We start from the raw sequence: 57,671 nt of genomic DNA on the forward strand, positions 1-57,671 counted from the left end.
ACCGCTACACCAGGAATTCCGCTCTCCTCTCCTTGACTCAAGCTATTTAGTTTCAGATGCATACCCTCGGTTGAGCCCAGGTTTTTCACATCTGACTTTTATAGCCGCCTACGTGCTCTTTACGCCCAGTAATTCCGGACAACGCTCGCCCCCTACGTATTACCGCGGCTGCTGGCACGTAGTTAGCCGGGGCTTTCGTATGGTACCGTCATTTCTTTCTTCCCATACTATTGAGCTTTACGACCCGAAGGCCTTCTTCACTCACGCGGCGTCGCTGTGTCAGGGTTTCCCCCATTGCACAATATTCCCCACTGCTGCCTCCCGTAGGAGTCTGGACCGTGTCTCAGTTCCAGTGTGGCCGTTCACCCTCTCAGGCCGGCTACCCATCGTCGCCTTGGTGGGCCGTTACCCTCACCAACTAGCTAATGGGACGCGGACTCCTCCTATAGCGGATTCCCTCCTTTCTTCGAAAAGCGATGCCGCTTCTCGACATTATCCGGTATTAGCACCCCTTTCGAGGTGTTATCCCAGTCTACAGGGTAGATTGTCCACGCGTTACTCACCCGTCCGCCGCTAAGTTCGTACCGTAGTACTCCCTTCGCTCGACTTGCATGTGTTAGGCACGCCGCCAGCGTTCGTCCTGAGCCAGGATCAAACTCTCATGTTTATATCCTTTTACTCTTCTTACTCTTACTGGCTTTATCTCACTGTTCGGTTTTCAAGGTTCAACCTCGCGTCAAGCGACATTGTCTATATTACCACATTTATTTCTCTCTGTCAACATTCTTTTCGCTGGTTTGTTTTGGTACTTTGCTTCGCCGCTTTCTCAAACGACATGTGTTAATATACCACGTTTTAAATTGATTTTCAAACACGACATTTGGTCATATACTATAATTATAGACAATTATGTCTATATATTTTTATTATACTCTTTTTTACGAATCTTTATTACATAATAAATATTTATTCTTATAAAAATAACCTTATTGAATCATTTTTGCCTATGTGATATAAATTACTTAAACGATATTAGATTAGGAGTGTTGATATGACAGATGTTATTCTCAGAAATGAAAATTTAAAAAGAGTATTAAGTGGTCATCCATGGATATACAAAACTGAAATTGATCATATAGAAGGTGAATATGAACCTGGCGGCATTGTAGATGTCTATGATTATAAAAAAAATTTTATAGGTAGAGGATACATAAATCTTAAATCCATGATATCAATCCGTCTTCTTACATATGACAGAGATGAATTGATAAATGAAGAATTTTTTAAAAAGAGAATTTCAAAAGCTTGGGAATACAGAAAAAAAATCATGAAGGATTTAAATTCTTGTAGAGTTATTTTTGGAGAAGCTGATTTTTTGCCAGCTCTTATTGTCGACAAATTCGGTGATTATCTCGTTATACAGACGCTTTCCCTTGGTATGGAAAGATACAAAAATTTAATAGTCGATATACTTGTTGAATTGTTGAAACCTAAAGGAATATATGAAAGAAATGACGTAAGCGTTAGAGAAATCGAAGGCCTTCCCAAAACAAAGGGCTATTTATATGGCAATTTTAATACGATTCAGCAATTTGAAGAAAATGGTGTAAAATTTTGGGTTGACCTAGAAAACGGTCAAAAGACCGGTTATTTTTTAGATCAAAAAGAAAATAGAGCTGCAATTAAGAAATATGTAAATGAAGCCGATGTTTTAGATTGTTTCAGCCATACAGGCTCCTTTTCAGTTCACGCACTGCATTATGGCGCTAAAAGCGTAGAAACTGTTGATATATCGCAAACAGCTTTGGATATTGCCAAGAAAAATATAGAGCTTAACGGATATTTAGATAGATGCCATTTTACATGTGATAACGCATTTGATTTGTTAAAGAAATACGATGAAAAAAAGAAAAAATTTGATGTGGTGATTCTTGATCCACCAGCTTTTACCAAAAGCAAAGAAACAGTCAAAGACGCTATTAGAGGATACAAAGAGATAAATCTACGTGCAATGAAAATCATAAATGAAGGCGGATTTCTTATTACATGCTCATGTTCGCAGCATATAAGTTCCGACACTTTTCTAGATATAATTAAAGATGCAGCATATGATACTCACAAAAACATCAGGTTAATTGAAAAAAGAACACAGTCAAAGGATCACCCGATTTTACTAGCTTCCAATGAAACAGAATATTTAAAGTGCGTAATACTGCAAGTATTTTAAATTGTCAAAATAAGAGGTTGTTTCAGCCTCTTATTTAAACTTCCTACTACCAGGCTTATCAACTGGTAACCCTTCTTTGCATAGCGGGCAGTCTTTACTTTCATACGATATAACATCAAGCGATATTACAGATTCAAATTTTATGCCGAAATCAACTTTGCCATTGCTTCTATCCACTATACATGCAACACCTACAACATTTGCATTGTAATTTTTTACAACTTCAATAACTTCTTTCACGGAACCACCTGTTGTAACAACATCTTCTACTACAAGTACATTATCACCTTCATTTATTTCAAATCCTCTCCTAAGCTTCATAATCCCTTCTTCTCTTTCCGCAAACAGTGCTTTTGCGCCTAACTGTCTTGCAACTTCATATGCAAATATAATACCTCCAATAGCAGGCCCAATTACAATATCTATTTTTTCACCACTAAATCTTTGCACTATTTCTTTTGCAAACAAAGCACTGTATTCAGGATATTGAAATATTTTTGCACATTGAAGATACGTATCGCTATGTCTTCCTGACGTCAGCAAAAAGTGCCCTTTATTTAGTACTTTTAAATCACTTAATATTTTTAATATTTCTTTTCTATCCATCCCCACTTGTCCTTTCTTAGATATTTTAGTTTACCATAATATTTATACGTTAATACTATTGATTATCTGATTTATATCGGAAACATTGTTTTTGTTCATGTATTTTTTTATATCTTCAAGAATATCCATCGTACATGTTGGATTAATAAAATTATAAGTTCCAATTGCAACAGCAGTTGCACCAACTATCATAAACTCTATAGCATCTTCAGCAGAAGAAATTCCGCCCATCCCTATCACTGGAATTGACACGGCTTTTTTCGCTTCATATACATATTTAAGTGCTATAGGCTTTACTGCAGGTCCCGATAAGCCTGCAAATATATTTTTGAATATTGGTTTTCTTGAGTTTATATCAACTGCCATGCCTGTAATTGTATTAATAAGCGACACTGCATCCGCTCCACCATCCTCGGCCGCCTTTGCATAAATTTTTATATCAGCAACATTTGGCGTCAATTTTACAATCACAATTTTGTTTGTTACGCCCTTAACTCTTTTGGTTATTTCGTATATACTATTGGGATTTACTCCAAATGCCATTCCACCTTCTTTTACATTTGGACATGAGACGTTAAGTTCCAACGCATGTACACCATCTATATCAAGTTTTTGAGCCATAGTTACAAATTCTTCTATTGTTTCACCTGCTATATTTACAATTACTTTTGTGTCAAATTTTTTTAAGAATGGCAATTCGTCTCTAAGAAATCCGTCTACACCAGGATTTTGTAATCCTACACTGTTTAAAATTCCTGACGGTGTTTCATATATACGTGGTGGTGGATTACCTTCTTTGGGATTTAAAGTAAGCCCCTTTACCATTATTGCTCCTAGCTTATTTAAATCAACATATTGTGAATACTCTTTGCCAAAGCCAAATGTGCCAGATGCTACAAATACAGGATTTTTAAATTCTAAATTTCCTATATTAACTTTTAAGCTCAAAACACCACCTCCTTAGCCCAAAAAACAGGTCCATCCTTGCAAACTTTTTTATAGTGGTATCCATCCTCAGCTACAGTCTTACATGCACATGTCATGCACGCTCCAATCCCACATCCCATGCGCTCTTCTACTGATATTTGACATGGTATCTTATATTTTTCTGAGATATCTTTTACAGCATTTAGCATTGGTTTAGGTCCGCAACCATAAATTATATCAGCTTCATTTATAATTTCTTTCATAGCATCTGTTACATATCCTTTCATGCCATAGCTTCCGTCTTCTGTAGTTATTAAAACATTACCATATTTGCTAAATTCATCTATAAGAAAGGCATCGCTTCTAAAACCAAGTACGATATTGATATTTTTTGATTTTAATTTCTTTGAAAGAAATAGTAGCGGAGGTATACCTATACCGCCTCCAACTACAAGAATGTTATTATATTTATCAAAGATATCAAAACCGTGTCCATGAGGCCCAGTTACATCAATTTCATCGCTAATTTTCATCTTCGAAAGATTATACGTTCCTTTTCCTCTTACTTCGTATACAACTGTCATTTTGTCTTTTTCAAAATCACATATGCTAAACGGCCGCTTCAATAAAGTATTTCCACCACAGTTTATCATGACAAATTGTCCTGGCGTAGGGATATCTGCAAAATCAAACTCCATCCTAAATACGCCACTTCTTATTTCATCATTTCTTATGATAGTGTGTTTCATATTCCACCTCAACAAGCTATATACTTTCTTTTTAATAGCGCATTATTTATCATACCTCTCATCAGAACAACTTCAGACCTTGCTGCCTGTGCATACTCATATTCAGAATAAACGTCTTTCCAGTATTGACTTTTGTAAGCAAAGATAACTTTTCTGGAAGAGTTCACTATTGCGCCTAAATTATTTTCATCAAAACAATTTGTTACATCTTCTGCCGTGGCACCTTGAGCACCATACCCAGGTACTAGAAAAATCGCTGACGGCATTTTTTCTCGGAGTATTTTAGCTTCTTCTTTATGGGTCGCTCCCACAACAGCACCTATTGAGCTATATCCTAGCTTGCCTTTCACAAGATTAGAAATCTTATTCACCATATTTGCTACATTCTCATATACAGTACCATTTTCAGTTTCTAAATTTTGAATTGTATATGACCCTTTATTTGATGTTTTCACAAGTATAAACAATCCCTTTTCATGCTCAATAACATCGTGTATATATGGAGTAATAGTATCTTCTCCCATATAAGGATTTACAGTAATTGCATCAATATATTCATTTTGCAAATATGCTTTAGAATACATCTCCGCCACATCAGCTATATCCCCTCTTTTTACATCCGCTATAACCATTAACCCTTTTTCTTTAGCATATTCTGCTGTTTTGAAAAATATATCAAAACCATCCGGTCCATAAACTTCATAAAATGCAACTTGAATTTTCACTGCAGGAACTACATCAAAGATCGAATCTATTATTCCTTTGTTGAAATAATAAATAGCTTCAGATATTCCCTTAACATTATTTCCATACTTTTTAAAAGTTATTTCTTTTATAAATTCCGGAATACTTTCAATCCTAGGATCTAAACCTACAACTGTTGGATTATTTTTAGACTTTATGGCATTTATTAATTTATCTGAAAACATATTAAACACCTCTATTTAATATTTATTCATTTTAACGTATAATTATTCTATATATATTATACATTACATTCTTCAAATTTGCCATTGTTTTTATAAATTATTTTCCCGTCTACTAATGTATATTCAACAACACCAGTTAATCTTTTACCGTTGAATGGAGAATTTTTACCCTTTGATTTAAAATTATCTACATTCACCGTATATTCTTTATTCGTGTCAACTACCGTTATATCTGCAGCATTGCCCACTTTTATTCCATATGATGTTTTTAAAAGCTTTGCTGGATTTATAGACATAAAACTTACTAGATCTTCTAAAGTAATCAAGCCATTCTTTACAAGATATGTGTAAATTACAGAAAAGGCAATCTCGATCCCTGATATTCCGAAGGCTGCTATCTCATATGGAACTTTTTTGTCATCTTTTGTATGTGGAGCATGATCTGTAGCGATAACGTCTATTGTCCCATCTTTTAAACCATCAATAAGCGCATCAACATCTTCTTTTGTCCTTAAAGGGGGATATGCTTTCGTGTTTGTATCAAATCCATCTACAATGTCTTCAGTAAGACATAGGTTATGCGGTGTAACTTCTGCTGTTACATTTACTCCATCTGCCTTGGCTCTCCTTATTAGTTCCACACTATCCTTTGTTGATACATGTGCAATATGAAGTCTTGCACCGGTAGATTTGGCTAATATTATATTTCTTGCAACCATGACTTCTTCTGCTTCATGGGGTATTCCCCTTAAACCTATCATAGTTGATATCAAACCATTATTCATGACACCTTCACCGCTTAACATTTTATCTTCACAGTGGGTGATCATCAGTAAGTCGTACATGCTGCCGTATGTCATTATTCTTTTCATAAGGCCGGCATTCATTATTGGATGTCCATCATCCGATAATGCAACAATACCCGCATCTTTTAATTTTGCCATTTCGGAAATTTCTTCACCCATCATTCCCTTAGTCATTGACCCTATAGGTATTACCTTTGAATATCCATCCCTTTTTGCAATGCTTTTTATATATTCTACGACAACTTCATTATCTATCACTGGATTTGTATTAGGCATACAAGCAACTGTTGTAAATCCACCTGCAACGGCGGCATGCGTACCTGTCTTTATAGTCTCTTTTTCTTCAAATCCAGGTTGCCTTAAATGTGTATGCATATCGACAAATCCCGGTAAAACATATTTGCCATTAGCATCTATAATTAATGCATCATTTAACTCTATCGTTTTTTCTATTGCTTTTATTTTTCCATTATCTACTAAAATATCTGCTTTCTCATTGGTTCCATATCCATTTATCACTGTTCCACCTTTAATAATTGTTTTCATTATTTTTTCTCCTTTCGCATAATAATTTTAAAAGTGCCATTCTAACTGCTACACCATTTGTTACTTGCTCCTCAATTACCGAATACCCTGAATTTGCTGCTTCGGATGAAATTTCTACATTTCTGTTAATTGGTCCTGGATGCATCAATATGGCATCCTTTTTAGCAAGTCTCATCCTTTCAGATGTAATGCCAAAATATCTGACAAACTCATCTTTTGATGGAAATAATCCGCTTTTTTGTCTTTCTAGCTGGATTCTAAGTCCCATTACAACATCAACACCATTTATAGCTTTGTTTATGTCGTAATAGACTTTTACACCTAATTTTTCAAAAGTTTTTGGCAATAATGTAGCAGGTCCTGCTAATCTCACTTCTGCTCCCAATTTCAAAAGTCCCCACATATTTGATCTTGCAACTCTAGAATGAACTATATCGCCAATGATGACTACCTTTAATCCTTTAAAAGATTCTTTTTTTTCTCCTATTGTCATTAAATCCAATAGAGCCTGTGTAGGATGCTCATTTAAGCCATCTCCGGCATTTATTATAGATGCATTTAAATATTTTGCCATAAGATGCGGAGCTCCTGACATGTTGTGACGTGTTATAATCACATCCGCTTTCATCCTCTCTACTGTCCTTACGGTGTCAATGAGAGACTCACCTTTTACTACGCTGCTGGTTTTAGTCTCTATATTCCCAAAATGTGCACCCAAATATTTAGCTGCCATTTCAAATGATAGCCTTGTTCTAGTACTGGGCTCAAAAAATATTGTTATGATTGTTTTACCTTTTAAGATGTCCGAAATTTTTTCACCCTCTATAATTTTCTTCATTTCTTTCGCTGTATCGAGTATCTCTATTAAATCTTCCTTGGACATGTCACGAATGCCCAATACATCTTTTTTTATCACTTCTTATCATCCTTTCTTTTTTATTAAAAAATAGAGCAGTAACCATTTTTATTAGGTAAAAATGGCTCTGCTCCTAATGCGTAGTAATATTGTGTCTTTTATGAATTTTCCGTATTTAAAAAATTTCATAAAAAATCTCCCCTTCTTTTATTTAATAAGTGGGAGAACCACAATTCTCCCTTATCAGTCTCACTGGACTAATTTAAAGGTAATTATTCACTTATCACAACTTTGTTTACATTATCAACTTCTTCAAGCATCACACTTACGATTTCGCTTTTTGACGTGGGCACATTTTTCCCTACATAGTCAGGCCTAATAGGAAGTTCCCTATGCCCTCTATCAATAAGTTCTGCTAACTGTATTGATTTTGGTCTGCCTAAATCAATGACAGCATCCATCGCAGCTCTCACAGTTCTTCCTGTATAAATAACATCATCAACCAGCACAACAATCTTACCTATGACATCAACTCCTATATCACGTTTTTTAACAATTGGCTGCTCCAGTTTTGTTGTTAAGTCATCTCTATAAAGTGTTATATCCAGTGATCCTATAGGAGGTCTTTTCCCTTCAATTCTTTCTATATATCTTGCAAGCCTATTTGCAAGTGGCACACCTCTACGCATAATACCAATTAAAACGAGGTTTTCTATTCCCTTATTTCTCTCGACTATTTCATGAGATATTCGTATCAAAGCCCTGTCTATCGCCTTTTCATCCATTATCTCTGCTTTATAATTCAAGATCATATACCTCCATAAAAAAACTTCTTGAACAAGCAAGAAGTTGACACCACATTTTTAACTCCTTGCCAGCCTCGCAGGACCAGTTAAAGGATACACAATATTTTCTTTTAAATATGATATCACAATATATTACATTTGTCTATAGGATTTTTTAAAATTCATATACCTATATAAACTGGCGTTAATTGAAAAAGTAAATCAGTCATCATTTGAAGACTTGCGTATATCATTTAATATATCTACAATTTCTTGACTATAAAAATCTGTAGAGCTGACATAACCCCAGCCTTTAACCATCTGATATATGCCATCATAGACCAAATCATTGTATGAACATATAGCATGAGGGATATTTCGATCGTTAAGTATACTGTCTAAAAGACCTGCTTCTATCTCATTTTCTAATGTAGCTACCTTTTTAAAATTGCTGTTATTTTCCATGTATAACGCCTCCTAACAAAATTATACTCCATATATCTATATTTTACCATATTGCATTGATGTGGAACATAAAAATTATTTATGCTAATATAGATATATACTAAAATTCTCAAAGGATGTGTTGCAGAATGAAAGAAGGAAAAGTGCCGGCAGACGTACTATCAAAGTTTGTTTATACAAATCTCGGCTTGAAGAGAAGCGATGTACTGTTGCATTCAGGCATAGGTGAAGATTGTAGTGTTATTGAAGTTGGTGAATATGCTGTTATACTATCTTCTGATCCTATAACAGCTTCAAATAATCTAAGCGGTTATCTATCGGTAATCATTTCTTGCAATGATATTGCATCATGCGGTGCAAAGCCAATTGGTGTTCTTGAAACAATCTTATTGCCATCTGGATCAGATGAAGAATTATTACACGATATCATGAAAGAAATAGATAGAGGTGCTAAAGAACTTAATGTAGAAGTCCTTGGTGGCCACAGCGAAGTTACATCATCTGTTAATAAGCCAATCATATCTACTACAGCAGTAGGTATGTGTAAAAGAAACAAATTCATAAAGACAAGTGGAGCTAAATTAAATGATGATGTAATAGTAACTAAATCTTTGGGGCTTGAAGGAACATTCATTATTGCAAATGACTATTATGACATTCTTAAAAAGCATATTTCGCTCAAAACACTAGATAATGCTAAAAGTTTTATAAATGAATTAAGCGCGGTAAAAGACGGGCTAATTTCAGCAGCAAATGGCGCAAACTCCATGCATGATATTACTGAAGGTGGCTTATTGGGCGCAGCGTATGAAGTTGCAGAAGCATCAAACAAAGGTATTGAAATATATAATGACTTAATCCCAATAAGAGAAGAAACTAAAATCATATGCAACTTTTTTAATATAGACCCCCTTAAACTTATCTCAAGCGGATCAATGATTATTACATCATCAGATGGCAGTAAATTAGTAAATGAATTAAAAAAACAAAATATCGAAGCAACCATAATAGGCAAAATTACAGAGCATGGAAAATTCCTTATAGATAAAGACAAAAAAATAGAGATACTACCGCCAGATTCTGATGAAATATATAAAATATCGATTTAAAAAAATTATAAAAACGGATTGTGAAGTTTTTCTTCTTTTATAGTAGTAATATCTCCATGACCTGGATAGACTAGCAAATCATCGTCTAAAACAAACAATTTATTTTTTATTGAATCTATTATTTCACTGTAATTACCACCTGGGAAGTCTGTTCGTCCTATAGAACCTTTAAAAAGCGTATCTCCTGAAAAGCAAACACCATCTACCTTATAACATAATCCACCAGGTGTATGTCCAGGTGTATGAATAACAGAAATTGTGATATCATTATTTAATTTTAAAGTATCATCATCATTCAGCAAAATGTCAGCATTTTTAACAACTATTTTTTTAAAGCTTATCTCAGATAGATTAAGGCGGGTATCTGAAAGCAGTACTGAATCATCTGCTGAAATACAGACCTTTGCATTAAATCTATCTCTAAAGAAATCAACACCACCTATGTGGTCAAAATGCCCATGCGTAACTAAGATGTATTTTAAGCTAAGATTATTTTTCTCTATATAATTTTCAATTTCTTTTGCCGGTATCCCCGGGTCTACCATTACACATTCATTGCTATCTTTTATTGATAAGACATAGCAATTAGATTGAAATGGTCCCAGTACAAATCTTTGAATATTAATATCGTTTATCATTGTATTCTCTCCTCAAAATGTTTTTTTCGAATCCAAGAGTATAGTTACAGGTCCATCATTTATCAAAGATACTTGCATCATTGCACCAAATTTACCTGTTTTAACTGAAAGCCCCATATCTTTTAATTTTTCACACAACTTATTAAATAAATGTAGTGCATCATTAGGCTTTGCAGCATTCATGTAATTAGGCCTTCTTCCCTTTCTTGCATCACCAAGAAGCGTAAACTGTGACACAAGCAGAATCTCCCCGCTTACATCTAATATAGAAAAATTCATCTTGCCACCATTATCATCAAAAATCCGCAAATTTGCAATTTTATCAGCAATATAATTTACATCTTCTATCGTATCATCTATCGAAACACCCACCAAAACAACAAGTCCTTGTGTTATTTCTCCCACTATTGTATTTTCAACAGTAACCTTTCCATGCAAAACTCTTTGTACAACAGCTCTCACTCTTATTCCTCCAATGACGTAATGTTTTATTCTTAAATATAAATTTTACGCACTAATTCTGTACACATCTGTAACACCATCGAGAGCTTTTAACTTATTCATAATCTTCTCAAGCTGATCTCTTGATGTAATCTCCAAAGTTAAATTTATTATAGCCACATTATCTTTTGTCGTTCTGGCATTAACTGCTCTAACTGATATCTTTATGTCAGCAAGAATACTCGTCACGTCAGTTAAAAGTCCATATCTGTCATTTGCCATGATCTGAATATCAGCTTGATATGCAATATTTTTGCCTTGATCCCATTCAACTTCAACTATCCTATTTTTGTCATACACGTAGTCTTTTATATTAGGGCAATCTTTCCTGTGTATTGATACTCCACGACCTTTTGTGACATAACCTACTATTTCATCACCTGGAACTGGTGAACAGCATTTTGAAAATCTAACCATGACATTGTCTTCGCCTTTGACGATAACGCCCATACCACCAATTTTAGGCTTCTTTTTTATCTCAGCAATTGGTGTGTTTTGTTTTTTATCTTCACTTTCTATTTGTTTGAGTTCTTCTTTGATGCGTGGTATTATTTGATTTAAAGCGAGTCCGCCAAATCCAATTGCGGCAAATAAATCTTCTTCTGAATGCATGTTAAGCTTTCTTAATACAGATTCCATTATGTCCCCTTTTAATTGTGATTGCTGTATTCCATGCCTTTTCAGTTCTCTATAAAAGATCTCTTCTCCCCGCTCTATGTTTTCTTCTCGTTTTTCTTTTTTAAACCACTGCCGTATCTTATTTTTGGCTTGTGAACTTTTCACTATCTGGAGCCAATCTCTGCTAGGACCTCTATCACTATTAGTAGTCGTCAGAATCTCTACAATATCACCATTTTTAAGCTCATAATCTATAGGCACTATTTTCCCATTTACTTTAGCACCATTTAGCCTATGACCTATTTCAGTATGGATGCTGTAAGCAAAATCAATTGGGGTAGAACCCGCCGGAAGGCTGATTACATCACCTTTAGGCGTAAAGACATAAACCTCATCTGTAAATAAATCTATCTTTAATGTCTCCATGAATTCCTTTGCATCTTTAAGCTCCCTCTGCCACTCCAACAGTTGACGAAGCCATGAAAGTTTTGCATCAAATTCATCTTCGTAAGATTTACCTTCCTTGTATTTCCAATGAGCTGCTATGCCATATTCAGCAGTTCTATGCATGTCCCATGTTCGTATCTGTATTTCAAATGGCTCACCTTTAGGACCAATTACTGTTGTATGAAGTGACTGATACATATTAGGTTTTGGCATAGCAATGTAATCCTTAAATCTACCCGGCATAGGCTTCCACAACGTGTGAACCGCACCAAGCGTGCCATAACAATCTTTTACGGTATTTACTATTACTCTTACTGCCATTAAATCATAAATTTGCTCAAAAGTCTTATTCTGTTGTTTCATTTTTTTGTATATGCTGTAAAAATGTTTTGGTCTTCCATCAACTTCAGCTTTTATCCCGATCTCATTTAACTTTTCTTTTAGTTTATCGATAAGTTCCTTTATCGATTCTTCCCTCTCTTTTCTTTTCTTTGCAACCTTTTCAACAAGACTGTAATAATCATCAGGGTGAAGGTATCTCAATGATAAATCCTCCAACTCCCACTTTATCATTGACATACCTAATCTATGAGCTATAGGCGCATATATTTCCAATGTTTCTTGTGCTTTTTCCTTTTGTTTCTCTTCACTTAAATATTTAAGCGTACGCATATTATGAAGACGGTCTGCAAGCTTTATCATTATCACTCTTATATCTTTAGCCATTGCAATAAGCATTTTTCTCATGTTTTCGGCCTGCTGCTCCACTTTTGATTTATATTCAATCATACCCAGCTTTGTTACACCATCAACTAAATCTGCTATTTCTTGCCCAAATTCATTTTTTATATCGTCATAAGTAATAGACGTATCCTCTATGACATCATGAAGAAGCCCACTGGCTATCGTAGAAACATCAAGCTCTAAATTAGTAAGTATCATTGCAACCTCTACTGGATGAACAATATAAGGCTCCCCAGAATTTCTGTACTGTCCTTCATGAGCTTTCAGTGCATAGTCATAGGCTTTAAATATTAAGTTAATATCATTTTCAGATTTGTCGTACTCTTTTACTCTGTTAATAACTTTTTCAATCATTATATAAGCTCACCTTTAAAAACAGACAATTTAAAATTTTATTAAAGAAATTACATCATAACCTTCAAGCTTTTTACGTCCATTCAAGAATGTAAGTTCCGTTAAAAACAATATACAATCAACAATACCGCCTAATTCTTCTATTAATTTTGCTGCAGCAAATATTGTGCCACCAGTAGCAAGCAAATCATCAACAATTATAACTCTCTGGCCCGTTTCTATAGCATCCTTGTGTATTTCTAATGAATCCATTCCATACTCAAGTTCATATTCATAGTTAATCGTCTCAGCAGGCAATTTTCCTGGTTTTCTTACAGGTACAAATCCAACCCCAACTTTGTATGCCAAAGGTGCTCCAAATAAAAAACCCCTCGCTTCTGGTCCTGCAATTAAATCAACATTTCTGTCTTTTATTGCATCTGCTAACATATCAATTGAGAATAAAAATGCTTCCTTATTCTTTAAAACAGGTGTTATGTCTTTAAATCCAATTCCTTCTCTTGGAAAATCCGGTATTTCTCTTATAAGAGACTTAACATCTTCTAATGTCATGCTGTTTCCTCCTTAATTTTTGTTTTCAATATTCTAAAAGCAAATCTTAAAAAAATTTTTCTTGATGCATATAATTTTTTTATTATCTCATCATCTTTAATGTCTACTTTTGACTCAATATTATTTCTTCTTAACACAAAAATATTATCACTTTCTTCAATTTTAATCAATCCAAAGTTTTTTAGAATTTTTAGACATAGCATTACTTTTACTGAGTTTAATTTAAAATAATCATATACTTGATCTTTAAATACAATCGTACTTCCACTCTTTTTAATATTAATATAGACCTTTGCAAAATCACTCCTTCTCGGTATAATCTCAAAAATGTCTTTTAAATTAGCTTTGATGTCTTCCTTTCCATATAAAAGGTGTATCTTACTGTTTTTGTCGTTTGCTAATATATTATAAAACATTTTTGAATCAAATGGTATATCATAAAAAATTATATTTTTAAATATAGATTGCAAATAGTCAACATCTTTATAATTTGAATTCCATAAAATCATTTTTTCTACATTGACCGCTTTGCTGCTTAATTTAAAATCACGATAATCATGGACAATAAGATAATTTATGAGTTTATTTAAATGATATCGAGTATTTACTATTACAGCAACACTCTCATTACTTCTAAACATTTTTAAAATATAAGATTGTCTATCTTGAATTCCCCTCATATCAATAAAATTTTTATTATCTAGACTTTCTGCGGTAAAATCATTAAAATTCATTATATTATTTAGTAAATTTCTAAAAAAAATCGTATTTTTTTCTTTTATCTTAATATCTTTCGCAATTATCTCTACTTTCTTATCACCGTTCCACTCATTGACATTGATGTATCCGGCAATATCAATGATATATCCTTCTTTAAATTTATTAGCTTCACTACCCATGTGAAACAGAATAATGTCATAACACATGTCATTTTTTTGGGCAATTATTCGTAAATGCTTGTTATTTCCAACAGTGTAAGTTTGCTTTACGTGCAAATGGTTTATAATATAAGCTGGCATAGGATTGCTATTGCCAAAAGGTTCCAACAAACTTAGTTGATTTGCTCCTTCTAAATCTATCGTCTCGTTCTCTATAGAGGTCTCTATTTCAATGGTTGGTATTAAGTCGATGTCATTTAATTTACTTTCTGCATATTCATTCAGTTTGTCTTTAAAACTTTCGATTTCATCTTTTTTTATAGTTATACCGGCAGCCATTTCATGTCCACCGAATCCAATGAGGCAATCACCGGCGTACTTTATAGCATCATATATATTAAACCCCTTTATGCTTCTTCCAGACCCCTTTCCTGTATCACCGCAAATACTTATAAGAATTGACGGCCTATTGTACTTCTCTGTAATCCTTGATGAAACTATTCCAATAATACCTGGATGCCAATCCTCACTGTACAGTACAATGAATTTTTCTTTATCTAGATCTATCTTAGTCTCAACTTGTACAATCGCTTCATCTAGCATCTTTTTTTCGAGTTCTTGCCTCTTTATATTTTCACTGTTTAAATATTCAGCGATTCTATTTGCTTCAATGTCATCATCAGTTGTCAATAAATTTACGCATGACACTGCGCTTTCAAGTCTCCCTGCAGCATTTAATCTAGGAGCTAAGACAAAACCAACATGATATGTATTTATATCTTTATTATTTAGCCCTGATACATTTATTAACGCCTTAAGTCCCTTGTTTTTACTATTTTTCATCATTTTTAAACCTTCTTTTACAATTATACGGTTCTCTCCTGTTAGTGGCACGATGTCTGCTACAGTTCCTAAAGCGACAATGTCCAAATAATCCAATGCATCATCTCCTATAAGTGCTAAACACAATTTAAAAGCAACACCTACGCCAGATAATTCTCTGTATGGATATGTACAATTTTTAATATGTGGATTAATTACGCAAGTAGCATCTGGCAAGACATCTGGAACTTGATGATGATCTGTTACAATAATTTCTATACCCAATTTTTTCGCATGCTCAACTTCTATTACCGAAGTAATACCACAGTCAACGGTAATTATAAGACTTGAGCCTAAGTTGTATATTTTTTCTATAGCATTTAAATTTATTCCGTATCCTTCCTGTAATCGATCTGGTATATAAAAATTTACATCAGCACCTAACTTCTTTAAAGTTTTATATAAAATTGACGTACCAGTTATACCGTCAACATCATAATCCCCATATATAGTGATTTTATTGTTCTTTTCAATATGATATTTTATGACCGATGACGCCTTTTCTATGCCGTCTAGTAAAAAAGGACTATGCATCATATTTAGATCCGGGTTTAAATACTCATCCACCTTTTTTAAATCATCATATCCTCTATTTACAATAGTCTGCGCTATGTACTCCTTTAATTTATATTTAATTTTTATTTTTTCTACAAGATTCTCGTTTAAAATTTTTTTCGATACCCAGTTGTAAGCCATATGCCTAGGTCACCTCACAAAACACATTATTTACGCTTTTTCTCAACAAAAATTATATTGTAAACAATCATCATACATAAAAAGAATGATATTAAATACCCTATCAACCCAACTGCATTGTAGCCATATATCTTATATCCACCATCTGATGACATGATAAGCGATGATCCAATAATAAGTGATGCTGCTATTATGCTTATTATCATCTTATTTATCATTAAATTAAGATCATATTTCATTTTTTCTGTTTCTTCAATATCCAATTTCACCCTGACGTTGTCTTTCAATATTTTAGAAATTATGCTATGAAGCTTTGATGGAAGTTTCTTTAAATGAACATATATCTTATGCAAATCTTTTGCATTTTCATTTATTGTTTTTACAAAATTAAAGTTACTCATATAAATTTTTCTAATAAAATCTCTTGCAATGTCAGAAATACTAAAGTCAGGGTCTAGTTCCTTTCCGACACCTTCTATAGTCGCTAATGACTTTAACAGCAATGTAAACTCGGCTGGCATCATTAATTTATACTTATAAATGAGGGATGTTATCTTTTTAACCGAATCATTTATATTTATGTTTTTTAGCGGAGTATTGTAAAAATAACTGATCATACCGCTAAGATCATACTTTAAGTGTCTTATATTAGTCTCATCTCTAATTGCATCCATATCCGTCAAAATTGAAATCACTTCATCTGTATCATTATCGACAAAAGCTTTAAAAAGCTCAACTATCATTTGACGGTTTGACCTGTCTATATATCCTACTATACCAAAATCTATATAGGATAACTTGCCGTCTGATTTGATTAGGATATTTCCCGGATGTGGATCACCATGAAAGAACCCAAATTCAAATATTTGCATCAATATAGACATCGCACCGTTATAAGCAATCTTCTTTAGATCGAATCCATTTTCAATCAATTTATGCTTATTCTTAACACTAGTTCCATCTATGTATTCCATTGTAAGGACTTTTTTAGTCGTATACTCCCAATATATCTTCGGTATGTACACATATGTTTCATTAATAAAATTTTCTCTAAATTTGTCAGCATTGTTGCCTTCTAAGGTATAATCTAATTCATTTAATAACGATTCGGACAACTCATTTACTATATCCACAAAATCGACCGGCGAATCGGTAAGCCTCTCGTTTAAGATTTTGGCTATAGTCTTTAAAATGATAATATCACCGTTTATTTTATCATATATACCCGGCCTTTGGACTTTTACCACCACATCATAGCCTTCCTTTGTCCGAGCCCTGTAAACTTGTCCTATCGATGCTGATGCGATCGGTTTTTCATCAAAGCTTACAAATAAATTTGAAACTTCATCTTTAAGCTCTTCTTCAATTATTTTTTTAATTGTATTAAATTCAATTGGAGGAACATTGTCTTGAAGTTTTGATAACTCAACAATTATATCATGTGGAAGCAGATCAGGTCTGGTGCTAAGCAGTTGGCCCATCTTTACAAACGTAGGACCAAGCTCTTCCAGCGTAACGCGAATTCGCTCTGATAAAGCTACAGGCACATCATTTTTCCTGATATATAAAAATGGTATGCTCTTCTTTTTGGACAAAACTTCAGAAACAAATCCAAAGCCATTCTTAGTAAGCACCTTTAATATTTCTTTGTATCTTTTTATATATTTTTTACTTGAAAAAATGCTAAGTAACTTCATCATTTACACCTCAATAAAAATATAGCGGCAATATACCTAAAAGTATTATGCCACTAATAATGAGATTTACAGGTTTTGATTATTTATATCAGCTTGGTTTAATTTCCTTTCTAGTTCAGCCACTCTTTCAAGCAATAAGTTGTATTCATCTCTAGTCACCAGATTTGCTTCTTTTGCTAACTGTTGAAAGTTTTCATAAGCTTTGTCTTTAATAGCCTGTTTTTGCTTGTTTACTGAACTTAAAGCATTGTTTATAAAATTATTTTTATCTTCTGCAGTAAGTTCACCACGCTTTATAAGTTCCTGAGCTATCTCTTCTAATTTATCTTTCGTCAGAGAAACAGCGCCGAGACCTGCAAGAAACATCTCTTTAAGCATGCAATCACCTCCTATCATGCCTTTTGAGGTTTATTTCCTACCTTGTTTCCTACTCTATTTTTTCCTTCTCTATCTTTAAATATAATCCAAAGCGGACTAGCAATAAATATTGATGAATATGCACCGCTAGTAATACCAACTAAAAGAGGCAAAGCAAAACTCTTTATAGACGCTGGCCCAAAGAAATACATAAGTACAAGCATTATCAAAACCGTCATTACTGTATTTATTGAACGGGTCATCGTTTCATTTACGCTGACATTCGCTATTTCTTTATAGCTTGATTTTCTCATCAATTTTATATTATCCCTTATTCTGTCAAAAATTACAATCGTATCATTAATCGAATAACCAAAAACCGTAAGTATTGCAGCAACGAATGGAGTATCAACAACAATTCTAAGCAGCGCATAAGCAGAAATCATAATTAAAATATCGTGTATCAAAGCTAAGACAGCCGCAGCACCCATCTCAAAATTAAATCTAAATCCGATATATATAAGCATCAAAAGAGCAGCAACTGCAGAAGCTAACAATGTACCAAACTGCATTTCTTTTCCGATAGATGCACTGACGTTTTGTGATGATACCAAATCTTTATCAGATAATTTATACTTTGACTTAAGAGCATTTATAATCGCAGTCCTCGTTTTATCATCAAGGCTAGGCGTCGTAATTGATACATGAGTATTATTGGGACCTATAGCCTTTACCTGCGATTCTTTAACGCCATTGCTCCTTAATATATTTGTAATTTCATTATTTATAGTAGTAGTCACTGTCCTGTGTATGTTAAATTCAGCAACCATACCTCCAGTAAAGTCAAGTCCCCAATTTAATCCCATCGAAAATAAAGCAATAAGCCCTGCAAGGATTATTATACCCGATATGGTGAACCACACTTTCGTCTTTCCTATGACATCTATGTTCCACTTTATATTATTCCATCTCATTATATTCGCCTCCTTATGCACCGTATACTCTTATGTTTTTCGTAAATTCTGTATCAACAACTGATTTTAACAAAAATCTAGAAACAGTAATTGCTGTGAACATACTGGAAATAACACCTATTATAAGTGTTAAAGCAAATCCTTTTACCGTTCCTGCACCCATGAAAAACAAGACAAATGCAGCTATTAGCGTTGTAATGTTTGAATCAAATACTGCAACAAATGCTTTTCTAAATCCGGCATCTAAGGAAGCTCTTATAGATTTTCCTGCTCTCATCTCTTCTTTCATTCTCTCAAATATGATTATGTTGGCATCAACAGCCATGCCTATTGACAAAAGCATACCAGCTATACCTGGCAAGTCCAAAGTTACATGCAATAAAGCGTATACTATAAAGTTTATAAGTATGTATATACCTAAAGCAATATCCGCTATTAATCCCGGTAATCTATAGAAAGCTATCATAAACAGCAAAACTATTACTAGTCCATACAATCCAGCTTCTTCACTAGCCTTTAATGCACTAGGTCCTAGTGTTGCTCCAACAGAACTGTATTCAACCTGCTTTAATGTAACTGGAAGTGCACCACCTCTTATTAGATTCGCTAAATTTTTGGCTTCAGTAAAATCTTTCATACCATTAATAACTGCCTCACCACCAGTAATTTGTTCCTTTACTACTGGTGCTGATATTGTCTTATTGTCAAGAACTATCGCTATTTGTTGACCTACAAATTTCCCAGTAGCATCAGCAAAAGCTTTCGCACCCTTGCTGTTTAAATCAAGCGTAACTACTGGCTCCTGTACACCAGTCTGACTCGTTTGATAGACTGCTTTTGAGTCTTTAACATCCGCACCTGTTAATATAACCTTGCCATCCGGACCTACAAATTTAAGCTGGGCTGTCTGACCTAAATACGAAATAACTTGGTCTGGATCATTTACACCCGGTATCTCTATCCTTATCCTATTCGAGCCCTGTTGAACTATAAGCGGCTGTGAAACACCCAGAGAGTCTACTCTATTTCTTATTATAGAGATCGCTCTTGTCATTGCATCCTGTGTTACTTTTCCTTCCGCTTGTTCTAACACATAAACGCCGCCCCGCAAATCAAGCCCCAGCCTTATGCTATCTTGAACTGGCTTAATTGAATAATTTCCGGCATTAATACCATAAAAAGCAACATAAGCTACTATTACGGCAAGTACGATTACTGATAAAAATTTTGCCAATCCTCTCGATCTCATCATAATCCCCTTTCTTTTGTTCGCTATGTTTTATTATATTACTTTTATTGTAAACGGTCAATTACTTAATTTTTTAAAATGTGATTTTGCTATCTCTATATAATGACGATAGGATAAATCAAGACTTTTTATCTCATCTTCATTTAAATAGCGTACAAATTTTGCAGGATTACCAAATACCATAGAACCTCCTTTTATCACCTTGCCACCAGTTACAAGAGCGCCTGCACCAATTATGCAATTGTCTTCAATAACCGCATCGTCCAAAATGATTGCTCCCATACCTATCAATACATTATCGCCAATTTTTGCTGAATGAATTATCGCATTGTGTCCAATTGTACAATGTTTGCCTATTATGCATGGATGACCTTCTGTAACATGTACTATACAATTATCTTGAATGTTAGTACCTTCTCCAATCGTTATTTCGTCTATATCACCTCTTATAACAGCTCCATACCATATGTTTACATCCTTATCTATTTTTACTCTACCAATTATAGCTGCAGAATCTGCTATTAGTGCGCTATTGTCAATTATTGGAAAATATTTTCCAAATCCTTTAATCAACGTCATTTCCTCCTCAGTATTTCATATGTTTTTATTGCTATAGCACATTCAAATCTCTTTTTCTGCATTTCGCATGACAGTTCATGTGGTTTATTTATATCTCCATTCATATTATAATTATTGGCAAAGCATCCACCGCTGCAATAAAATCTCGCCCAACACTCGCTGCATTCTTTTCTCTTATATATGTCGCTTTTCATAAATTGGCTTTGCAATTGTGTATTTTCAATTCCGCTATCTACGGTTCCTAATTTATATAAATCATTACCTACAAATTGATGGCATGGATATATTTCACCATCTGGCGTTATTGCTGCGTATTCAAATCCAGCTCCGCAACCCTGAAGCCTTTTCTTTATACAAGGACCATTATCTAAGCTGATTTTAAAATGATAAAAAGAAAATGGCCTTCCTTCATCAATCCTTTTTATATATTCTTCTGTAAGTCTATCATACTCTTTTAAAATTCTTTCCATGTGTTCTTTTTTTATGGAATAATCAGTATCTTCCTTTTCTACCACTGGCTCTACAGATATCTCTTTTATACCCATGTCGGCCAAGTGCAAAACATCATTTGTAAAATCTAAGTTTTTTGCTGTAAAGGTTCCTCTAACATAATGTTCTTTATTGCCTCTTTTTGAAACAAAATTTTTAATCTTTGGGGCTATTACATCATATGAGCCACTACCATCAATCCTTTTTCTCATGCCGTCATTTATCTCTTTTCTGCCATCAAGACTTAATACAACATTAGAAAAATTCTCATTTATATATGATGCCTTTTCATCATCAAGCAATACTCCATTTGTCGTGATTGTATATTTAATGGTTTTTCCATGTTTTTTAGCTTCTTGTCTTCCGTACTCAACTATCTTTTTTACAACTTCAAAGTTTAAAAGTGGCTCTCCGCCAAAAAAGTCTACCTCCACAATCTTTCTATTGCCTGAATTTTTAATTAAGAAATCTATCGCTTTCTTTCCAACTTCATACGACATCAGTTTCCTGCCGCCTTTAAAATCGCCTGTCGATGCAAAACAATAGCTACATCTTAAATTGCAATCATGTGCCACATTCAGACAAATAGCTTTTATAACAGAATCCGTCCTGTTTATATCTAAATCCTTGTACACATCTTCAGAATAAAGAAGTCCTTTATTTCGTAGAGATTCTATTTCTTCATATGCATCTTTAATTTCATCTTCAGAATATTTATTTTTAAGCAAACTAACTATAGTATTAAAATCATTTTCAGTGTACAAGTCTAATATTTCATACGTCAAATCATCCACAACATGAATTGATCCGCTTACTGGATCAACTACGATATTCATTCCAAGTTGTTTATATTTATGTATCTGACTATACATTTTAACCTCCTATACATTTTAAATGGCAGTAATAAAATATTACTGCCATCAGCCTATGTAAAATTAATTTTGGCACTCCTGATTTGCAACAGTGCACGACGTTTTACATGCAGACTGGCATGATGCCTGACATTCACCGCAACCAGGCTTTTTAAGGCTATCTTTTAATGATGTTCTATTGATTGTTACAATATGTCTCATTTTCATACCTCCTCTTCCTAATTGATTATATCATATAATTTGTGACAATAAAAGTTAAAGATTAATGCCTATCATACCTCCAATAGCACCTAAGATAATTCCCCATAAGAGCTTTAAAGCTATGTCTGAAGTTAATCCTACTTCTTTTAAAAAATAGGTACCTAGAAATAACATTATCAGAACATATAGAAGACCAGCCAATCCACCATTTAGCCATCCTTTGCTTCTTGTATGACGTGCAGCTATTGCACCAGCCAAAACTATGCCAATTATCGTTATCAGCATTGTAAGTGTAGGAAGTGTTAATTCTGAAAGGGGTGTGTACGTCAATATTAATGCATACACAATGAAAAATGCCAGCGTAATTATATAACTTACCAATAGCCCTATGATTATGCCAGGTATATTTAATGTTCTATTATCATAATTTTGAACTTTGCCCTTCAAGTATGGCACCTCCCTCTTATTCATCAATAAATTTTATGCAGTTAAAGAAAACAATATTACATTTTCATTTAATCCCATAAAAAAAATGCGGTTACCCGCATTTTTGTTTATTTATTTTCACTTTGAGAGTTTAAAACTTTTCCAACTGACCATTTAGCTATCTTCAGTTTAACCTTGTCAGCACCGACTTCAATTGTAATTGCATCATCTTTTATGTTTAATATCCTGCCGAATATACCGCTTTTCGTCAAAATTTCATCTCCAGGTTTCAATGCATCAATCATCGCTTTCTCTTTCTTTTCCCTTCTCTGCTGTGGCAATATTAGTAGAAAGTAAAAAATTGCCATAAAAATTACAATTTCGCCAATCAAATAAATCGTCTGAGCGTTCATTTTATTCCTCCTTATATTCATATTTTTTATAAAACTGTGATTTAAATTCAAGCAGCTTGTCTTGCTTAATTGCCTCCCTAATGTCTTCCATGAGTTTTGTCAAAAATCTTAAATTATGTATTGTCGCAAGCCTCGCCGCTAAAATTTCGTTAGCTTTAAACAAATGTCTGATGTATGCCCTTGAAAAATTCTTACATGTATAGCAATCACATTCACTATCCAATGGAATAAATTCCTCTGCATGTGGCGCATCTCTTACTATAAGCCTGCCACTGCTAGTCAATACAGTGCCATTTCTCGCTATCCGCGTAGGTAAAACACAATCAAACATATCAACTCCTCTTATGACACCTTCTATCAAATCATCGGGACTTCCCACTCCCATCAAATATCTGGGTTTATCCTGCGGCAATAAATCTGTCGTATAATCAACTACATGATACATCAATTCTTTTTCTTCGCCAACACTTAGCCCCCCAATTGAATATCCCGGAAAATCCATGTCAACTAATCTATTTGCACATTCTCTTCTTAGATCATCATATGTACCACCTTGAACAATTCCGAAAAGAGCTTGTTTGTCAATATTTTTGTGTGCTTCTTTCCCTCTTTTTGCCCATCTTAAAGTCATCTCCATGGAATTTTTGACATAGTCGTAATCAGCCGGATAAGGCGCACATTCATCAAATGACATGATTATGTCCGCGCCTAATGCATTTTCAATCTCTATGACTTTTTCAGGAGTCAAAAAATGTCTTGACCCATCTAAATGTGAACGAAATTCCACCCCATCTTCTGTAATCTTTCTTAGTGGTCCCAAGCTAAATACCTGAAATCCACCGCTGTCAGTCAATATCGCTCTGTCCCAATTCATAAATTTATGCAGTCCACCAGCTTTTTTTATAACTTCATGACCTGGCCTCAAATAAAGATGATATGTATTGCTTAGTATTATTCTGGCACCTATCTCTTTAAGTTCTTCCGGTGTCATGGTTTTTACTGTTGCTTGTGTTCCTACAGGCATAAATACAGGTGTTTCTATGTCACCGTGTGGAGTATGTAAGACCCCCAGCCTTGCTTTTGTCATTTTTTCCTTCTTTATCAAGTCATATTTTATCGCTGTCATTATATCCTCCCATTTTTAAATGATTAGCATTGCATCACCAAAACTATAAAATCTATATTTATTGTCTATAGCTGTTTTATATGCATTCATGACATTTTCCTTGCCTGCAAAAGCAGATATCATCATAATCAATGTCGATTCCGGCAAATGAAAATTAGTTATAATACCATCTATGGCTTTATACTTATATCCTGGATATATAAATATGTCAGTCCATCCACTACCAGCATGAATAATTCCATTTTCATCAGCTACTGTTTCAAGAGTCCTTGTAGATGTTGTCCCAACTGAGATAATCCTTCCACCGCTTTCTCTGGCGGTGTTAATCGCCTGTGCTGCTTCTTCTGTAACAGTATAAAATTCGGAATGCATTTTATGCTTTTCTATTACCTCTTCTTTAACAGGTCTAAAAGTTCCAAGTCCCACATGAAGAGTTACAAATACCGTTTTTACGCCATATTTTCTTATGTCATCTAAAAGCTTATTTGTAAAATGTAAACCTGCTGTAGGCGCAGCAGCCGAACCTTCATGTTTTGCATAAACCGTCTGATACATATTTTTATCTTCTAATTTTTTCTTAATATACGGTGGTACAGGCATTTCACCTAATTTATCAAGTACTTCTTCAAAAATACCTTCATAGCTAAATCTAACAATTCTTCCGCCTACATCTGTGTTTGAAATAACTTCTGCTTTTAACTCCCCATTGCCGAAAATGAACTTTGAACCTATTTTAGCTCTTCTTCCTGGCTTAACTAATATCTCCCATTCGTCACTGCTTAGCCTTTTCAAAAGGACAAATTCAATCTTGCCACCTGTATCTTCTCTAACACCTATTAACCTTGCTGGTATTACCTTTGTGTCATTCAAAACCAATACATCATTCGGATTTAAATAACTTATTATATTTTTAAAAATATCATGTTTTATCTCACCTGTTAACCTATTTAAAATCATCAATCTTGACTCGTCTCGGTTTTTTAACGGCTCCTGTGCAATAAGCTCTTCAGGTAAATCATAATAAAATTCATGTAAATTCATATTTGTGCCTCCAAATATTACTGTATTATTTATAAAGCCTTGTTATTAATTGTATCATAAACGTCAATACCTTTATAGTAGTATTTTAATATATCAATATAATTATACCCATGATCTGCCATTCCGCGAGCTCCATATTGACTTAACCCAACCCCATGTCCAAAACCGCTTCCATTTATTGTATACGACGCAGATGGAACCTTTTGTCCACTTATCTTGGCTGTGCCACTTTGACCCAAAACATATACATCACCACTGCCAACAGTTTTCAATCCGTTAGCAGATATAACACTTAAATTAGGTAAAGATTTTTTTACAACACCTTGCTGCGATAATATGTACGCTTCACTATCACTGTTTACACCATTGTTGTTTATTGTTATCATCGTACTTTTTAAATTAAAAAAACTTCTTATGTCGTTTTTGTTCAAAACATAGTTCCCCTTATCACCATAAATTGTAACTTGTATAGCTCTGCCCGTCCAACTTTTGCTTGTTACCTTGACATCAACCACATTTCCTACATCAACTCCACTGCTTTTCAATTTTTGTTCAATAGAATCTGCCGTAACATCCACCGACCAATTATCAAGAGACTCGTTATAGCCAAATACATATTTATCCTCAACGCCTCTTAAATAAGGAACACTATTTGAATAAACATTTTCACTATCTTCCGTATAACCACCGCTATGAGAATGGAATATAGCTTCTATTGGCTTTCCATTATAAACAGCAATTACGCCCTTTGTATCATCAACAGCTTTGTTTGAATTGGGATTTTCACCGTCAAATCCATTATACGCCTGACAATTTACATCATTTGTTAAATCAAATCCATACTTACTATACTTGCCTAAATTATAGACAGCATAAGTTCTTGCTGCCACAGCTTGCGCTTTTAATGCTTCTATATTCCAAGAAGCCGGCATTTCCGCTGGCACAACGCCATATAAATATTCTTCTAAAGGCAATACATTTATTGCAGTCATATCACTTCCTTGTTGCCTTATAAATTCATAATAACCTCTGTACTTTTTTCCATTAATAGAAATTGGATTATCACCAGTTAAGTTCATAAGATAAAGTGTATTGCTTTCAGCATACAAAAACACATTTTTACCGTTCTGAGTAATCACTATATTTTTATTTGGGGATACTATCTTTATATCCGGAAATTTCGCTATTAAACTTTTCATTGCCGAATTTGCGTCAGATTGGTTTGAATAAGGACCAATGTAAATATGGAAACCACTGTCATATCCAACAATCGAATTTGGAATGCTTGTACTTATTTTTGATTGTTCACTTTCTGCAGTTGCTTGATCCTGGAAGTTTCCCTCTTGAAGATAAAAATTGTCATCTTTCATCACTTGAACACTGCTTGAAGCTATGTTATATATGTATCTGATATTTCCAGAATTGTCATTTGCGCCTAATTTAAAGCCACTTACAGAAGATAACGAATAAGATGGCAAAGAACTTGAGCCATAAAAAAGCCCAATCTTCACTAAACTTGGCATGTCAATGCTGGCATTAACGTAGCTTAACGTACTGGTTAAAATAAGTAAAAACAATAAAAAGACAGCTACATACTTTTTCGACCTCACATCAAATACCCCTTTACATTTTTATTTTCTAAAAAACCACAATATAATCGTTAAAAGCAGACTAATTATAATAGATGTCATCAACGGAAAGTAAAAAGTAAAATTGCCTCTTTTTAGAATAATATCACCAGGCAAATGACCAATCCCAAATTTTCCTCCCAACAACAAAATTATACCTACTATAACCAAAATTACACCAATGCTGATTAAAACTTTTCCAAATTCTTGAAACATATCTACCCCTCATTCAGGAATACTGTAGTTTAAATATTCATATGCTAATTTTGTTGCTATCCTACCTCTAGGAGTTCTGTTCAAAAAACCAATCTGCATTAAATACGGTTCATAAACATCTTCTATTGTTTCACTTTCTTCACCTATTGATGCAGCAATAGTGTCTATCCCTACAGGACCGCCTGAAAACTTTTCTATAATAGACTTTAGCATTTTTCTATCGATGTGCTCAAGACCCATATCATCAACGCCCAACATATCAAGAGCATCTTTGGCAGTTTCAAAATCTATAAAGCCATTACCTTTTACTTGTGCAAAATCTCTCACTCTTTTTAAAAGTCTATTTGCTATCCTAGGCGTCCCTCTAGAACGCCGTCCCAATTCATATGCAGCTTCATCATTTATACCTATATTTAGTATAGCAGACGACCTCTTTATTATTTCACTTAAATCATTGACAGAATAAAATTCTAGCCTCATAATAACTCCAAACCTATCCCTCAGTGGAGACGTCATTAATCCCGCTCTAGTCGTTGCCCCTATAAGCGTAAAATGCGGCAAGTTAAGCCTTAAAGATCTAGCGCTCGGTCCCTTTCCTATAATTATATCTAATTCAAAGTCCTCCATGGCAGGATATAATATCTCTTCCACACTTCTATTTAATCTGTGTATTTCGTCTATAAAAAGAATGTCATTCTCCTGCAGATTAGTAAGTATTGCTGCTAAATCTCCGGCCCGTTCTATTGCCGGTCCAGAAGTTATCCTTATGCCAACACCCATTTCATTTGAAATGATATTCGCAAGAGTTGTCTTACCCAGACCCGGTGGTCCAAAAAGCAGCACATGATCAAGAGGCTCATTTCGCATTTTCGCTGCTTCTATATAAATTTTTAATTCCTCTTTTATCTTTGTTTGACCTATGTACTCAGACAACCTTTTAGGCCTTAAAGAATACTCGGAGGCATCTTCTGGTGTAAAATTTTGTGTTAAAATTCTGTCCTCCATACAATCACCTTATTTCATAAGCTTTTTCAATGCCTCTCTCAAGGCATTTTCAGTATTAGTACAATCTATCCCGTATAATGCTGATATCGATTCTTGTCTGGTATAACCAAGAGATAAAAGTGCATTTAAAACATCTTCTGATGCATCATCAATTTTAACTGCTTCTGCGTTGTTAATAAATAATTTGTCTTTAAGTTCCAGTATTATCCTTTGAGCTGTTTTCTTGCCAATACCTGGAGATTTCTCTATAATCTTTGAGTCACCATTTTTTATGGCATTATAAAAATTATCAATCGAAATTGTAGATAAAATTGAAACTGCTGCCTTTGGTCCTACCCCATTTACAGCAATCAATTTTTTAAAAATTTCCATCTCATTTATTGTCAAAAAGCCATAAAATTGAAATCCATCCTCTTTTACATGCAAATATGTATAAAGTTTTATTATATCGTTTGTATTTGGCAATTCTCTCAACGTACTTGTTGGCACGATTATTTTAAATCCTATACCCAGCGTCTCAACAACAACATAATCAATACCTCTTTCTACAATGGCACCTTTTATATAATCTATCATTTTAATGACCCCAATTTCATATTCATAATATTGCTATTGCAGTGACAAAGGGCCACCGCCAATGCATCAGCCACGTCATCAGGTTTTGGTATCTCATTTAAGCCTAATATAGCTTTAACCATATTCTGAACCTGTTTTTTTTCCGCCCTCCCATACCCTACAACAGACTGTTTCACTTGTAGAGGCGTATATTCAAAAACATCTATTCCGCAATTAACCGCAGCCAAGATGGCAACTCCTCTAGACTCGCCTATAGTAATAACAGTCTTAGCATTTTTATTAAAAAAAAGTTCTTCAATAGCCATAACATCAGGTCTATACTTCTCAATCAATAATATCGTACCATCGTATATTTCTTTAAGTCTTATGCTTTTTTTTATACCCACACGCGTTGTAATTGCACCGTACTCTAAAACTTTAAATTTACCGCAATCATCATCAATTATTCCATAGCCCATAATCGCTATTCCGGGGTCTATCCCAATAATCCTCATCTAAAAGTCCTCCTCGTATAATATTTTAACATCTATCTTATACATAGACAAGAAAAAACTCCCTAAATTTTAGGGAGTTTAACTGCTTAAGTTTGCAAGTATCGAATATGCTTCATCAATGTCTTTTACTACTATATTATTTAAAATCCTTTCTTTATCATTTGGATTTAAATTATTTACGGAGATATCAGTTTTTTCAACTAAAGAACGACCTCCATTGCCATCGCTTTTAAATAATGACACATATCCGTCCGAACTTGAGATTATATAATAATCCGATGGAAAACCATTTTTTTCTCTATATAAAACGATCCTGTCATTTCTAAATTCTTTTATACTCCAGCCGCTATAAATCTTCGCTATATCTTCTTTGCTCTTTCCATAAAGTGAAGCCCCGATTTTTTGCTCTTCTCTTGTAAGATCGCCATTCCCCTTATATAAAGTTTCAAAAATCAATTTGCCACTTGGTCCTATAGAATCTTTTGACATCACACTATTAACGCTTGACTTTGTATACTGCGGTATTTTTGAAGGGCGATTATAAAATTTAATATAGTATAGGTATCCAGCCAAAAAGATTATTATTATAAAAATCAGTATAATAGATATAGTTCTCTTTCCACGAAATTTCATAATATAACAACCTACCTTTTGTATTTTAGCTACTTCCACTTTTTTGTAATTATAACCAATAAAAATTTTTTTATACATAAAAATTTTTGAAGGATTTTGTAAAATTGTATCGAATAATATCATTCGAGAGGAGATGGTTTATTATGCTAAATCAAATAGTTATATTTAAATTAAACGACGAAGAATTTTGCGTCGACATAATGGATGTTCTAGAAATAATAAGAATGCAAACTATAACAAAAGTACCTGATGTACCAAGTTTCGTAGAAGGTATAATCAATTTAAGAGGTACTGTCATTCCTATTATAGACCTTAAAAAGAGGTTAAAGTTGAAATTGACTAATTACGATGATGACACTAGAATAATAATAATCAAAATCAATGAAAAGTCTGTTGGCTTCATTGTAGATTCTGTAACAGAAGTGCTACACGTTGAAAACGGCTCTATAAAAGAAGCACCCGACATAATAGCAGGAATCGGAAAAGAATACATTGAATCTGTCGTAAGTTATGACGATCGTTTAATTATAAACTTAGATTTGGAAAAAATACTGACAGAAAATGAAAAAAAGGAAATAGAAGAAATGTAGTCATTTCTTCTATTCCTCTTCATCTGGCACATCTACATTATGGTATATTTCCTGTACATCATCATTTTCTTCAAGCTTTTCAATGAATTTTTCAAATTTTTCATAATCGCTGTCAGAAAGCTTTACTGTGTTCTGAGGTATCATAGTTATATCAGCAGATGACATCTCATAACCAGCACTTTTTATAGCATCTTTAACTGCCTGAAAATTAGAAGGATCTGTCAATATCTCATATTCATCACCATCAGAAGAGAAATCATCGGCACCCGCATCTATAACAAGCATAGCTAACTCATCCTCATCAATGTTTTCACTTTTTTCAATGGTTATAAGGCCTTTTTTATCAAACATCCAAGCAACACAGCCAGAAGAACCGAGGCTGCCTCCGCTCCTATCAAATATATGCCTTATATCGCCTGCAGTTCTATTTTTATTATCTGTTAAAGCTTCAACTATTATCGCAGAACCAGCAGGGCCATATCCCTCATAAACAACTTCTTCAAGATTTCCGCCACTTAATTCGCCAGTCCCCTTCTTGATTGCCCTTTGTATATTATCATTGGGAAGATTATTAGCTTTTGCTTTTTCTATAGCATCTCTTAATTTACTGTTTGTCTCCGGATCTCCGCCTTCCTTAGCAGCCATTATTATGTCTTTAGTAAGCTTTGTAAATATTTTACCCTTCTGTGCATCCATCTTTTCTTTTTTGTGCTTTATATTAGCCCATTTTGAATGTCCAGACATAAAAAACCTCCTTTACTTAGTGCCAAAAATATTTTATCAAAAAACATCCCATAAGTAAAATTTTTAATTTTCATAATGATACCATACAACTTTTCTATAATATTTTCTAATCTCACATAAAAATTTTAAACCTATACATATCTTATGTCAATTGATACAAGAATATATTATAAATAGTTTTTTAGGTGATAAAATGGCTAATCGAATAAAATTGCTAATAATCGGTTTTGTTACAGGAATCTTAAACGGATTATTTGGAGCCGGCGGTGGTACAATTATTGTGCCTTTTATGGTTTTCTTGCTGGGAATAGAAGACCATAAAGCACATGCTACCGCAATATCCATAATATTGCCACTTACAGTATTGAGTTCTATAATATACATAAAAAATGGTATATTTAATTTTCCTACAACATTAAATGTTACTTTAGGCAGTGTTATAGGAGGATTGTTGGGGGCATTTCTTTTGAACAAAGTTCCAATAAAATATTTGAGAAAATTATTTGGAATAATAATGATAATCGCTTCAATAAGAATATGGATTATTAAATAAAGCATGTGAAAGGATCGTCACAATGAAATTATTTATAATAGGAATTCTAGCAGGAATTATCGGCGGCATGGGCATAGGCGGTGGGACAATATTGATTCCAGGTTTGACAATATTTGCTAGCGTTGAACAACATCTCGCTCAAAGCATAAACTTGCTATCGTTTATCCCAACTGCCTCCATCGCACTTTTATATCATTTGAAGCAAAAAAACATAATGACAAATATAATTTTTTATATCATAATAAGCGGTTTGATTGGAAGTTTCATCGGCTCGTATATATCTATTTATATAGATTCATACTTTTTGAAAAAAATGTTCGCTATATTCTTATTTCTCATGGGAATTTATGAAATAATATCTAAGCAAAAGATAGGTGAAAGTAAAAATGAAAAAATACAAAATAAAAAAAACAAACAAAAAATTCAAAAGAAGTAAATTAAACACTGAAATTTGTGAGAATTACTATGTTACAAATGATGTTAAAGGCGATGGAAGAGGTGAGACTTGATTATTTTCGTCTATCTGTTTCCATCATAACACATGTATTATAGACAACATTTAGTCCTAGATTATTGGCTTTTTCAATCAATTCATCACTTTCTGCCCCTGGCTGGAACCATATAATATCAACACCTAACTTTGATGCTTCCTCCACAAATGCATCACCTATTTTAGGTGATACAACCATGTCAACAACTTCTGGAACTACAGGCAATTTCGATAATGATTCATAGCATAAATCGCCGTCTACAGTTTCATAATTGGGATTAACAGGATATACAGTATATCCTTCAAGTTTTAAATTTTTGTATATCTTGTATCCAAATTTATTTTTTCTGTCTGTTGCTCCTACAACAGCCCAAACCTTTCTTTTCAATGCCTCTTCAACATAATCCATTCTATCACCTTCCTGTTTATCCTAAATTAATCGTAAGATAGCTATTTGTCCTCTCTTGAAATTTACCGTCTATATAAGACGTTTCATCAATTGGCTTCACAAGCAAAACCGATGTGTAAGAATGTTTTCTTTTGGCTCTTGGCATTCTGTTGCCACTCTCGAATGCTTCAATTATATTTTTTGCTTTAAAGTACCTTGCAATAGTTATTTCTTTTGAATTGCCTACATGTCCACATGAAATTAACACTTTATAATAGCTCATTTGAAGCACCTCCGAAAAAATTTTGGCAATTCAAATTGATTTTATTAAATTTATATACAAGGTACAAATTGTTTATTCTAAATATTTATCATCTTTTTTATATAGATATATATCTCCACCCTCTTTCACAACTGACCTTGAGTTTGTCAAATCCACAATGTATTTTACAAACTTTTCTTTATCCACAAATGGGACATATACATTCAATATAACTTTGTCAGTATAATCAATGTTTTTAATTATAAAATTATTTTTTAATAAGTCATTTTGTACTGTTCCTAAAATTGTATAATCAATAGTAACATATAAACTTTTAAAGAGAATCTTCTCCACAATTTTAGCAGCTTCTATTCCTAATTTTGCTCCTTTGACATATGCTCTTATTAAGCCACTAGCTCCAAGTAATATGCCTCCAAAATACCTCGTCACAACAACAGCAGTATTTTTTAACCCTTCGCTTTTTATAACATTTAAAACAGGTACACCTGCTGTACCTGAAGGCTCTCCGTCATCGCTATACCTTTGAATTTCATCTCTATCTCCTAATATATACGCATATACATTATGTGTTGCATTTTTGTGTTTTTCTTTTATACTTTGGATAAAATCTATTGCCTCTTCTTCAGACATCACCGGTTTTGCATGACCTATAAATTTTGAGCGCTTTATTTCTATTTCTTGGCATCCATATTCATATACCGTTCTATAATTATAAAGCAAATTACCACCTCATAATAATTATATCAAATTATTCCATAAAAATAAAAGCCGCATGGCTTTTATTTTTGCAAGTCTATGCAATTACTTTGCTTAAAGACTTGTATTTGTAATAAGAAACGTTTACTAAAGCCCTGTCTTGACTGTAAGTAATAAGATCTAAAGCTTTGTCAATCGGGTAAAATCCACCATCTGAAAAGCCATCTTCAGTGCTAATGTTAAATTCTTGATCATCAGTGGACATTAAATACCATGTGATTTTATTATAGACAGGACGTTGACGTGTAACAGAATAGAACTCATAGCTGGTTTCTCCTGCAGTGGATAAGACATTCAAAGATTTTAAACCGGTCTCTGCTCGTACCCTTCTTAATGCAGCATCAACAGACAATTCATTGTTTCTTATTGCACCTTTAGGCAATACCCATTCATTTTTCTCATTTTTCAGAAGAAATACTTCATCTCCTCTGAATACAACTCCTCCAGAGCATTCCCTTATTAACATATATAAGCCCCCTAAGCTTTTTATATTTTATTGTGATTTTGTATCACAATATTTGCTATATTATATAATATTCTTTACAAACTTTTAAATTCCTTCTAAAAAATTTATTAATTTTATTTTTATTATTGGCAGTTTTAAGAAATTTATGTATAAATTATTTCAAATTTCCTAAAATGGTTAAAAATCTTCGTATAATATACCTGCTTTTTTAAAAAAATATATTCTGAAAGGAGCGATTGCAATGCATATAATATACCATTGCTATGGCGGAACACATACATCGGTTATTGCATCATACATTCATATTGGGATGCTGCGTACTGATAAAACACCTACAAAAGAAGAAATTGAAAGCATTCCCATGTTTGATAAATTAAATGGTCAAAACGATACCGGCCACATTGTATCAATAGGTACAGATGAATATGGCAATAATGTCTATTCTTTAGGGGTAAAAAACGGCAAAAAGCTCATAGAACCAGCATTAAAGGATTTCTATTATCACTTATTTAATACTAATGACGGTCTTCTTATAATAGACACTTCATCTGCTACTAATTGGATCATGAAAATAGGAGGATTTATATCTATTGCATTGAAAAGCCCTATTATAGGAAGGCCATTGGTAACATACGGTGTCATAAAAGCTTATAAAAACATTGTTCAAATTGTAAAGAATGTAAAAGCACAAGAAAGTGCTGAATACAATGCTATTAAAAGATAATAAAATCTCTTAATATATTTTTTTCTACTGCACTTACTTGTGCTTTTATTTTTATACCTTTTTCATCGTATTCTTCTTTTAAAATTTTTGAATTTCTTTTTAAAAACAAATATTCTTTGTTTTTAGCGTATGGAAAATAGAAGTCTAATACGAATAAATCTTTATACGCAACATTATCAATTGCCTTTAATAATTCATCAATACCAAGCATTTCTTTTGCTGAAATGTAAATTTCATTATCTTTATTAACCGGCATTTGCTCCAACAAATCAGACTTATTGTATACCTTTATGATAGGCTTATCAATTGCTTCAAGATCTCTTAAAACATTTTCTACAACTTCAATTTTATGTTTTATATCTTTTGACGTTATGTCAATCACATGAAGAAGAACATCAGCGTATTTTGATTCCTCTAACGTTGATTTAAATGCTTCCACTAAATCATGAGGTAACTTTCTTATGAATCCGACAGTATCTATCAAAATTGCTTCTCTACCTGATGGCAAATCAAGTTTTCTTGCTGTTGGATCAAGAGTAGCAAAAAGCTTATCCTCAACATAGACAGAAGAATCTGTCAATGCATTCATTAATGTTGATTTTCCGGCATTTGTATACCCAACAATTGCTACAACAGGAACTTCATTTTTTCTTCTTCTCTCCCGAAGTAATTCCCTGTGTCTTTTCAAATCTTCTAATTTCCTTTCAATCGTCTTTATTCTCTCACGAATATACCTTCTGTCTGTTTCCAGCTTAGTCTCACCAGGTCCCCTTGTGCCTATCCCTCCGCCTAGCCTAGATAAATCATTTCCTAGACCTTGAAGCCTAGGCAGTCTGTACTTTAACTGTGCAAGTTCAACTTGAAGTATACCTTCAGAAGACTTTGCCCTTCCAGCAAAAATATCTAATATAAGACTTGTCCTATCAATGACTTTTCTATTAATTGTTTCTTCTATGTTTTTAAGCTGACTTCCAGATAATTCATCATTAATAATGACTAAATCGATATCCATGTTATCTACAAATTGTTTTAATTCGATAAGCTTACCTTTTCCTATATAACTATTTCTATCAATATTAGTCCTGACCTGTGTCATAATGCCTACAACATCTGCACCAGCTGTCTTGGCCAGCTCTTTTAATTCCTCCATACTTTCACTATCATCATCATCATTTATAATTACCCCTACTAATACTGCTTTTTCTCTATCTGTATTGCTCAATTTGCTATCCATAAATTTCACTCCATACAAATATTCGATACAATATATATTATCCCGAATTAATGTATTAATCAAGATTTTCTTCTAAACTGCAATATTAAATACAACACTTAGTGATATGTTATTGTTTTTTGCAATAATCAAATGCAAAAAGTTGAAATAAACAATTGCAACATCCCAGTTTTCAAGTAGCTTGAACATAAAATTCAAAACCTAATCCCTTATTTCTGTATGAAGAAGCAAAATATAATTCAGACTATAAAGAACATATTGAAGTAATTAAAAAAGATAGCGTTACAGATAAAGATTAATTAAGAATGGCACAGATTACATTATCTTGAAAGAGCAGCAATAGACGTCAGTAATTGCACATCACGTATGGCCATTTTTATATATTATCTTGATGAAGGTTATGATTCTGACAAACAATCATTTTTATAGATATAGCCAAAGCGCAGGTATTATTTTTTATTTCAAGAAATAGAATAAAAAAACGCCATACCTTGTAGAGGTATAACATTTTTACAATTACCATAAATTGAATGTTAGCAAATCATAAAAAAACAAAAAGCCAATTTTTATAAATTGGCTATAATAAGCTTTAATATTGGTGCCGAAGGTGGGACTCGAACCCACACGGTATCGCTACCACTGGATTTTGAGTCCAGCGCGTCTGCCAGTTTCACCACTTCGGCAATCACATAAAATATATTACCATATTAAAAATGAAATTTCAATATCTTATTTAAGAAAATCTTGATTGGTTTGTTATATAATTAAATACAACATACAAAAAATAGAAATCATTGTGAAAATCTTGTATGATATATATTTCAAACCAAAGCATACAGGAAGTTTTCACTATGGTTCATAATAGTAATTATAACAGAATTGTACGTTGTTTTAAACAATATATATTCATATTATTTGGATTTTACGCAGCTTTACACGGTGCTCTTTCTGGTGTGCACAAATTTCATTATTTTACTTTCACACTAATTGAAAGGATCGAGATTGAATTGAGAAAAAAACTTTCCTTTTGAATTATTGGAAAAGACAAGCCAGCAAGTTGAGTGTAATGGTAAAAATGCGCCACAAAAAGCTGCCATTTTCAAATGGTTACATGCTAGAAATAATAAGCGTAAAATAATCAACACCTAGTAAACAGGTTGGTAATCTATACCCAAATCTATAGTAATTGAATTCCGGCTCAAAAATCGATTCCAGCCATTTTTCAGCTAATCCTATATTTTGGTATAAGTTCACTGACCACTTAGGTAAGCATGGTACTGCGTGGACTATTTCTCCAGATTTTTAGAACCATAGTTGTAACAAATTTCTTTGTCTTGGTATATTATTTACCATGATAAAGAAAGGAGGGTAATAAAGTGTGTGAAGAGTTGTCAGTTAAAAAAGCTTTGGAAATAGCTTACAACACAGGTCAGCAAGTCACAATAAATTTAAATAGCGGCACAGTTCTGGAAGGAGTAATAGTAGAAAAATTATGGAGAACAGCTTTCCGTGTTTGGCTGGAACCTGCCGAGCCTGTTGAACCAGGCGAAGATATTGACAAAGCTATCGTAGGTATCTATGCTGTCAAGTCGGTTGAATTTGGAGCATGACATTAAATTCCTAACTTTAAAATGTTAGAAAGGAGGGTAACCCGTATGTGTGATGATGTATATGAAGGCATTTTAGAAGCATTGGAATATGCTGTGCTGACTTGTCAGTCGGTCAATATTGGTTTAAATAGAAGAAATAAAGCAGAAAGAATTGAAGGCGTCGTAAAAAAAGTATATGAAAATTCATTTCTTATCGACTTAGAAGATAAATCCTATGAATATGATGCCACTTTTCCCGTCTCAGAAGTTGAATATGTTGAATACTCCTGATAGGAATCACCTAATTTAAAGGAACGTTATTGACATTCCTCAGGCTACGCTGAAAATAAGGATAAATTGACATCGTAAAGTATACTAGCTTGTTTTAATTAGACCGAGCTTTTTAGCTCAAATATAAATTGATACTAACTCCCTTTTTCTTTGACAAAACAATTACACCTATTTCAATGCAGGTTTTCTGTGTTCTAAATTGAATATTGACGATGTGTAGTGCATTAAAGCAATGGAAATAAATGATCATTCAATTAACTAGCTGGCGTTAGTAAAAGAACAATTATGTTGTGTATAATAAAGAAAATGTGATATGTTATTTGTGGTAAAAATACAGCAAGCTTTGGCCGTCCCGGAAGAAACAGAGTGAAAAACCTTGCAAGTCTTTTTCAAGCCTGTCAAGTATGCTATAATGCTACCAAAGAACCGTCCGGGGGGCCTTTTTTATTAGGCGGTCGCAGATATCCTACTATCAATGAAAAAAAGAATTATTGTGCGGTAATACTAATTCTTATATAACGTTTTAATTTAACCTTTCAAAAAATTAAAAAAACCAGATTGCAAAATTTGTCATGGAATATCGCAAAAACGCTGCAAGTATTAAAGACAGCCTCTTTATGACGTATTTAGTTGACTACTTTTTATACAAAATTAAGATAAAAAATCTGGTCTGAAAGTGAAAGTTTTTTGCTATTCCAATCTCTCTTATAAAGTTTAATCACCTTATAGGGCAGATTGAGATTCTTTATAAATTTCTCAAACTTGTTATCTAGCCAAGGCGGAGTCCATGCTCCCGATCTACAAATATGAATAGCTACCGTGTATATACCTTCAGGTAATACATCTATATCCCTGTAATATTGAATTGAAAAAAGTTTATTGAAGTCTTTAAAATCCTCAGGTCTTTCAAAAGTATGAGGACTGTATATTATGTGAGCCCTTTTTATTTTGCCCTCATTTAAGAGCTTTCCCAGCCAGTTGGCACAGTTTAGCTCAAAATTAACCGAGCTCATTCCTGCATAGCCTAAATCAGCGTGTGTGTCGAAAGAATACACTTCTTCACATTTATTAGCTTTGGCGATATAATAGGATAGCATATGAGATTCAGATACAAACACTTTGATATTTCTTATAAAATCAAAATGTTCTTTTATTTTGACCCAAAAATCATTTAATACAGAAGTTGTATCTACTGACTTTTCAAGATCCTCACCTTTTAAAACACTTTTTATATACCTCTTATACCAGATTGCCTCTATGCTTCTTTTGTTTTCAACATAAGAATTTAGCCAATCTCTTTTCAAAGGAATAAAATAATCCCAATCTATACTCAAAAGGCTGCGAACCATATTCACCTATTAACCTCCTTGAGATTGTGCTTTTACCTCCTCTGTATATGCTACTCCATAAGCTTATAAATTAATTTTGTTACATATAATAAATCAAGACTAATATTTAAGTAGATTATATCACTTATTTAAACTATTTTAAACATTCACCTTTAAGCAGTAATGATTAAAAAATATAGCGGCTGCAAGAAGCCGCTATATTTTTTAATTTTCAGGATAATTTAAAGACCAACTTATGCCATATTGGTCAATTACAATAGCATGATAAGCACCCCAAAATGTCTTTTGTAATTCAAATCTAACTGTTCCCTTTTCTTTAAGTTTTTCATACAATCTGTCTATCTCATCTTTGCTTTCTAATCAAGAATTAGTTCCGGATTGTTGACCACTTTTTGGTTATCTAACTTGTCAACAAAATACAGAACACAATTCTCATTTATGTGCAATTCCGAATGAATGATTTTGCCCTCATGTCCTTTAAACATTTCAACATTATCGGCTAGTTGAACATTTTTTATCTCGCCGCCAAAAACTTCCCTGTAATATTCAATTACCTCCTTACAATTGTCAACGTAAATATTGGGGGTAATTCTCTTCATAAGTTTAATCCTCCTATAGTTTAGCAATAAACGTATGCTAATATTATATCACAATGTAATATGTTTTTGAACATGAAGTCCACATTCTTTTTTATCAGGATCCTCCCACCACCATCTTCCGCTCCTAACATCTTCTCCAGGCTTTACAGCCCTTGTACAAGGCTGACATCCAATGCTTCTGAAGCCTTTATCATAAAGGCTGTTGTAAGGGATATTTTCTTTTTTTATATATTCCCAAACCATATCTTCAGTCCAAAATGCAATGGGATTTATCTTATATATAGAATGAACGTAGTCCCACTCAAATATATTTATATTCTCACGAGTTACAGATTGTTCTCTTCTTAAGCCACATATCCATCCATCAACCGTAGCAAGAACTCTTTTTAGCGGCTTGACTTTTCTAATTTCACAGCATTTTTTCCTAAGATCAACGCTTTGGTAAAAAAGATTCGGACCATATTCTCTAATTAGTGGTTCTAAGTCCTGGCTTTCAGGAGTATACACTTCGTAATTAAAATGATATCTCCTCATTGTTCGTTCCATCAGATCATATGTGGATTGAAAGTGTCTTCCAGTATCGATAAAAAATATCCTTGCCTTATTATCAATCTTCAATAGTATATCTGTTAAAAGCTGATCTTCTATTGAAAGACTTGAAGCTAATACAACACGAGATGCACCAATTTTATCATAAACATACTTTATAATCTCAAATGGACTTTTATCTTTATATTCATTATTTAATAATTCAAGATCTAATTTATCTATGCTCATTATATCTCACCTCATAATATAAAAATTTTACATCAAACCCCATCTACACCTTATTGATTTTTCTATTCTTCCAAATACGAATTTATCTATGACTAAACCCAAACTTAAAATTATCAGCATTACAGCAACAACCTGGCTTATATTAGATGCATCTTTTCCTTTCGAAAGAATCTGTCCAAGACCTGTTGCAGATACCAACATCTCACCAGAAATCAAACCTCTCCAGGCAAATGACCATCCTTCCTTAAGCCCTGCTATTATATTTGGAAGCGCTGCAGGAATGATCACATTTGAATATAATTTATATCCTTTAGCCCCCATTGTCTTAGCTGCTTTTAAATAAATCGAATTTACGTTTTTAATACCTGAATCTACAGCAAGAATAATAGAAAATATAGAGCCAATAGCAATAACAAAAATTATTGTACTTTCATTGTATCCAAACCAAAGAATTGAAAAAGGCACCCATGCAAGATTAGGTAAAGTCTGTAAACCCAATATCAACGAGCTGAAATTTTCTTCAATATATTTAAAGTGAATCATTAAAAAACCTATGATAGAACCAATTACAACAGATATTAAGTATCCAATTACAAGTCTTCTCATGCTGGATAATATTGCATATATAAGCATTTTAGTTTCGAATAATCTAATTATTAAAATAAAGACAGAGATTGGAGAAGGTATAATATTTGCATTCCAGATTTTTATGATTTCTGTATTTATTTTATAGACCAATTCCAATATTGCTATCAACATTAGATAAAAACAAATCTTTTTCAACACTCCAATCACCGTCATATTCAGCTTTTGCAACTTTTTCTACCTCCTCCCTTAATTCATCCATTATTTTCCTTACATAGTAATTTACGTCCGGACTTTCTGGTTTTCTTGGCCTAGAAAGTTCTATCTTAAATTCTTTTTTGACTCTTCCTGGATTAGTCGACATTACAACAACGCGATCCGCTAATACCACCGCTTCTTCTATATTATGGGTAACAAAGACAATCGTCTTTTTTGTTTCCATCCAAATTCGCTGCAATTCCAACTGTAAAATACCTCTAGTTTGACTGTCAAGGGCTGAAAATGGTTCGTCCATCAAGAGCACCTGAGAATCAATGGCTAATGCTCTCGCAAGTGCAACTCGCTGTCTCATGCCACCAGACAATTGATGAATATATGAATCTTTAAATTTTGTAAGATGAACCATTTTTAAATATTCCATAGCTCTTCTTTTTCTTTCTTCTTTTTTTATGCCTGCCATCTTCATCCCAAATTCTACATTATCTATAACTGTAAGCCAAGGGAAAAGAGCAGATTCTTGAAACACGACTGCTCTATCTATACCTGCATCCCTTACCGCACTACCATTTAAAATAATTCTGCCGCATGACGCACTTTCAAGTCCGGCAATTATATTAAGCAGTGTAGACTTGCCACAACCAGAAGGACCAACAAGACATACAAATTCCCCTTTGTCTATTAAAAGATTAACATTATCCAGTACTAAATTCGCTTTTGAATTAAATCCAAAACTTTTTGATATATTCTGAATAATAAGAAACAAATTAAACACCTCTTAAGTTCCTGCTTTTAAACGGCTTTATATACAATCCGTTTATTAGCTATAGGATCATACCACTTATTTGCAAAATCAACTAAATCGTATTTTGACTCCTTAAAATCATTTTTAAAATTAATAAAATCATCTTGATTTTTTACCCTTGCCAAAAATCCATCACTGCTATATACAGGATAACCTTCATACTTATAGTCATTTAAATTGATTAAATCAACCAGTTTACCATCCCTTATTAAGGCAGATAGCTCATTATTTAAGTCAATAACATCAAAATTATCAGGGTAATAATATGTGTCTCCATTTATAGGTAACTTATCACCTATTTTATAAGATTTTCTTTCAACAGCTACTTTCTTTATCTCGTTGTATGGTATTAAATAATAATATTCATCAAAGCAGGTTATTGGAAGTTCCACATTTTCTTTTACAAATTTATTTGCTACATCTAAAATCTCTAGGCCATTTATAATTCCCCCACCACTTATATCATAACCATCTACAATAACAAATCTCCCTGTTACATGATTATTTCTAAATTCATCAAAACAAATTTTATCTTTAGTCTTTATCACAACTTCAGCGACTTCATTAGTATTTACTTCTTTTGCGTTGTCATTGGAAAAAAGCGTAGAAGCATCTATAGCTTTGTTAATTGCGGCTATTTCACATTCTGTCTCTTGTGTAACTAATTTAAGTTTATATCTTTTATTCATTGTCAGCCTTTTTTCACCCATCCAGAATATATTCGCCTTAAACGTATCTCCTACCAGTGGAGCCTCATCATCCTTGCGGGTTATAAATTCTCCCCTTTTATAAAAAAACTCATCAAAAAGCGTAATTCCGACTGACATTCCCGCTTCAACTTTTGTCGTCTTGTCTTTTTCTTGCCAGTATTCGATGGTTTTTATTTTAGACGTTCTTTTACTTGGATATATTACTATTTCATCTCCCACATTAAGTACGCCAGATTCTATCCTGCCAGCAATAATCCTTCTATTGTCAAATTTATAAACGTCTTGTATAGGTAACCTCAGTGGTTTATCGATTATATCTTTATCCTTTTCAAAAATATCTAAAGCATCTAAGACTGTGTCACCTTTATACCACGGCATTTTTTTTGACCTTAAAGCTATATTCTCACCATAAAAAGCGGATACGGGTATATATTTTTGTGGAAAGACATTAATGCTTTTTAAAAAGGTATCCATATCGCTTTTTACATCTAAAAATTTTTCTTCCGAATAATCTATTAAGTCCATTTTATTAACTAGAACATAAACTTTTTTTATGCCCAGCAATGAAAGAATGTATCCATGCCTTTTTGACTGTTCTCTTACACCTTCATTGGCGTCGATAACAAGTAACGCAGCTTCTGCATTAGCTGCACCAGATATCATATTTTTTAAAAATTCTACATGTCCCGGTGCATCTATTATTACGTAATCTCTTTTTTTTGTATGAAATTGAATTTGCGTTGTATCGATGGTTATACCTTGTTTTTGTTCCTCTTCAAAAGCATCTAATAAATACGCATATTCAAATGGCTTACCAGTTTCTTTTGATATTCTCTTTACTTTTTCAATTGCCCCCTCCGGCAATGACTTTGTATCGTATAAAAGCCTTCCGATAACTGTCGACTTTCCGTGATCAACGTGACCCACAACAACAATCTTAAGAGTCTCCCTAAACTTAAGCATGTATTTTTCCTCCTTTTACATATAACCATCTTTCCTCAGTTTTTGCATAGCATATGCGTCTTCTTTGTCCTGTGCTCTGCCAGCACGTTCATTTATATTTGTGTGCTTTAATTCCTCTATAATTTCATCAACTGTTGAGGCATTTGAATCTATTTGTCCTGTACATTGTGCACATCCAAGACTTCTATACCTTTTACCATTCTTTGCAAAATACAAATCCACAACCGGTATATTTTCCCTCTTTATATATTCCCAAATATCTAATTCAGTCCAGTTTAATATAGGATGTACCCTGATATGGTTACCTTTTGGAAAATCTGTCTTAAACTGATCCCAAAGCTCTGGAGGCTGGTTTGTGTAATTCCACTCAGACTCTTTATTTCGTTCACTAAAAATCCTTTCTTTTGATCTTGAACCTTCTTCATCCCTTCTCACACCTACAATCAATCCTTCAAATTTATACTTATCTATCACATGCTGCAATGCATCTGTTTTTAGTGCCTTACAACAAACTAATCTGCCTTTTTCTGGACCCATGCCATTATTTATAGCATCCCAGTTTGTGTAGACGATAAGGTCGAGATTATACTCCTTTGCAATCTTATCTCTAAATCTTATCATTTCGGGTATTTTATATGTCGTATCTATATGAATAAAAGGAAACGGGCAATGTCCAAAAAAAGCTTTTTTAGCAAGCCACATCATTACTGTAGAATCTTTCCCAATCGACCACAACATACCGAGTTTTCCAAAGCTTTTATAAGCCTCTCTTAATGTGTATATACTTTGAGCTTCCAACATATCTAAACGATCCATATTAACACCTCACCGTAGCAATTTAATTATAAGTAAGCATATCAAATTACTTATAATTTGTATAAAAATAAAATTATAGTCTATCAATAGCCTGCTTAAAATCTTCTTTTAAATCTTCTATATCTTCCAGCCCAACACAAATTCTTATTAAATCGTCAAATACTCCCATGAACTTTTTTTCCTCATCACTGCTTTCGGCAAAAATCGTAGATGATGGATGAATTATAAGCGTACGTGTATCACCTATATTTGTGATATTTGTTGCATACTTTAAAGAGTTAATCATTTTATAAGCTTTTTCTTTAGAACCTACACGAATTGTCAATATCGCACCAAATTTATCACCAAACTGTCTTTTTGCAATATCATGAAATGGGCTTTCTTTAAGCCCCGGATAGTTAACTGATAGTACTTTATCAAATTCCTTCAAAAAAACAGCTAATTCATAAGCATTCTGGCATAGCCTCTCCATCCTTATTCCAAGCGTTTCTAAACCCAAATTGTTAAGATATGCATTAAATGGAGACATACACGCACCAATATTTCTAAATAGGCCTTTTCTAAGCTTTGCTAGATAAGCAAATTGCCCATATTTTTCAAACTTTTTCAACATTGAATACTTATTAAAATCCCAATTAAATTTACCAGAATCGACTATAATTCCACCAATAGAATTCCCATGTCCATTTATAAATTTTGATGTTGAATGTATAACGATGTCTGCTCCCATTTCTATCGGTCGAATTAAATATGGAGTAGTTACAGTATTATCCACAATTAAAGGAATTTTATTTTCGTGTGCCAGAACTGAAAGACTTTTTATATCAGGAACATCTAATTTAGGATTTCCAATGGTTTCGATATAAATCAATTTTGTATTATTAGTTATAGATTCTTTAAAAGCGTCTATCGAATTATCTTTTGCAAATTTTACAGTAATGCCAAAGTTTTCAAAATCTTTAAATAGTTCATACGTCCCACCGAATATTCCTGAACTAGATAGTATTTCATCACCAGTCTTCAAGATATTTAAAATGGCTAAAGTTATAGCAGCCATTCCTGAGGAGCATGCAACTGCCCCTATTCCGCTTTCCAGTGATGCAATCCTTCTTTCAAAAGCTTCAATAGTTGGGTTATTTATTCTCGTATATGTAAAGCCATATTCACTGCCTTTAAATATATTCTCCAGTTCCTCTGCTGAATGGCTAAATGATGTAGATTGATATATAGGCGTCAATGAGGCTCCAGTCTTTTCATCAGGTCCATAATTCAGATGTAATAGCATTGTATTAAACCTCATTGACAAGGCCTCCCTTTTTAACAAATATCGTATATGTCCCATCTCGGTTATTTATAACATTTAATATTTTATGTCCTTCATCTTTAAAGCTGGATGGTACGTTCTTAATCGGCTCTCCTTCATTCATTCTTACTTCAAGGATTTGCCCATCTTCTAATTCTTCTATAGCCACCTTTGCTTTGACAAAAGTAATAGGGCATACTACATCAGTTATATCTATAAAACTGTCAGCTTTTATATCTTTCATGACTATACTTCCTTTCCAAAATTTTTAATCTTCAATTAAAATATCTTCTTCATAGCTATTCCCATACTCAATTATGAAACTCTTTAAGACAGGGTTTTTTTTGTCCATCAGTGACAATATTAAATAGCTGAGTTTACTATCAAATGCCAATCTTTTGTCTTCTTCAGAAGGTCTCGCCGGTGATTGGGGGTGGCTATGGAAATTCCCGATAAGCACAAATTTGTTTTCTCTGAAATGCTTCAAAGCCTCAAATTGTTCTTTCGGATCCATTGAAAAGTGCTCAGGACTTCTATCTATATTAGTCAGTAAACGAACTTCCTTAACAAATTTCTTTTCACCATCTACTATTCCTGCAAGTAAACCACATGCCTCAATAGGACTTTCTTTCTTTGCATGATTTAATATTTTTTCATAATCATTCCTTGACAGTATTATCATTTGTGATCCTCCTTAAGATCGCACTGTAGCCCTGCATAATCTATCAACTCTTTTATTGAAGGATGGACACCACAAACTTGACAGCTCTTTCTCTTCGATATTTTTATTTTCCTGAATTCCATTTTTAACGCATCAAATGTCAATAAATAGCCTGTTAAAAGTTCACCAACTCCAAGTATATATTTTAATGCTTCTGTTGCCTGAATCGTACCAATTATCCCACCCATGACTCCAAGCACTCCTGCCTGTTTACATGTAGGAACGGCATCCTTCGGCGGCGGATCTTGAAAAACACATCTATAACATGGTCCTTCACCAGGTACATATGTCATTGTTTGACCTTCAAATCTTATTATTCCGGCATGTGAGAAAGGTTTCTTTATAAGCACACAAGCATCATTTATTAAGAATTTTGCCGGGAAATTATCCGTACCATCAATTATAAAATCGTAATCTTTATCATTTATGATGTCAATTATGTTTTTAGAGCTTATCCACTCATGATATGTTATTACATTTACATCAGGATTCATCTCGTTGATTGTCTCTTTACCAGATATAACTTTATCTTTGCCAATGTCCTTAGTTCTATGAATTATTTGTCTTTGAAGGTTTGATAAATCCACCTTATCATAATCTACTAATCCTATAGTTCCAACACCTGCTGCCGCAAGGTACATAGCTGCTGGCGCTCCAAGGCCACCTGTCCCTACTATCAAAACTTTTGAATTTAATATTTTTTGCTGCCCCTTTGCACCAACTTCTTTTAATATAATATGACGTGAATACCTTTCTAACTGTTCATTAGAAAAATTCATCTACTTCCTCCTCCCATGTAATAAAGGAATTCAACTGTATCTCCGTCTTTTACAATTATTTTATCAAAATCATCTCTTGACAATATTTCATCGTTAAGCTGAACCGTTACATATTCTTTCATTTTAACATTTAATACATCTAACAATTCCTTTACAGTATACTCTCTGTCAATTTTTTGATCATTGCCATTTACTTTGATATTCATAGTAACACCCTCACTTTATATTTTCATCTTCTAAAATTTCTTTTTTGAAATTTTCAAGTCCAATTCTATTTATTGTGTCATAAAGCCTTTCTTTGCTGATCCCATTGCTTTTGTAAAAATTCATTGTTTTCTCAATAATGTTTGGTATTTTTTCTACATCAACAAGGTCTGCAATATGGTACCCAAAGTTGTACTTTTTGCCAAACTTGCCGCCCACAAAAACTGCTACGCCGTTTCTTTTTCTCTTCCATGCATCCATTGGGCACACTCTAATGCATGAACCGCAATAAATACATTTATCATCGTCTCTTCTGGCTAAATTGTCTTTAATCGTAATTGCTTTCACGTCACAGACGTCTGCGCATAGTCCGCAACCTGTGCATAAATCCTCACTAAGTTCAGGCTCTACCTGCCCTTGAAATCCGATATCATTAAATTGAGGTTTCGTACAATTATTAGGGCAACCTGAAATTCCCATCTTAAATTTATGAGGGAAACCAGGTGTTGGAAAGAACTCGTCATCGAGTTTTTTTGCTAAACCTTGCGTATCAATTAATCCATATGGGCAAATAGTACCTTTGCAGGCTACAATCGGTCTTACTCTTGGTCCACAGCCAGCCATTGCAAGTCCAATTCTCTCAACTTCTTCTTTTACCTCTTGTAATTTGGAATAGTGAACCCATGGAATCTCTATACCGAGCCTTACTGTAAATGTAACATATCCCCTACCGTATTTTTCAGCAAGTTCAGATACTTTTCTCATCTGTTCAGCGGTAATATTGCCGGCGACCACTCTTATTCTTATTGAATAGTAATCTTTTTGCTTTTGTTTAATAAATCCACCATCTTTTAATGTTTTTATTAAATCATCATTGAAAATCATTTTATCCTCCTTTAATTCATAGTAAATAGATATGAATTTATGGATTTCTTTTTTATAATTTAACACATCGCTTAAGTAATGTCAATCAAATTTTATTTGAACTTTTAAATTTAATTTTGATAAATTTTTCTCATATATATCAAAAAGTGCTATAATTATTTCATAAATAATTTTTAAAGAGGTGTCGCTATGGAATTACTAAAAAGGCCTAGGAGGCTTAGAGCAAATGAAGTTATAAGAAGAATGGTAAAGGAAACGTCTATAAGCGTAGATGATTTGATATATCCTATGTTTGTTGTGCCCGGTGAAAATATAAAAGAAGAAATTGATGTAATGCCTGGAGTCTATCGTTATTCTGTAGATAACCTTGTAAAAGAGGTCAAAGAAGTATATGATTTAAAAATACCAGCCGTCCTGCTTTTTGGCATACCATCAAAGAAAGATGAATTAGGTTCTGAAGCATATGATGATGATGGGATCGTACAAAAAGCTGTAAAATCTATAAAGGAGTCAATTCCGCAAATGATTGTCATAACTGATGTATGTATGTGCGAGTATACAAGCCACGGGCATTGTGGAATTATAAGGAACGGCTATGTACAAAATGACGAGACAGTTTCATACATCGCAAAAATAGCATTGTCACACGTCAAGGCAGGTGCAGACATTGTAGCCCCATCAGACATGATGGATGGACGCATAAAAGCAATAAGAAATATCTTAGATGAAAATGGTTATGTAAATACGCCAATAATATCCTACAGCGCTAAATATGCATCGGCATTCTATGGTCCTTTCAGAGAAGCAGCCAATTCAGCACCTCAATTTGGAGATAGGAAGTCATACCAAATGGATCCTGCAAACTCTGACGAAGCTTTAAGAGAAATTTCACTTGACATAGACGAAGGTGCTGACATAATAATGGTTAAACCTGCACTGCCGTATCTTGATATAATAAGAAGAGCAAAAGACACATTCAATGTCCCTATCGCAGCATACAACGTAAGCGGTGAATACTCAATGATAAAAGCCGCATCTCAGATGGGCTATATAAACGAAAAATCTACAGTTTTAGAATCTTTGACAGGAATAAAAAGAGCAGGCGCCGATATCATAATAACGTACTTTGCTAAGGATGTTGCAAAATGGCTTACTATCCTATAATGTTAAATATCACAAATAAAAAATGCCTTGTAATCGGTGGTGGTAATGTAGCATATAGAAAGATATTGTCTTTACTTGAATTTGGTGGCACTGTTACAGCTATAGCACCCAAATTCATCAAAGATATTTGGGAACTGTCTAAAAACAACAGAATAGAATTAATAGATCGAAAATACCAAAAGAACGACGTTCAAAATTACAATTTAGTAATTGTTGCAACCAATGACAAAATGCTTAACAAAGAAATATCAAAAGAATGCATAGATAACAATATACCTGTAAATGTCGTTGATGATAAAGAGCTTTCAACATTTATAACCCCGTCTGTTATAAGAAGAGGTGATCTTACTATATCAATATCAACAAATGGCAAAAGTCCCTTATTGTCAAGAAGAATAAGGGAAATGCTCGAAAATGTAATTGTAGAGGAATTTTGCGGTCTAATATCCGAACTAAGCAGCACAAGAGTTAAACTTAAGTCATCGTCTATGTCGCTTGACGAAAAAATCAAATTATACGATGATATAATAAGAAAAAGCAATCTTTTAAAAAGGGATGATAAATGATGAATCACGAAATATCGAAAAAACTTTTTGATAAAGCTAAAAAACTTATGCCTGGCGGTGTAAATAGCCCTGTAAGAGCGTTTAAATCTGTTGGAATAAATCCACCGTTTATAAAAAGAGGATATGGCAGCCATATAGAAGATGTAGATGGAAACACGTATATAGATTATGTTCTCTCGTGGGGCCCACTTATACTGGGTCATTGTAATACTCGCATAGTCAATGCTTTAAAAAATCAGTTGGAAAATGGCACAAGTTTCGGAGCTTGCACTGAAATAGAAGTCAAATTAGCCGAAAAAATAAAAAGCGCTGTTCCATCAGTTGAAGTCATAAGGATGGTAAATTCGGGCACCGAGGCTACAATGAGCGCTATAAGGTTAGCCCGTGGATATACTGGAAGGGATATCATAGTGAAATTTGAGGGGTGCTACCACGGCCATTCAGATGGCCTTCTCATTAAGGCAGGGTCCGGTGCTCTTACATTTGGGACACCTGATTCAAAAGGCGTAACAAATGAAACAGCTAAAAACACGATAATAGCAAAGTACAATGACAGTGATTTGATAGTCGAGATATTTAAAAAATACGGAGAAAATATCGCCGCGGTTATTGTTGAGCCAGTGGCAGGAAACATGGGAACTGTTCCGCCAAAAGAGGGATTTTTGAAGACTTTACGAGAAGTTACAGAATCGTATGGTTCACTTCTCATATTCGATGAGGTTATGACTGGATTTAGAGTATCTTTTTCATGTGCTCAAGGACTATACGGTATTAATCCGGATATAACCACATTCGGAAAAATTATTGGAGGTGGCTTGCCTGTTGGTGCTTATGGTGGAAGAGAGGATATTATGAGGTTGATCTCCCCCGACGGCCCTGTTTATCAAGCAGGTACCTTATCTGGCAATCCACTAGCAATGGTAGCCGGTTACGAAACATTGAATGTATTATCAGAAGACCCTTCTATCTATGATGAACTGGACAAAAAAGCTGACAGACTGTGCAAAGGTTTGAAGAATAGCATGGAACAAAATGGAATAGATGTTAAAATAAATCGCGTCGGTACCATGATGTGCATGTTTTTTAGTGACTGCGATGTCTACGACTTTAAAACAGCCACTAAATCAAACACAGATATGTTTGCAAAATATTTCAATGCTATGTTAAAAAGAGGCATTTATTTGCCACCATCTCAGTATGAAACTTTTTTCCTCTCCACTGCACATACAGATGAAGATATTGACAAAACAATTGAAGCAAGCTTTGAAGCAGCAAAAGAAATTTTGTGGCAATAAATAATAAATAAAAAGTGAAGGTTTTTATTCCTCACTTTTTATTATATCTTTGACTAATTCTTCCATCGTATATACGCTTGGCATTATATCAACTTTAAAACCACTTCTTTCTATTGATTCTTTCGTCACAGGTCCTATTGCAGCTATTTTTACATTTTTTAAGAAAGATATATCATCTCCTAATATTAAAGACATGTATTTAAATGTTGATGTGCTTGTAAATATTGCTATATCAATACCCTTTTTAATCTCATTCGTTAATTTATCTTTTATTTCATAATTTGGGGTATTTTTATACGCCACAATCTTATCTAAAAAGGCGATATCTTTGAGATTGTCTATAAGCATATCGCCACCTATGTCAGAAGTCAAAATCGCCACACTTTTCCCTTTTGCATAACTCTTAAGCTTACCAGCTAAAGCTATAGAAGTATATTCATCAGGCACAACCTCTGGATATATATATATTTTATTTAGAGCCTCACATGTCTTACTGCCTATCGCTGCAATCTTTACTCCATTCAATTTTCTTAAATCAAATTTCTTTAAATTGATAGTTTTTTTAAAGACGTTGACGCCATTTACACTTGTGAAAATAATATAATCGTATTTTTCAATATTATCAATAAGCTTTGATACATTATCTACTTCCGGAATTACCTTTATAGTTGGGCATATGACGACATCTGCCCCATTATCTTTTAAATCATCCACAGTACTCATAGCTAAGTCGTATGTCCTTGTTAAAAGGACTCTCTTTCCAAAAAGTCGTTTCTTTTCGAACCAGTCAAGCTTTTCACTCATGTTTACAACTTTTCCAATGACAATTATTGCTGGATTGTGCATACCTTCATTGCGGGACTTTTCTGCAATATCTGATAAAGTGCCCTTTACCACCTTTTGATGCGGCGTAGTCCCATTCATTATTACAGCAGCAGGAATATCTTTAGACATACCATTTTCAATCAGTTTATTTACTATAAATTCGATGTTCTTCATACCCATCAAAAATACAAGAGTACCATTGAGTTTAGCAATCACTTTCCAATCGAGATTTTCAGTTTTACCGTCAGATTCATGGCCTGTTATAACATGAAATGATGAACTTAAATTCCTGTGTGTAATAGGAATACCTGCATAAGACAAAACAGCTATAGCAGAGGTGATTCCCGGAATCACTTCAAACGGTATGCCCTTATCGTAAAGATACTCCCCTTCTTCACCGCCTCTTCCAAATACAAACGGATCGCCGCCTTTTAATCGCACCACCGACTTGCCCTCCATAGCCTTTTCAGCAATAATCTCATTTATTCTCCATTGTGGCACTTTATGTGAATCAGGCATCTTTCCAACATCTATAAGCTCAGTACCATCTTTAGCCATTGCAAGTATGCTGTCATTTATCAATCTGTCATATACAATCACATCTGCCTTTTTTATCGCTTCAATTGCCTTTAATGTAATAAGACCTATATCACCAGGCCCCGCACCTATTAAATAAACAAAGCCTGCCATTATATACCTCCAATTTTTTCAACTAGTCTATCACCTATTTTATCTATATCCCTCATTAATCCTGTTTCTCTACCCTTTATAAGTTTCCCATCTTTATAATATGATACTCTCACCGTAATTAAATCATCATTCCCATTCCTTTTATATTCTGAATATATTCCTAATGGTATCTTGCAATTTCCGCCAAACTTCTTCATTATTTTTCTCTCAGCGGACGACTCAAAAAAAGTTTTTGCATCAAGTAGCATTGGATAAATTTCAAAAAATTCTTCTTCAAAATCCCTCCTAATCTCTACAGCCAGTATTCCCTGACACGGTGCCGGAACAATCAAATCAACTGGAAAATAATCCTTTATCATGTCTTCAAGGCCGAGCCGTTTTATTCCAGATGCCGCCAATACTATACCATCTAAGTTTAGCTCATGCATTTTCTTTATTCGCGTGGCAATATTACCTCTTATGGGTACTATCTCAATATCTGGCCTCAAATTCTTAAGCTGGACACTTCGCCTTAAACTGCTTGTACCAATTCTTGCATTATTTTTTAAGTCAATAAATTTTTCACTCCTTGAAATAAAAACATCACGTGGATCTTCTCTTCTATATACAGATAAAAGCTTAAGGTCATTAGGTACTTCGTAAGGCATATCTTTCATGCTGTGAACAGCCATGTCAATCTCATTATTAATCAATGCATCTTCGATTTCTTTAACAAAAAGACCTTTGCCTCCTATCTCGCTTAAAGGTGCATTTAATACACTGTCGCCTTTTGTACTTATCTTTACTATTTCAAATTCAATATTAGGTTTATACTTCTTTATTTCATTAATCACTATAAGTGTCTGAGTCAAAGCAAGCTCACTTGATCTAGTCCCAACTCTAATCTTCTTCATATGTTTTCCTCTCTTCGATCTTCATTAAAGGATATATCGTCATTCATCAAAACATCTTTCTTTATGTGTGATATCATCATATTCGACATCTTGTCTGCAACTCTTTTTAAAGATATCCTAATATTTTCCTTATCTCTTTCTGTTGCACCCTCAAGTTTGTTTACCAATCTCTCAAATTCTATATCGCATATGTTGTGTGAATAAATGTTTACCTTTTTAATGTATGGTTCAATCTTTATCGTCTTAAACCAATCATTGAACTCCGCTTTTTTATCGAAGATCATTTTCTCAATATCTTTAATAACATCAATACGCTTTTTTCTATTTTCTTCAGCAGTTTTTCTAAGATCATCTATTGTATATAAGCTTACGCCATCAATTTCTGCAATTTTAGGATCTATGTCTCTTGGAAGTGCAATATCAACCATGCAAATCCGTTTTCCATCATAAACATTTATAAATCTGTCATAGCAAACAGTATAGTGTGGTGCATTTGTAGCACTTATCACTATATCGCTTTTTGCAATTTGTTCATACTTATCTTCATATGGCACAACATCTATTTCAGGTATCTCCTCTTTTAGGTTTTGAGCCCTTGAATGGGTTCTGTTTGAGACACACACATTGACTCCTTTTGCAATAAGGTTTTTTATAGCGATCTCGCCCATTTCACCTGTCCCGATAACAAAAGCTTTTTTGCCCTTTATATCTTTAAATACATCTTGTATAAACTTAACAGCGATATGGCTTATAGACGATGAAAAATTTTTTATACCCGTATCTGTGCGAGCCTTTTTCCCAAGAGTAATGGCATCCCTAAAAAGTTTATTTAATATTTTGCCAGAGGCTTTATTAATTTGTGAAATATTTAGTGCATCTTTCACCTGACCCAATATCTGGTCCTCACCCACAACCATTGACTCTAATCCACACGCAACTCTAAAGATATGTTCCACAACTTTTATGCCAGATATACCATAAAGATAATGTTTAAAGTCATCTTCTAACTTAAAATGCTCTACATAAAATTTTTTTATCTCCTCGAGACCTATGCTCTCTGAATAAAAATATACTTCACTCCTATGGCATGTTGATAATATAACTATTTCATCAAGCCCATCATTTTTTAATTCTTGGAGCACATCAGCTATATCTCTATTAAAAGACACCTTCTCTCTAATTTCAATAGGTATACTTTGATCAATTCCAACCATCTTTATGTTATTTATATCCATACAAACCAACTTCTTTCGTAATGTAAATTTTATAAAACATCGCTTAATCATAATTTTAGCACAAAACCATATATTTTTTAAAATATATAATGTTGTGATTAAAAAATAATGCTATCTTAACAAGATAGCATAAAGCGAAATCAAATGCAAGGCGATTATGAATTGAATATGAAGAAGAAAATGGAAAGAAGTATTATTTATACATAAGTTTTATAATGCCCATCGGCTCTCTATTTTAGGGACATCACCTATTAGATGTTTAGTATACTCTTCTGTTGGATTTAAAATCACATCGTCAGGAAAGCCTTCTTCCACAAATCGTCCTTCTTTCATGACGTATATTTTGTCAGACACATAGTAAGCAAGGCCAATGTCATGCGTTATAAACACAACTGTTGTCCCGGTTTCGTCTCGCAACTTCATTAATGCATCAAGTATGCTTGCCCTCGAACAAGCATCAATCATTGATGTAGGCTCATCGGCAATGACAAGCCTTGGCCGTATCAATAATACACGCGCAATCATAAGCCTCTGCATTTGACCACCAGAAAGTTCAAAAGGGTATTTATTATATATCTCTTCAAATCTTAAATTCACAAAATTGCATGCTTCTTCAATCTTTTTGTACTTCTCGTCTTTTTTTAGCTTGATATTAAGCAGTTTTATGCAGTCCGATAATACATTGTCGACTTTTTTAAATATATTAAATGATGAAAATGGATCTTGAAAAATTGGCTGCACATTTTTCCAATACTCTATTCGCTTCTCTCTGGTCTTCAATTCTATAGGTCTATCTCTGAAGATAATTTCACCACTGGTTGGGCTAAGCAATCCTAATATCATTTTAGCCAATGTCGTCTTCCCACTTCCACTCTCACCAACGATCGATATTATTTCACCGCTCTTAAACTCAAAATTTACGTGATCGACAGCAATAATTTTTTTCTTTTTATTTGAAAATATCTTTGTTACATCTTTCCCACTAAGTAGTAGCTCGCTTTTTGCCATTTTCATACATCTCCTTAAGCTCATCTACTCGTAATACGCACCTATAACTTCTGCTATTATTTACATATTTCATATTTACTTTGCTGATTTTACATTCATCTTTAGCATACAAACACCGATCAGAAAATCGACATCCTTCCAATTTGTATTTTAAATTAGGAGGAGCACCGGGAATAACCGTCAGCTTTTTCCCTTTTATACCCTTTTCTGGCACAATTATTGAATTCATCAATCCATTAGAATAAGGATGAATTGGATCAAAAATAACTTCATCTGCTTCTCCTGATTCAACAATCTCACCTGCATACATAACCATAATATCATCAGCGATATTGTATAAAAGAGGCAGTTCATGTGTTATAAAAACCATCGCCTTTATAAATCCTCTCTTTATCAAATCTTTTAAAAGCTTTATCACTATTTTTTGAGACGTAACATCCAGTGCTGATGTCGGCTCATCTGCAATAAGAATCTTTGGATTTAATATTGTGGAAATCGCTATAACTGTCCTCTGCTTCATTCCGCCAGAAAGTTCAATCGGATATTTCTGAAGAACATCTTTTGGCAAATTGAGAGTTTCAAATCTCTCTTCCGCAATTTTCTTTATTTCATTTTTGGTTATTCCTGATACATGTTCTTTCATCACATCTTCAATCAAGTTTATAATCCTTTGAGTGGGGTTTAATGCATTCATTGCAGCTTGCGGTATATACGCTATTTCCTTGCCGAGTATTTTTTCCCTTAATTGATTATAGGACATTTTTATAATATCAACTCCTCCAATACAAACAGAACCGCTCTCATAAAAAAGAGGAGGATAATAATATCCCATAACGCTCATAGCTAATGTAGATTTGCCACATCCTGACTCTCCTGCTATACCC

General features: G+C 33.6%; 65 protein-coding genes, 1 tRNA gene, 1 rRNA gene and 1 pseudogene (2 of these 68 only partly in view). 11 read left to right on the plus strand and 57 right to left on the minus strand.

Annotated features, from left to right (window positions below; genetic code table 11):
* A 16S ribosomal RNA gene (locus tag TTHE_RS07635) occupies positions 1-667 on the minus strand (it extends 849 nt beyond the left edge of the window).
* Between the two features lie 384 nt (positions 668-1,051).
* Between TTHE_RS07635 and TTHE_RS07640 the strand changes: the two genes are divergently transcribed.
* Positions 1,052-2,227, plus strand: coding sequence for a class I SAM-dependent rRNA methyltransferase (locus tag TTHE_RS07640; protein WP_013298015.1), 1,176 nt, complete (start codon positions 1,052-1,054; stop codon positions 2,225-2,227).
* Between the two features lie 30 nt (positions 2,228-2,257).
* On the opposite strand, the gene pyrE is transcribed toward TTHE_RS07640, so the two are convergent.
* The 8 genes from pyrE to TTHE_RS07680 form a co-directional block, all read right to left on the minus strand.
* On the minus strand, positions 2,258-2,833 hold the full coding sequence (gene pyrE, locus TTHE_RS07645; RefSeq protein WP_013298016.1) for an orotate phosphoribosyltransferase: 576 nt from the start codon (positions 2,831-2,833) through the stop codon (positions 2,258-2,260).
* 42 nt (positions 2,834-2,875) lie between these two features.
* Positions 2,876-3,781, minus strand: coding sequence for a dihydroorotate dehydrogenase (locus tag TTHE_RS07650; RefSeq protein WP_013298017.1), 906 nt, complete (start codon positions 3,779-3,781; stop codon positions 2,876-2,878).
* Complete coding sequence (locus tag TTHE_RS07655) at positions 3,778-4,509, minus strand: dihydroorotate dehydrogenase electron transfer subunit (protein ID WP_013298018.1); 732 nt, start codon at positions 4,507-4,509, stop codon at positions 3,778-3,780. The genes TTHE_RS07650 and TTHE_RS07655 overlap by 4 nt, the downstream gene beginning before the upstream one ends.
* An 8-nt stretch (positions 4,510-4,517) precedes the next feature.
* Positions 4,518-5,438, minus strand: coding sequence for an orotidine-5'-phosphate decarboxylase (gene pyrF, locus TTHE_RS07660; protein WP_013298019.1), 921 nt, complete (start codon positions 5,436-5,438; stop codon positions 4,518-4,520).
* A 56-nt stretch (positions 5,439-5,494) separates the two neighbouring features.
* The gene (locus TTHE_RS07665) at positions 5,495-6,790 is read right to left on the minus strand and encodes a dihydroorotase (RefSeq protein WP_013298020.1); all 1,296 of its coding nucleotides are present in this window, start codon (positions 6,788-6,790) and stop codon (positions 5,495-5,497) included.
* Positions 6,774-7,706 carry an aspartate carbamoyltransferase catalytic subunit gene (locus tag TTHE_RS07670; protein ID WP_013298021.1) on the minus strand — a complete coding sequence of 311 codons (933 nt, stop codon included), beginning with the start codon at positions 7,704-7,706 and terminating at the stop codon, positions 6,774-6,776. Before TTHE_RS07670 ends, TTHE_RS07665 begins: the two co-directional genes overlap by 17 nt.
* Before the next feature lie 212 nt (positions 7,707-7,918).
* A complete protein-coding gene (gene pyrR / locus TTHE_RS07675; protein ID WP_013298022.1) occupies positions 7,919-8,452 on the minus strand; it encodes a bifunctional pyr operon transcriptional regulator/uracil phosphoribosyltransferase PyrR in 534 nt (177 codons plus the stop codon).
* Between the two features lie 201 nt (positions 8,453-8,653).
* Positions 8,654-8,896 carry a hypothetical protein gene (locus TTHE_RS07680; protein WP_013298023.1) on the minus strand — a complete coding sequence of 81 codons (243 nt, stop codon included), beginning with the start codon at positions 8,894-8,896 and terminating at the stop codon, positions 8,654-8,656.
* Between the two features lie 128 nt (positions 8,897-9,024).
* On the opposite strand from TTHE_RS07680, the gene TTHE_RS07685 reads away from it, so the two are divergent.
* Complete coding sequence (locus TTHE_RS07685; RefSeq protein ID WP_013298024.1) at positions 9,025-10,005, plus strand: AIR synthase family protein; 981 nt, start codon at positions 9,025-9,027, stop codon at positions 10,003-10,005.
* Positions 10,006-10,010: 5 nt separating this feature from the next.
* Here the strand turns inward: TTHE_RS07685 and TTHE_RS07690 are convergent, their stop codons facing one another.
* The 22 genes from TTHE_RS07690 to TTHE_RS07790 all read right to left on the minus strand — a co-directional run bounded on the left by TTHE_RS07690 (position 10,011) and on the right by TTHE_RS07790 (position 30,291).
* On the minus strand, positions 10,011-10,643 hold the full coding sequence (locus tag TTHE_RS07690; protein ID WP_013298025.1) for an MBL fold metallo-hydrolase: 633 nt from the start codon (positions 10,641-10,643) through the stop codon (positions 10,011-10,013).
* 12 nt (positions 10,644-10,655) lie between these two features.
* A complete protein-coding gene (gene dtd / locus TTHE_RS07695) occupies positions 10,656-11,105 on the minus strand; it encodes a D-aminoacyl-tRNA deacylase (RefSeq protein WP_013298026.1) in 450 nt (149 codons plus the stop codon).
* 45 nt (positions 11,106-11,150) lie between these two features.
* The gene (locus TTHE_RS07700) at positions 11,151-13,307 is read right to left on the minus strand and encodes a RelA/SpoT family protein (protein ID WP_013298027.1); all 2,157 of its coding nucleotides are present in this window, start codon (positions 13,305-13,307) and stop codon (positions 11,151-11,153) included.
* A gap of 30 nt (positions 13,308-13,337) precedes the next feature.
* Positions 13,338-13,859 (minus strand): adenine phosphoribosyltransferase, encoded by a 522-nt coding sequence (locus TTHE_RS07705; protein ID WP_013298028.1) that lies wholly within the window; start codon positions 13,857-13,859, stop codon positions 13,338-13,340.
* Positions 13,856-16,315 carry a single-stranded-DNA-specific exonuclease RecJ gene (gene recJ / locus TTHE_RS07710; protein WP_013298029.1) on the minus strand — a complete coding sequence of 820 codons (2,460 nt, stop codon included), beginning with the start codon at positions 16,313-16,315 and terminating at the stop codon, positions 13,856-13,858. The genes TTHE_RS07705 and recJ overlap by 4 nt, the downstream gene beginning before the upstream one ends.
* A 26-nt stretch (positions 16,316-16,341) precedes the next feature.
* On the minus strand, positions 16,342-18,012 hold the full coding sequence (ubiB, locus tag TTHE_RS07715; protein WP_041587448.1) for a 2-polyprenylphenol 6-hydroxylase: 1,671 nt from the start codon (positions 18,010-18,012) through the stop codon (positions 16,342-16,344).
* Between the two features lie 66 nt (positions 18,013-18,078).
* Entirely contained in the window at positions 18,079-18,390 is a 312-nt protein-coding gene (locus tag TTHE_RS07720) for a phasin family protein (RefSeq protein ID WP_013298031.1), read from the minus strand.
* A gap of 14 nt (positions 18,391-18,404) precedes the next feature.
* A complete protein-coding gene (secF, locus tag TTHE_RS07725; protein ID WP_013298032.1) occupies positions 18,405-19,343 on the minus strand; it encodes a protein translocase subunit SecF in 939 nt (312 codons plus the stop codon).
* Between the two features lie 13 nt (positions 19,344-19,356).
* The gene (gene secD / locus TTHE_RS07730) at positions 19,357-20,592 is read right to left on the minus strand and encodes a protein translocase subunit SecD (RefSeq protein WP_041587449.1); all 1,236 of its coding nucleotides are present in this window, start codon (positions 20,590-20,592) and stop codon (positions 19,357-19,359) included.
* 57 nt (positions 20,593-20,649) lie between these two features.
* Positions 20,650-21,171: a gamma carbonic anhydrase family protein gene (locus tag TTHE_RS07735; RefSeq protein ID WP_013298034.1), complete on the minus strand. Its 522-nt coding sequence runs from the start codon at positions 21,169-21,171 to the stop codon at positions 20,650-20,652.
* Positions 21,168-22,532 (minus strand): thioether cross-link-forming SCIFF peptide maturase, encoded by a 1,365-nt coding sequence (gene scfB, locus TTHE_RS07740; protein WP_013298035.1) that lies wholly within the window; start codon positions 22,530-22,532, stop codon positions 21,168-21,170. The genes TTHE_RS07735 and scfB overlap by 4 nt, the downstream gene beginning before the upstream one ends.
* A 63-nt stretch (positions 22,533-22,595) precedes the next feature.
* Complete coding sequence (scfA, locus tag TTHE_RS13970) at positions 22,596-22,733, minus strand: six-cysteine ranthipeptide SCIFF (RefSeq protein WP_013298036.1); 138 nt, start codon at positions 22,731-22,733, stop codon at positions 22,596-22,598.
* Between the two features lie 54 nt (positions 22,734-22,787).
* Complete coding sequence (locus TTHE_RS07745) at positions 22,788-23,180, minus strand: TIGR04086 family membrane protein (RefSeq protein WP_013298037.1); 393 nt, start codon at positions 23,178-23,180, stop codon at positions 22,788-22,790.
* 107 nt (positions 23,181-23,287) lie between these two features.
* On the minus strand, positions 23,288-23,572 hold the full coding sequence (gene yajC, locus TTHE_RS07750) for a preprotein translocase subunit YajC (protein ID WP_013298038.1): 285 nt from the start codon (positions 23,570-23,572) through the stop codon (positions 23,288-23,290).
* 1 nt (position 23,573) lies between these two features.
* The gene (tgt, locus tag TTHE_RS07755) at positions 23,574-24,698 is read right to left on the minus strand and encodes a tRNA guanosine(34) transglycosylase Tgt (RefSeq protein WP_013298039.1); all 1,125 of its coding nucleotides are present in this window, start codon (positions 24,696-24,698) and stop codon (positions 23,574-23,576) included.
* Positions 24,699-24,713: 15 nt separating this feature from the next.
* Positions 24,714-25,739, minus strand: coding sequence for a tRNA preQ1(34) S-adenosylmethionine ribosyltransferase-isomerase QueA (queA, locus tag TTHE_RS07760; protein ID WP_013298040.1), 1,026 nt, complete (start codon positions 25,737-25,739; stop codon positions 24,714-24,716).
* A 29-nt stretch (positions 25,740-25,768) separates the two neighbouring features.
* Positions 25,769-27,349 (minus strand): SpoIID/LytB domain-containing protein, encoded by a 1,581-nt coding sequence (locus TTHE_RS07765; protein ID WP_013298041.1) that lies wholly within the window; start codon positions 27,347-27,349, stop codon positions 25,769-25,771.
* Between the two features lie 21 nt (positions 27,350-27,370).
* Positions 27,371-27,583 (minus strand): DUF2905 domain-containing protein, encoded by a 213-nt coding sequence (locus TTHE_RS07770; RefSeq protein ID WP_013298042.1) that lies wholly within the window; start codon positions 27,581-27,583, stop codon positions 27,371-27,373.
* 9 nt (positions 27,584-27,592) lie between these two features.
* A complete protein-coding gene (ruvB, locus tag TTHE_RS07775) occupies positions 27,593-28,588 on the minus strand; it encodes a Holliday junction branch migration DNA helicase RuvB (protein ID WP_013298043.1) in 996 nt (331 codons plus the stop codon).
* Positions 28,589-28,597: 9 nt separating this feature from the next.
* Positions 28,598-29,164 carry a Holliday junction branch migration protein RuvA gene (gene ruvA / locus TTHE_RS07780; protein ID WP_013298044.1) on the minus strand — a complete coding sequence of 189 codons (567 nt, stop codon included), beginning with the start codon at positions 29,162-29,164 and terminating at the stop codon, positions 28,598-28,600.
* Positions 29,161-29,658 carry a crossover junction endodeoxyribonuclease RuvC gene (gene ruvC, locus TTHE_RS07785; RefSeq protein WP_013298045.1) on the minus strand — a complete coding sequence of 166 codons (498 nt, stop codon included), beginning with the start codon at positions 29,656-29,658 and terminating at the stop codon, positions 29,161-29,163. Before ruvC ends, ruvA begins: the two co-directional genes overlap by 4 nt.
* 78 nt (positions 29,659-29,736) lie before the next feature.
* The gene (locus tag TTHE_RS07790; protein WP_223814577.1) at positions 29,737-30,291 is read right to left on the minus strand and encodes a hypothetical protein; all 555 of its coding nucleotides are present in this window, start codon (positions 30,289-30,291) and stop codon (positions 29,737-29,739) included.
* 143 nt (positions 30,292-30,434) lie between these two features.
* Between TTHE_RS07790 and TTHE_RS07795 the strand changes: the two genes are divergently transcribed.
* Positions 30,435-30,881 (plus strand): chemotaxis protein CheW, encoded by a 447-nt coding sequence (locus tag TTHE_RS07795; protein WP_013298047.1) that lies wholly within the window; start codon positions 30,435-30,437, stop codon positions 30,879-30,881.
* A gap of 9 nt (positions 30,882-30,890) precedes the next feature.
* Here the strand turns inward: TTHE_RS07795 and TTHE_RS07800 are convergent, their stop codons facing one another.
* Positions 30,891-31,625 carry a YebC/PmpR family DNA-binding transcriptional regulator gene (locus tag TTHE_RS07800; protein WP_013298048.1) on the minus strand — a complete coding sequence of 245 codons (735 nt, stop codon included), beginning with the start codon at positions 31,623-31,625 and terminating at the stop codon, positions 30,891-30,893.
* A 193-nt stretch (positions 31,626-31,818) separates the two neighbouring features.
* On the opposite strand from TTHE_RS07800, the gene TTHE_RS07805 reads away from it, so the two are divergent.
* Together TTHE_RS07805 and TTHE_RS07810 are read left to right on the plus strand one after the other, a co-directional pair.
* Positions 31,819-32,178: a sulfite exporter TauE/SafE family protein gene (locus tag TTHE_RS07805; RefSeq protein ID WP_013298049.1), complete on the plus strand. Its 360-nt coding sequence runs from the start codon at positions 31,819-31,821 to the stop codon at positions 32,176-32,178.
* Positions 32,179-32,200: 22 nt separating this feature from the next.
* A complete protein-coding gene (locus TTHE_RS07810; RefSeq protein WP_013298050.1) occupies positions 32,201-32,614 on the plus strand; it encodes a sulfite exporter TauE/SafE family protein in 414 nt (137 codons plus the stop codon).
* Between the two features lie 73 nt (positions 32,615-32,687).
* On the opposite strand, the gene TTHE_RS07815 is transcribed toward TTHE_RS07810, so the two are convergent.
* The 4 genes from TTHE_RS07815 to TTHE_RS07830 all read right to left on the minus strand — a co-directional run bounded on the left by TTHE_RS07815 (position 32,688) and on the right by TTHE_RS07830 (position 34,561).
* Positions 32,688-33,077, minus strand: a complete 390-nt coding sequence (locus TTHE_RS07815; protein ID WP_013298051.1) for a CoA-binding protein — start codon at positions 33,075-33,077, stop codon at positions 32,688-32,690.
* 16 nt (positions 33,078-33,093) lie between these two features.
* Positions 33,094-33,339, minus strand: coding sequence for a hypothetical protein (locus TTHE_RS07820; RefSeq protein ID WP_013298052.1), 246 nt, complete (start codon positions 33,337-33,339; stop codon positions 33,094-33,096).
* Between the two features lie 72 nt (positions 33,340-33,411).
* On the minus strand, positions 33,412-34,059 hold the full coding sequence (locus tag TTHE_RS07825; RefSeq protein WP_013298053.1) for a YigZ family protein: 648 nt from the start codon (positions 34,057-34,059) through the stop codon (positions 33,412-33,414).
* 73 nt (positions 34,060-34,132) lie between these two features.
* Entirely contained in the window at positions 34,133-34,561 is a 429-nt protein-coding gene (locus tag TTHE_RS07830; RefSeq protein WP_013298054.1) for an NUDIX hydrolase, read from the minus strand.
* 241 nt (positions 34,562-34,802) lie between these two features.
* Here TTHE_RS07830 and TTHE_RS07835 point away from each other — a divergent pair, with 241 nt between their 5' ends.
* Complete coding sequence (locus tag TTHE_RS07835; RefSeq protein WP_013298055.1) at positions 34,803-35,285, plus strand: DUF3189 family protein; 483 nt, start codon at positions 34,803-34,805, stop codon at positions 35,283-35,285.
* On the opposite strand, the gene hflX is transcribed toward TTHE_RS07835, so the two are convergent.
* Positions 35,275-36,519 carry a GTPase HflX gene (gene hflX, locus TTHE_RS07840; protein ID WP_013298056.1) on the minus strand — a complete coding sequence of 415 codons (1,245 nt, stop codon included), beginning with the start codon at positions 36,517-36,519 and terminating at the stop codon, positions 35,275-35,277. The two genes, TTHE_RS07835 and hflX, sit on opposite strands and share 11 nt — an antisense overlap.
* Positions 36,520-37,115: 596 nt before the next feature.
* Positions 37,116-37,202 (minus strand) — tRNA-Leu (locus TTHE_RS07845).
* A gap of 693 nt (positions 37,203-37,895) precedes the next feature.
* On the opposite strand from TTHE_RS07845, the gene TTHE_RS07855 reads away from it, so the two are divergent.
* Together TTHE_RS07855 and TTHE_RS07860 are read left to right on the plus strand one after the other, a co-directional pair.
* Entirely contained in the window at positions 37,896-38,129 is a 234-nt protein-coding gene (locus tag TTHE_RS07855; RefSeq protein ID WP_013298057.1) for a hypothetical protein, read from the plus strand.
* 45 nt (positions 38,130-38,174) lie between these two features.
* The gene (locus TTHE_RS07860; protein ID WP_013298058.1) at positions 38,175-38,399 is read left to right on the plus strand and encodes a hypothetical protein; all 225 of its coding nucleotides are present in this window, start codon (positions 38,175-38,177) and stop codon (positions 38,397-38,399) included.
* A gap of 641 nt (positions 38,400-39,040) precedes the next feature.
* Here TTHE_RS07860 and TTHE_RS07865 read toward each other — a convergent pair.
* The 14 genes and pseudogenes from TTHE_RS07865 to TTHE_RS07925 form a co-directional block, all read right to left on the minus strand.
* Entirely contained in the window at positions 39,041-39,748 is a 708-nt protein-coding gene (locus TTHE_RS07865; protein WP_041587569.1) for a hypothetical protein, read from the minus strand.
* A 204-nt stretch (positions 39,749-39,952) separates the two neighbouring features.
* A pseudogene (locus tag TTHE_RS14830) lies at positions 39,953-40,093 on the minus strand (VOC family protein); the annotation flags it as partial.
* An 11-nt stretch (positions 40,094-40,104) separates the two neighbouring features.
* Positions 40,105-40,347 (minus strand): VOC family protein, encoded by a 243-nt coding sequence (locus tag TTHE_RS14385; protein WP_196793611.1) that lies wholly within the window; start codon positions 40,345-40,347, stop codon positions 40,105-40,107.
* A 48-nt stretch (positions 40,348-40,395) separates the two neighbouring features.
* A complete protein-coding gene (locus tag TTHE_RS07875) occupies positions 40,396-41,124 on the minus strand; it encodes a phosphoadenylyl-sulfate reductase (RefSeq protein ID WP_013298060.1) in 729 nt (242 codons plus the stop codon).
* Positions 41,125-41,151: 27 nt separating this feature from the next.
* The gene (locus tag TTHE_RS07880) at positions 41,152-41,883 is read right to left on the minus strand and encodes an ABC transporter permease (protein WP_013298061.1); all 732 of its coding nucleotides are present in this window, start codon (positions 41,881-41,883) and stop codon (positions 41,152-41,154) included.
* Entirely contained in the window at positions 41,852-42,700 is an 849-nt protein-coding gene (locus tag TTHE_RS07885; RefSeq protein ID WP_013298062.1) for an ABC transporter ATP-binding protein, read from the minus strand. Before TTHE_RS07885 ends, TTHE_RS07880 begins: the two co-directional genes overlap by 32 nt.
* Before the next feature lie 17 nt (positions 42,701-42,717).
* Positions 42,718-44,403 carry a sulfate adenylyltransferase subunit 1 gene (locus TTHE_RS07890; RefSeq protein ID WP_013298063.1) on the minus strand — a complete coding sequence of 562 codons (1,686 nt, stop codon included), beginning with the start codon at positions 44,401-44,403 and terminating at the stop codon, positions 42,718-42,720.
* A gap of 15 nt (positions 44,404-44,418) precedes the next feature.
* Positions 44,419-45,219, minus strand: a complete 801-nt coding sequence (gene cysD, locus TTHE_RS07895; RefSeq protein WP_013298064.1) for a sulfate adenylyltransferase subunit CysD — start codon at positions 45,217-45,219, stop codon at positions 44,419-44,421.
* A 73-nt stretch (positions 45,220-45,292) separates the two neighbouring features.
* Positions 45,293-46,519, minus strand: a complete 1,227-nt coding sequence (locus TTHE_RS07900) for an O-acetylhomoserine aminocarboxypropyltransferase/cysteine synthase family protein (RefSeq protein ID WP_013298065.1) — start codon at positions 46,517-46,519, stop codon at positions 45,293-45,295.
* Positions 46,509-46,766 carry a sulfurtransferase TusA family protein gene (locus tag TTHE_RS07905; RefSeq protein WP_013298066.1) on the minus strand — a complete coding sequence of 86 codons (258 nt, stop codon included), beginning with the start codon at positions 46,764-46,766 and terminating at the stop codon, positions 46,509-46,511. The genes TTHE_RS07900 and TTHE_RS07905 overlap by 11 nt, the downstream gene beginning before the upstream one ends.
* Positions 46,767-46,790: 24 nt before the next feature.
* A complete protein-coding gene (locus TTHE_RS07910) occupies positions 46,791-47,204 on the minus strand; it encodes a M67 family metallopeptidase (protein WP_013298067.1) in 414 nt (137 codons plus the stop codon).
* Positions 47,201-48,022 carry a HesA/MoeB/ThiF family protein gene (locus tag TTHE_RS07915; protein ID WP_013298068.1) on the minus strand — a complete coding sequence of 274 codons (822 nt, stop codon included), beginning with the start codon at positions 48,020-48,022 and terminating at the stop codon, positions 47,201-47,203. The genes TTHE_RS07910 and TTHE_RS07915 overlap by 4 nt, the downstream gene beginning before the upstream one ends.
* Positions 48,019-48,228, minus strand: coding sequence for a sulfur carrier protein ThiS (thiS, locus tag TTHE_RS07920; protein ID WP_013298069.1), 210 nt, complete (start codon positions 48,226-48,228; stop codon positions 48,019-48,021). The genes TTHE_RS07915 and thiS overlap by 4 nt, the downstream gene beginning before the upstream one ends.
* Before the next feature lie 10 nt (positions 48,229-48,238).
* On the minus strand, positions 48,239-49,111 hold the full coding sequence (locus TTHE_RS07925; RefSeq protein ID WP_013298070.1) for a 4Fe-4S binding protein: 873 nt from the start codon (positions 49,109-49,111) through the stop codon (positions 48,239-48,241).
* 189 nt (positions 49,112-49,300) lie between these two features.
* On the opposite strand from TTHE_RS07925, the gene hemB reads away from it, so the two are divergent.
* From hemB to hemL, 3 genes are read left to right on the plus strand one after another with little or no spacing between them, the layout of a single operon-like run.
* Positions 49,301-50,275: a porphobilinogen synthase gene (hemB, locus tag TTHE_RS07930; RefSeq protein WP_013298071.1), complete on the plus strand. Its 975-nt coding sequence runs from the start codon at positions 49,301-49,303 to the stop codon at positions 50,273-50,275.
* On the plus strand, positions 50,257-50,841 hold the full coding sequence (locus tag TTHE_RS07935; RefSeq protein ID WP_013298072.1) for a precorrin-2 dehydrogenase/sirohydrochlorin ferrochelatase family protein: 585 nt from the start codon (positions 50,257-50,259) through the stop codon (positions 50,839-50,841). The genes hemB and TTHE_RS07935 overlap by 19 nt, the downstream gene beginning before the upstream one ends.
* The gene (gene hemL / locus TTHE_RS07940) at positions 50,838-52,136 is read left to right on the plus strand and encodes a glutamate-1-semialdehyde 2,1-aminomutase (protein ID WP_013298073.1); all 1,299 of its coding nucleotides are present in this window, start codon (positions 50,838-50,840) and stop codon (positions 52,134-52,136) included. Before TTHE_RS07935 ends, hemL begins: the two co-directional genes overlap by 4 nt.
* A 24-nt stretch (positions 52,137-52,160) precedes the next feature.
* Here hemL and cobA read toward each other — a convergent pair whose 3' ends face one another.
* From cobA to TTHE_RS07965, 5 genes are all read right to left on the minus strand, one after another.
* Positions 52,161-53,651, minus strand: coding sequence for a uroporphyrinogen-III C-methyltransferase (gene cobA, locus TTHE_RS07945; protein WP_013298074.1), 1,491 nt, complete (start codon positions 53,649-53,651; stop codon positions 52,161-52,163).
* Positions 53,651-54,544 (minus strand): hydroxymethylbilane synthase, encoded by an 894-nt coding sequence (gene hemC, locus TTHE_RS07950; RefSeq protein WP_013298075.1) that lies wholly within the window; start codon positions 54,542-54,544, stop codon positions 53,651-53,653. Before hemC ends, cobA begins: the two co-directional genes overlap by 1 nt.
* Entirely contained in the window at positions 54,541-55,779 is a 1,239-nt protein-coding gene (gene hemA, locus TTHE_RS07955) for a glutamyl-tRNA reductase (RefSeq protein ID WP_013298076.1), read from the minus strand. The genes hemC and hemA overlap by 4 nt, the downstream gene beginning before the upstream one ends.
* A gap of 210 nt (positions 55,780-55,989) precedes the next feature.
* Positions 55,990-56,787, minus strand: coding sequence for an ABC transporter ATP-binding protein (locus TTHE_RS07960; RefSeq protein ID WP_013298077.1), 798 nt, complete (start codon positions 56,785-56,787; stop codon positions 55,990-55,992).
* On the minus strand, positions 56,762-57,671 hold the 3' portion of the coding sequence (locus TTHE_RS07965) for an ABC transporter ATP-binding protein (RefSeq protein ID WP_013298078.1). 116 nt of this gene lie beyond the right edge of the window; only the last 910 of its 1,026 coding nucleotides appear in the window; the start codon falls outside the window, past its right edge — the gene reads right to left on this strand; it ends in the stop codon at positions 56,762-56,764. Before TTHE_RS07965 ends, TTHE_RS07960 begins: the two co-directional genes overlap by 26 nt.

Origin of the sequence: Thermoanaerobacterium thermosaccharolyticum DSM 571, assembly GCF_000145615.1 — a bacterium.
GTDB lineage: Bacteria > Bacillota > Thermoanaerobacteria > Thermoanaerobacterales > Thermoanaerobacteraceae > Thermoanaerobacterium > Thermoanaerobacterium thermosaccharolyticum.

Bases quoted from the DNA above. Each gene is read 5' to 3' on its own strand.
- TTHE_RS07640 (WP_013298015.1), top strand. From the start codon at position 1,052: ATGACAGATGTTATTCTCAGAAATGAAAATTTAAAAAGAGTATTAAGT.
- pyrE (WP_013298016.1), bottom strand. From the start codon at position 2,833: ATGGATAGAAAAGAAATATTAAAAATATTAAGTGATTTAAAAGTACTA.
- TTHE_RS07655 (WP_013298018.1), bottom strand. From the start codon at position 4,509: ATGAAACACACTATCATAAGAAATGATGAAATAAGAAGTGGCGTATTT.
- pyrF (WP_013298019.1), bottom strand. From the start codon at position 5,438: ATGTTTTCAGATAAATTAATAAATGCCATAAAGTCTAAAAATAATCCA.
- TTHE_RS07665 (WP_013298020.1), bottom strand. From the start codon at position 6,790: ATGAAAACAATTATTAAAGGTGGAACAGTGATAAATGGATATGGAACC.
- TTHE_RS07680 (WP_013298023.1), bottom strand. From the start codon at position 8,896: ATGGAAAATAACAGCAATTTTAAAAAGGTAGCTACATTAGAAAATGAG.
- TTHE_RS07685 (WP_013298024.1), top strand. From the start codon at position 9,025: ATGAAAGAAGGAAAAGTGCCGGCAGACGTACTATCAAAGTTTGTTTAT.
- TTHE_RS07690 (WP_013298025.1), bottom strand. From the start codon at position 10,643: ATGATAAACGATATTAATATTCAAAGATTTGTACTGGGACCATTTCAA.
- TTHE_RS07700 (WP_013298027.1), bottom strand. From the start codon at position 13,307: ATGATTGAAAAAGTTATTAACAGAGTAAAAGAGTACGACAAATCTGAA.
- TTHE_RS07705 (WP_013298028.1), bottom strand. From the start codon at position 13,859: ATGACATTAGAAGATGTTAAGTCTCTTATAAGAGAAATACCGGATTTT.
- recJ (WP_013298029.1), bottom strand. From the start codon at position 16,315: ATGGCTTACAACTGGGTATCGAAAAAAATTTTAAACGAGAATCTTGTA.
- ubiB (WP_041587448.1), bottom strand. From the start codon at position 18,012: ATGAAGTTACTTAGCATTTTTTCAAGTAAAAAATATATAAAAAGATAC.
- TTHE_RS07720 (WP_013298031.1), bottom strand. From the start codon at position 18,390: ATGCTTAAAGAGATGTTTCTTGCAGGTCTCGGCGCTGTTTCTCTGACG.
- secF (WP_013298032.1), bottom strand. From the start codon at position 19,343: ATGAGATGGAATAATATAAAGTGGAACATAGATGTCATAGGAAAGACG.
- secD (WP_041587449.1), bottom strand. From the start codon at position 20,592: ATGAGATCGAGAGGATTGGCAAAATTTTTATCAGTAATCGTACTTGCC.
- TTHE_RS07735 (WP_013298034.1), bottom strand. From the start codon at position 21,171: ATGACGTTGATTAAAGGATTTGGAAAATATTTTCCAATAATTGACAAT.
- scfB (WP_013298035.1), bottom strand. From the start codon at position 22,532: ATGTATAGTCAGATACATAAATATAAACAACTTGGAATGAATATCGTA.
- scfA (WP_013298036.1), bottom strand. From the start codon at position 22,733: ATGAGACATATTGTAACAATCAATAGAACATCATTAAAAGATAGCCTT.
- yajC (WP_013298038.1), bottom strand. From the start codon at position 23,572: ATGAACGCTCAGACGATTTATTTGATTGGCGAAATTGTAATTTTTATG.
- tgt (WP_013298039.1), bottom strand. From the start codon at position 24,698: ATGACAGCGATAAAATATGACTTGATAAAGAAGGAAAAAATGACAAAA.
- queA (WP_013298040.1), bottom strand. From the start codon at position 25,739: ATGAATTTACATGAATTTTATTATGATTTACCTGAAGAGCTTATTGCA.
- TTHE_RS07770 (WP_013298042.1), bottom strand. From the start codon at position 27,583: ATGTTTCAAGAATTTGGAAAAGTTTTAATCAGCATTGGTGTAATTTTG.
- ruvB (WP_013298043.1), bottom strand. From the start codon at position 28,588: ATGGAGGACAGAATTTTAACACAAAATTTTACACCAGAAGATGCCTCC.
- ruvA (WP_013298044.1), bottom strand. From the start codon at position 29,164: ATGATAGATTATATAAAAGGTGCCATTGTAGAAAGAGGTATTGATTAT.
- ruvC (WP_013298045.1), bottom strand. From the start codon at position 29,658: ATGAGGATTATTGGGATAGACCCCGGAATAGCGATTATGGGCTATGGA.
- TTHE_RS07790 (WP_223814577.1), bottom strand. From the start codon at position 30,291: ATGAAATTTCGTGGAAAGAGAACTATATCTATTATACTGATTTTTATA.
- TTHE_RS07795 (WP_013298047.1), top strand. From the start codon at position 30,435: ATGCTAAATCAAATAGTTATATTTAAATTAAACGACGAAGAATTTTGC.
- TTHE_RS07800 (WP_013298048.1), bottom strand. From the start codon at position 31,625: ATGTCTGGACATTCAAAATGGGCTAATATAAAGCACAAAAAAGAAAAG.
- TTHE_RS07805 (WP_013298049.1), top strand. From the start codon at position 31,819: ATGGCTAATCGAATAAAATTGCTAATAATCGGTTTTGTTACAGGAATC.
- TTHE_RS07810 (WP_013298050.1), top strand. From the start codon at position 32,201: ATGAAATTATTTATAATAGGAATTCTAGCAGGAATTATCGGCGGCATG.
- TTHE_RS07815 (WP_013298051.1), bottom strand. From the start codon at position 33,077: ATGGATTATGTTGAAGAGGCATTGAAAAGAAAGGTTTGGGCTGTTGTA.
- TTHE_RS07820 (WP_013298052.1), bottom strand. From the start codon at position 33,339: ATGAGCTATTATAAAGTGTTAATTTCATGTGGACATGTAGGCAATTCA.
- TTHE_RS07830 (WP_013298054.1), bottom strand. From the start codon at position 34,561: ATGTTAATAAGGGAATGCTCTGGAGGAGTTGTATTCAGAGGAGATGAA.
- TTHE_RS07835 (WP_013298055.1), top strand. From the start codon at position 34,803: ATGCATATAATATACCATTGCTATGGCGGAACACATACATCGGTTATT.
- hflX (WP_013298056.1), bottom strand. From the start codon at position 36,519: ATGGATAGCAAATTGAGCAATACAGATAGAGAAAAAGCAGTATTAGTA.
- TTHE_RS07860 (WP_013298058.1), top strand. From the start codon at position 38,175: ATGTGTGATGATGTATATGAAGGCATTTTAGAAGCATTGGAATATGCT.
- TTHE_RS07865 (WP_041587569.1), bottom strand. From the start codon at position 39,748: ATGGTTCGCAGCCTTTTGAGTATAGATTGGGATTATTTTATTCCTTTG.
- TTHE_RS14385 (WP_196793611.1), bottom strand. From the start codon at position 40,347: ATGAAGAGAATTACCCCCAATATTTACGTTGACAATTGTAAGGAGGTA.
- TTHE_RS07875 (WP_013298060.1), bottom strand. From the start codon at position 41,124: ATGAGCATAGATAAATTAGATCTTGAATTATTAAATAATGAATATAAA.
- TTHE_RS07880 (WP_013298061.1), bottom strand. From the start codon at position 41,883: ATGTTGATAGCAATATTGGAATTGGTCTATAAAATAAATACAGAAATC.
- TTHE_RS07890 (WP_013298063.1), bottom strand. From the start codon at position 44,403: ATGCTTAAGTTTAGGGAGACTCTTAAGATTGTTGTTGTGGGTCACGTT.
- cysD (WP_013298064.1), bottom strand. From the start codon at position 45,219: ATGGATCGTTTAGATATGTTGGAAGCTCAAAGTATATACACATTAAGA.
- TTHE_RS07900 (WP_013298065.1), bottom strand. From the start codon at position 46,519: ATGAGGTTTAATACAATGCTATTACATCTGAATTATGGACCTGATGAA.
- TTHE_RS07905 (WP_013298066.1), bottom strand. From the start codon at position 46,766: ATGAAAGATATAAAAGCTGACAGTTTTATAGATATAACTGATGTAGTA.
- TTHE_RS07910 (WP_013298067.1), bottom strand. From the start codon at position 47,204: ATGATAATACTGTCAAGGAATGATTATGAAAAAATATTAAATCATGCA.
- TTHE_RS07915 (WP_013298068.1), bottom strand. From the start codon at position 48,022: ATGAATTTTTCTAATGAACAGTTAGAAAGGTATTCACGTCATATTATA.
- thiS (WP_013298069.1), bottom strand. From the start codon at position 48,228: ATGAATATCAAAGTAAATGGCAATGATCAAAAAATTGACAGAGAGTAT.
- TTHE_RS07925 (WP_013298070.1), bottom strand. From the start codon at position 49,111: ATGATTTTCAATGATGATTTAATAAAAACATTAAAAGATGGTGGATTT.
- hemB (WP_013298071.1), top strand. From the start codon at position 49,301: ATGGAATTACTAAAAAGGCCTAGGAGGCTTAGAGCAAATGAAGTTATA.
- TTHE_RS07935 (WP_013298072.1), top strand. From the start codon at position 50,257: ATGGCTTACTATCCTATAATGTTAAATATCACAAATAAAAAATGCCTT.
- hemL (WP_013298073.1), top strand. From the start codon at position 50,838: ATGATGAATCACGAAATATCGAAAAAACTTTTTGATAAAGCTAAAAAA.
- cobA (WP_013298074.1), bottom strand. From the start codon at position 53,651: ATGGCAGGCTTTGTTTATTTAATAGGTGCGGGGCCTGGTGATATAGGT.
- hemC (WP_013298075.1), bottom strand. From the start codon at position 54,544: ATGAAGAAGATTAGAGTTGGGACTAGATCAAGTGAGCTTGCTTTGACT.
- hemA (WP_013298076.1), bottom strand. From the start codon at position 55,779: ATGGATATAAATAACATAAAGATGGTTGGAATTGATCAAAGTATACCT.
- TTHE_RS07960 (WP_013298077.1), bottom strand. From the start codon at position 56,787: ATGGCAAAAAGCGAGCTACTACTTAGTGGGAAAGATGTAACAAAGATA.